Raw genomic sequence first — 57,671 nt, forward strand, 5'->3', positions numbered from 1 at the left:
AGGACATCCGGACACTGGACAGCGCCTTTCTGGTGCGGAATATCGACCTCGCCTTTGAGGCGTGGCGGAAACCTTGGGCGCGGCAAGTGCCTTTTCCCGTCTTCTGCCGCTACATTCTGCCCTATCGCATCAGTAGGGAATATCCCTCGGGACTGCGTAAGGAGATGATGGACCGGTTCATTCCCCTGCTCGACTCCGCCGGTGTCTCCTCTCCGCTGGAGGCTTGCTCGCTGCTGAACAGGAAGCTTGCAACGGTGATGCGGTACAAGAAGAACTCCCTGCCCTTCTATCCCACCATCGAAGAGACGTATGCCTGGGGAGGTGCCCGATGTGAAGGCCTGTGCGACCTGGGATTGTTCGTGATGCGTGCCGCCGGCATACCCGTGGTGATGGACAAGACCCTGTGGACCCGTATGGACTGGGGACACAACTGGGGGGCCGTGTGGCACGAGGGACGCTTCCACAGCTTTGCCCCCGGAGAACAGTTGCCGGGAGAGTATCTGCCGGTGTTGAACAGCCGGGGGCATTTGAGACCTGCCAAGGTCTATCGCTCCCATTTCGACCCTTGTCCCGTATCCGGCAGCGAAGAGGTGCCGGACGACGGCTATGGCACCTGGCTGAAAAGCCCCTTGCTGGAAGATGCCAGTATGGAGTACCTTGACCGCCCCGTCGACGTCCGTGTGTCGACCGACCGCATCCGTGAGTTCGCGCATGCCTCGGGTCAGGTCTATCTCTGCGCCTACAACTATTACGAATGGGAGCCTGTCGCCGTGGGGTGCCGCACCGATACGACGTGCCTGTTCCGGCAGGTGGGAGGCGACAACATCTTCATCGTGGCGGATTCTCCCGCTGCAGGACAGCTCCGCTTCCTCACCGCCCCGTTCCATGCGGATGCGCACGGGCATATACGCAAGTTCATCCCCCGGCCGGACCGGCCACAGGCGTTTACGTTCCCGAAACGGAAAAGGCTGCTCAAGCGGCCTTACACGCTGCACTACTGGGATGTGGAGGCGGCCGCGTTCTCGCCGTTGGAATACGGCGGCACCTCCGATTCCACCCAGAGCTATACGAACATTCCGGAGAATGCGCTGTTGTGGTTCACCGTGCCCGACCGCATCGTCAACCAGCGGGTGTTTTTTCTGGAAAACGACAGTGTGATAACCATGAACCTGATAAGATAGTAAGGATGGAGGATAGGGAAAGCAAGAAGAAAGGATGGAAGAACCGGATGGGACAGGATATGGAAAAGAATAAGATGAACAAGGTGAAGTACGGAATTGGTTTCTGAATGTTATTGCTTTGAGTTGACTTCGGTACCTGGATTACTGAAAAGGGCATCTTGCCCGCCATGCTTTTACCAGAGCCGTTTTCACCAGCAATTACCGTCAATCCGTTCAGTTTCACGTTTGCCGATTTCACTTTTGCGATATTCTCTATTTGAAATCTCATAAGTAACCTCTTTTTTCGTAACTTGCGCTCATTATCGTAGACTTGGATAAATTTGAAAAACAAAGCAATGAAGCAAAAAGGAAAACATAAGGGATTATTGTGTTTTTTGGTGGTTAGTGTGTTTGTTGGTGGCATTGCTGTTTTTGCATTGCACCGATATCGGGTGGAATCTTGGAAAGAACAGGCTCGCCATACCTTTCGTGAGGCTTTGCAAGATGAATTAAAGAAAAGGGATATACACGTTTTTTTCTATTCGAGCGGTTATAGCAGACTCTATAATGACTTGAAAGACACCGTAACGATGCAAAGAAGTGAATCGGAGAAAAAGGATTTCATTATTCCTCCTGAAAGGCTTTCAAATTATATGGGTGAATCTTCCATTTCCAGATTAATGCACTCATATATATTAGAGAAATATCCTTTGCAGGCAGACGCGGTAGCAGATAATTGGAGAAAAAGACTGGCAGAAAAAGGATTCTTGGGGAAAACCACCGTACGCATAGCTGTATTGGATTGGGACGAACACGAAGCTTCTACTTTTTCAGGCGATTCGTCTTATGTGGCAAAATCGGATAGTCTGGTATCCTATTATATAGGTAAAAGATGTGAGGTCGCTTCCACAGGATATATACATTGTTCCTGGCTGTCGGCTTTTACGGTTAGCGATATGGTTTTGTTGTGTTTCTTCGTTCTTTTTTGTGTCTTATTGTATTTATGCCGCAGTTATATATGTGTGCTTTATTATCGTATGTTGCGTGGCTCAAGCCCGGCACAGCCTGCTTCACTTGTATCTATAGAGGTAGGGGAACAGAACCCGGTTATGGCTGTCGCTGAATCAGGACCGCATGTATACCGTTTGGAAGATGGATTGTTGTTCGATGCCGATTCGAGAATTTTGCGTAAGGGTGATAAGACTGTAAAGTTAACAGCATCGTTGGCAAAATTGTTGAAACATTTTTTGGAAGCGCAGGAGTACAGATTATCCATGTCCGAAATTAAGCAGATATTATGGCCGGAGGATATGGATGTTGCAGATAGCAGAGTGCATACAATGGTGGGAAGGCTGCGTAAAAGCTTGTCCGAAATTTCAGAGTGGCAAATCGTAAATGGAATCCTTTGTTACCAGTTAAAAAGATGCTCCAATGAGTAAAATTAGAGTAGATTTTTTGTGAGAATGGGTATATTTACGTCTGATATTGTCTGACAAAGTCTAACAAAATAATAATTTTTTCCGTTTGTTAGACTTTGTTAGACTGAATATTTGGTGATTCTTTTTCTTTTTCAGTACTTCGTGGCATCTTTAATATAAAAAATGTATATCGTTATGAAGAACTTGAAAAAGAAAATTTGGGTTATTGGTTTGTTTTTGGTTGTAGCGACGGCTGTGTCTTTTCATATCAATACAGAAAAGAGCCGGTTGGATGCTTTGATGTTTGAGAATGTGGAAGCATTGGCGTCAGACGAATGGGGACCAAATGTCGACTGTGTTGGCTCCGGGTCTTTAGATTGCCCTCGAATTCATGTAAAAGTATATTTTATAGCCAATGCTCGTTAATCTGATAAGAACTTTGTGCCTGCTGTTTCTATTGGCAGCGTGTACCTCTGCTCCCCACAAGGCAGGATTGGTTTATGCTGATTTCCCGGAAACCCATGAGTTGAAGGGAGAGGCAATCCCTTTGGATACAGCCTTGTTCCGCTATCCTTTCCGTATTCGGGTGCAGGAAGATAAGGTTTTTGTGCTCGATTTGCACGGCACCGATCACTTCTGCCATGTCTTTCGTTATCCCGATTTCTCTTATTGGACTTCTTTCGGCAAGCGTGGAGAGTCGCCTGACGAGCAGCTTTCTGTCGAAAATATCCGATGGAATGGGAAGAAATTGTGGCTTCTTGATGCCAATAAGTCCGAATTAACTCGGTTTGGTTGTGCTTTATCCGGTGATTCACTGTTTCGTCAGGAAACGGTGAAGCTGGATAGAGCTCTTCTTCGGGCTTTGGACTTTGCTATGGTGGACGATTCTACCTTTATCATTCCCGATTATTCGGGCGATAACCGTTTTTGCCGGGTGAACAGGCAAGGCAGGTTATTGCATAAAATGGGGGTAATCCCTTCTTCCAATGAGGAGGCTTTGCAGAACGCCCGTCCTGCGCTGGCGCAAGCATGGCGCAGCTTCATTGACTACAATCCGCGCAACGGCGTGCTGGCAGCAGTCACCCAGCTGGGTGAAGTGCTCGAAGTCTATAACTTGAAGGACAGTACGCACGTGGTGCGCATCGGTCTTCACGGTGAACCGGAGTTCAAGGTTGCCGAAGGCTATGGTATTCCTACGGGCATTATGGGTTTTAGCGATGTGCAGGTCACGGACAAAGCCATTTATGCCGTGTTCCACGGACGCTCTTTCAAGGAGATTATGCAGAACGCTCAAAAAGGCATCCAGGTAGATGGCGGGCAATACATCTATGTATTCAGTTTGCATGGCGAGCCTCTTTGCAAATATGTGCTCGACCACTATATTTATGGTATATCTGTGAATGAGTCGGAAGGAATCATCTATGCCACAGATGTGAACCAAGATGACCCGATAATGAAGTATAAGATGAAATAAAAAAGGGAAAATATGAAAGGGACTGGAGAAGAGCGGACGGATAACGTTTTGTAGCAGCATCACGACCCGCCCGTTCTGTAACCTTTCCCAGAAAGGAGGTATCGGCAAAGATAATGATTTAGTTTGAATAAGCAATGCGTTTGCTTCTTCCGTTGAAAGGATAGATACGGAAATAGATAAGAATTAAAAAGAATAAATTTTAAAAGTAGAAAAACAATGAGAAAGAAGATTATGAAAGCTGCATTTGTTGCCGCATTTGCAGCAGTGGCAGGATATGGAATTTATACGAATCAGAGAACAGAAACAATGTCGGATTTGATGCTGGCTAATGTGGAGGCGTTGGCTGGCGGAGAATCTGGACGTGAGGATTGTACGAGTGCTTCTGATATTTGTTCAGAGCTTGTGATTTATCCGGATGGTGATTATGGTGAAGATATATTATTGGGTTATACCAAAAAACCGGGCTGGTTATAACTTCTTTTGACGGAGATGTGTCATTTCCCTCTTTTTATAGTTTTTATATTTGGGGTGTTGTGACACACCTTCTTTATTAAATAGTTAATTTATGGAAAAATTGTTGCATTTTATTGGTACAATATTTGCAATGCTTACTGTAGTCATATTTGTAGGCTGTAATGTCGTTAATCATAGTGAAGGATTAGGGGAGTCGGGGACGGTTTATAATTTGCAAGTAAAGAGTAGGCAAGAACTTTTAATGGGGAATGGAAGAATGGCAATGATTGATTCGTTCTTGATAATTGTCTCTTCCGGTCCTGACGATATATGTAGAATCTACGATATATATGATAATAATAAGGAGATATGTGCTTACGGAAAGACAGGAAATGGTCCTGGTGAATTTATCCAACCGCTGCTAACCTATGCTTGGAATAATGAATTTGGACTGAATGAAATGAATAAACAAGAATTGGCTATTCTTGCTATTGACAAACCGAATACGGGAGAAGCCATTGTTGTACACGAAGAGAAAAGATTAAAAGCCTCTTATCAGAAAAAAAAAGGCGAATGGACTCCCACCGGCTATTTTATCACCAAGCTGGATAGCTCGCATTATGTATCCTTGGTTGGTGTGGAGGACGGACGGTTCTTTTCGCTGTCCAACAGTACGTTGCAACATATTGATTACTTTGGCGAGTCGCCAATAAAAGAAGACTTACCGCCTATTGCAGCTCGCAACAGGTTGAGCGGAAAAATAGCGACTTATAATGGGAGAATGGTATTTGGAACGGTCAAATTGCCTTATTTGGTATCCTATAAGATATGTGATGAAAAGATGGAAAAAATGTGGAGCTTATATTATGCAGAAACCGGCTATGGCGTAAAGAATGGTGATTTGCTTTTTGATAAGGACAGAGCCAGAGGCCCTTTATTGGATTTGAAAATGGATTCAAAGTATATCTATGCTCTTTATTTGGACCAGCTACTGAGTGATTATGACCATTATAATGTAGAGAAGTCGACTTCAAATAAAATTCTGGTCTTTGATTATGACGGTAATAATGTAGCTTGTTTTAATCTTGGTTGTAGAATACAAGAAATGGCGATTTTGCCTCAAGGACAAAAAATGTATGGATTGACTCAATATCCTGATTTTTCTTTGGTCGAATTCGTTTTGCCGGATGAATTATATCAATCGGAGTAATGTTAAGTATTTTTTCTTAATATAATCGGTATGGCTGAAGAAAAGGTAATTAGAAATCTTTAGCCATACATTTACTTGAAATTTATAATTGGTTAATATTGAATTCCATGAAAATAAAATTAGTATTCTGTCTTTTGGCTGTTGTGTTTTGTAGTGGATGCGGTTCGAAAGACCCCAAGGCAAAATGGCAAAAAAAGAGAGCGAATATAATCAATGTCAAAGATGATATCAAAGAAATAGATACAGATGATGTGTTGATAGGCTCTTTGGCTAAACCTTATATATGTGGCAAATATTTGGCTATTGCGGATTACAAATCATCAGACAAGAAAGTTCGTCTCTATGATCTTCATACATTGAAATATGTGCTGAGCTTTGGAGATATAGGGCAAGGGCCGACAGAAATATCCGTTCTTGGAACGGTTGCGTGGAATGAGGGCGACTATGATTTGTATGTGACAGACCATGGACAGCGTAGAATTCTAAGATACAACTTGGACAGTCTTCTTACAGACTCCTTATATTCTCCGACTATCAAACTAAGATTTGGTGATGGCAATGCAACTTTCCCCAATGATTATTACTATATAAATGATACACTGTCGTTTGGCTTATTCATTATTCCTATGGCATCCTCTTCTTATAAGTGGACCGGTGGAAAATGGAATATGAAGACTGGTGCAATGCAGCTGATAGATTATGTTCATCCGGCTGACGATAAGAAAAGAATTTCTTTTACTTTCTCACTTCAGCATAATACGTTAGTAGAGTGCAATCAACGATACGACTTGATGAGTTTGTATAATCTGAATGGGGAATTGTTGTGTAATGTTTATGGCCCGAGTTGGGATAAGAAAGGTGATAGAAAAGCACATTTCAAAAATGCAACAGTTTATAAGGATAAAATTATAGTATCTTATATTGGAGAAGACTGGAGGAACAATAATGGTGCAAGGATGCTCCATGTTTTTGATATTGGCGGAGATTATTTGAAGACATTGGATGTGGGATATAAAATTAATTATTTATGTTGTGACGAAAAAAATGGTAGGCTGATTATGAATCTGGATGCTGAAATTCAGTTTGGTTATTTGGATTTGGATAAGATTATTTAATGTCCCAATATCTTGTGTAATGAAAAAAAAGGCTTTGTAGCTCGGTGTGTCTTATACGTGAAAAAGGTGAATATAATTATTGAGGATGTTGGAATTTTGTTGCAGACATGGAGTAAAAAGAGATTCGGTTTCTTGAGGATTTGACATTTACAGTGAAGGGTGCGGATACCGTGGCCTTTCCACAAGGGCACAGCGAGAAACATCTTTTCCGGTGTCCTTTTTCTCTCCCACAGCATCTTGCAATCAAGGTTGCAAGATTTCTTGGCTTAACAACTCTATATATCAGAAATTTGTTGTATCATTGTGACCGGAAACTATTTATAAACCAACCATGGAAAAAGAAGATTGGCAGCAGCTATTGATATACGCGTTTATAGGCATTGTGGCAGCGGGAGTTACCGGCTGGTTTCTGTATCAGCACCGGCTGGAGTACTGGTAGATACAGGCGCGCGACGCTTTTCGTCCGACTTTGATAGAGGAGTTGAGAAAACGGGATGAAAAGGCGTTTTCTTTTCGAGAAGGAACGAAGGGGGGAGATGGAAATGAAGGAATTAACAAAGATTCTGTGGGAGAACGATTGCGGGTAAGAATGACTGCTCAGTGTGGGAAGAAGGAATTTCTTGTTCCTTATGAGAAGATTTATTGTTATATACACGATTATTCCAATTCCAGTCTGTACCATTCTTATATATTGGATAAGTTTCCTTTGAAAGCGGATTCATTGGCTAAGAGCTGGCGGCATTTGTTGGTCAGCAAGGGCTTTTCTGGAAAAATCGCGGTGCGTGTTTCTGTACTCGATTGGGAAGAACGCGAAACTCATGTGCTTTCGGGTGATTCGCTTTATGTGGCATCATCGGATAGCCTTTTATCTTATTATATAGGTAAAAGGTGTGAAGTTGCTGTTACGGGATATGCCCATTGTTCCTGGCTGCAGGCTTTCACAACTAAAGATAAGGTTTTATTGTTTCTTCTCTTTCTTTGCGCCATTCTTTTGTTTTTTATAGATAATCTGTATCGTCGTTTCAAGAAAAAGACAATGCTTGTTCATTTGGAACAGGTACCGGAGGTGACTGTTGTTGAACCTCGTTCATCTCGTGTCTATCATTTTGGTGACGAATTGTTTTTTGATGTAGATGCAAGCATGCTGTATACAGAGAATAAGCATGTGGAATTGGCTCCGATGCTTTCTAAGTTGCTACAAGGCTTTTTGGAGGCAGAAGATTACAAGTTATCCATTGATGAAATCATGCATTTGTTGTGGCCGGGTTACGATCTCATCGATAGCAGGGTGCATACCACAGTGGGAAGATTGCGCAAATGTTTGTCCGAAGTTTCCGATTGGCAAATAGTCAACAATTCTTCCGTCTATCAACTGAGAAAAAAGACTTGCTTCGATAAGTGATTATAAATATCTTTATATCAATGTCTTGTATCCGTTTCTGACAGAGTCTAACAAAGTCTAACAAATACAAAAATTGTATTTGTTAGACTTTGTTAGACGTTATTTTTGGTATTCTCCCGACTTTTTTAGTACTTCGCATCACCATTTAGAGCCTGTTTAAATTTTCTTCAAAAAGTTTTTTCAGCTTCTTCCCAAGCTTCTTTCCGGTCTGTTTTTCTGTTTCTATTCGTCACATAGCCCGCTATGCTCTTCATTAAAACAGAAAAACATCCTCAAAAAGAACTCTTAAAAGAATGCTGAATAAAATTTAAACAGGCTCTTAATTAAATATGTAATCTTATGGAAAATCTGAAAAAGAAAATGCTGTGCATTAGTTTGTTTTTAGTTGTAGTCGTGTCAGTGTGCTTCCGGTTGAATACTCGGAATATGCCTTTGGACAGTTTGATGCTGGAGAATATAGAAGCGCTGGCATCAGGTGAATGGGATGTCGATATTGAATGTATAGGGTTCGGTTCTGTCGATTGTCCGGGAAGATTTGTAAAGGTTTATTTTTATTCGGAAACTTATTTATAGGTTTGAATCGTTTTGTCTCCCTTGCTACGGGTGTAGACAAAGACGGATTTATAATAAGAGTATCAGTATGGAATAGAAAAAAGAAATATAAAAAGGGCTGGAGAGGAGCGGACGGCTAACGTTTTGTTGCCACTTTACGAACCCGTCCGTTCCGTAACCCACCTTGGAAAGGAGGTATCGGCAAAGATAATGATTTAGTTTGAATAAGCAATGCGTTTGCTTCTTCCGTTGAAAGGATAGATACGGAAATAGATAAGAATTAAAAAGAATAAATTTTAAAAGTAGAAAAACAATGAGAAAGAAGATTATGAAAGCTGCATTTGTTGCCGTATTTGCAGCTGTGGCAGGATATGGAGTTTATATGAATCAGAGAACAGAAGCAATGTCGGATTTGATGCTGGCTAATGTGGAGGCGTTGGCTGAAGATGAAGCAAATTCAAATGGTAATACAGGGCCAAGCGAGTTGTATGACTGCCCTCTATGGTTTACTGGTGATGGTATTCATTGCAAGTGTGAAAATTCGTATAATTGTACAACTGTATTATGTTAAACTGACACTATTTTTATCAATTTTCTTCCTGCGCTTTTTTGCAGGAAGAAAATCGAAATGGTTATATTTATTTGACTTATTTGATTTACTTTATAATTATGGAGATTTCTTTTGGATTAAGAAAAATATTAGCTTTTTGCTTGGTTATAGCACTTCTTTCAGGCTGTAAAAAAACGGATAAGCAGCAGACATTCAATGGCAAAACAGTAAATTTTGCTATGGAAAAACTTGCGGAACAACAGAATATGCTTAATAGGGTGGATTCAATATCGTTTATTCCATTAAATGCAGTTTGTGAAGATGCGTTGTTAAAACAGATAAATAAATGCTCGGTTGTTGATGATAAAATTTATTTATTAGACTATTTTGGAAATGCTTCTTTGACGGTTTGGGACAACACTGGAACTTTTCTTTATAAGATTGGGCATCAAGGGCAAGGACCTGGTGAATATTCCAAAATAACGGATTTTGATGTGGCTAATCAAAACATTTATTTGTTAGATTCCGGTCAAAGAAAAATTTTGGAATATAATTTAAATGGAGATTTCAAAGATGAATATTCTTATAACGGCAAATTGGAGGGGGTAAATGACTTAATCGTTACTTCGGACGGAAATTTTCTATTAGGATTGGATGTTGAATTAAGTATGGACAATCAATTAATATTGACCGATTCAGAGTTTAATATAAAACAGGTTCTATTGTCTTTTGATGAGAGAACGACACGTGGTCATTTGAATATTGGCAGCCTTAGAAGGTGTGCTACAAACATAGTTTACTATTATCCGATCTCGGATGATATCTATATATTGAATGCGACTGGTGAAGTGAAAGAAAAATACGAAATAACTTTTAATAAAAGTATTCCGAAAAGTATGCGAAACAATTACCAAGAAGTGGTAAAACAGAGAAAATCAAACGAATTTAGCTATTTTTACGAAACGCCTTTTGTTTGTGGGAATTTCTTATTATCCTCCATTTTTTATGGTTCTAAGAAAGCAATGCTTGCAATGGATTTGGAGAAACAAACTTTCTCGAAAGTCGTATATAATAAAGATATTGTTTTGTCAATTTCGCATTTCAACTTTCCAATATATATGGACGAAACACGTATATATTGTTGGCTGAATTCTGCGGCTTATAACCTGTTTGATGAAGAATCAAAGAAAAGAATGGGCAGTGGAATACTAAAGCATTTGGAAAACGGAGAAGATGCTTTGGTCGTTTATTATTTAAAGCCTAAAAAATAGATGTTTCACATGAAAAAATTGCTATATATTTGTATAATCATATTCATTTGCGGAGCTTGTGGAAATGATAGAGAGAATGATATTATAAAACGGATTCGAACTTGGGAAAATAGAACAATACTTTTCCCAAAAAATACGGTTTTCACAAAGGGTGGAATAGATACAGTTGATTGGGATTTTTCAAGCTCATATAAAATTATGACTTATGTTGACTCTTCCGGTTGTTTAAGTTGCAAATTACAACTTTTGGAGTGGAAAAAACTTATAAAAAGTACGCAAAAACAGTTCCCTGATTCAGTCCGTTTCCTATTTATTTTTTCTCCATCGCAAAGAACTGCATTATTACATGAACTTAATATCGCTCAATTTGATTATCCAATTTGTATAGATGAAAATAATTTGATAGAAAAATTAAACAATTTTCCAGTTGATGCAAAATTTCAAACATTTCTCTTAGATAAAGATAATAAAGTTATAGCCATCGGGAATCCCATCCACAACCCTAAGATAAAAGAACTCTATCTAAGGATTATCCAAGGCGGACAGATTAGCGAAGAGAAGGAAAGCAAGCAGATAATGACCGAGGTTGGTATGGATGCAACTTCTGTGTCCTTGGGCAGTTTCGACTGGCATAAGGAGCAAAAGGCGACCTTCACTTTGAAGAATACAGGCGGCAACCCTTTGGTGATACAGGATGTCACCACCTCTTGCGGCTGCACCACCGTATCCTATTCCAAGGAACCGACCCATCCGGGCAAGGAGATAACATTGGAGGTGGTCTATAAGGCGGAGCATCCGGAACACTTCTCCAAGACTGTCACCGTGCATTGCAATACGGCTTCCTCACCAATACGACTGTCCCTGTCCGGAGATGCAAAATAACAATGAGACTGGCATGGATATATTGAGAAGAACTTTCCGCTTTTTTCCGGCATGCGCATTCCTTGTTGTGCTGTGCTTGCAGTCGTGCCGCCGGGATGCTGCGCTGGAGCGTGCCCTTGCCTTTGCCGGCGACAACCGCCGTGAACTGGAAGGCGTGCTGCTGCACTACAAGGACGACAGCCTGAAACAGGCCGCCGCCCGTTTCCTGATAGCGAACATGCCCTACCACTTCTACGAGGAGGAATTCTACGCGCTTCCCGGAGGGGGGAGATACCGTCCGCGGCTGACGGATTTCCCCACGGAGGAGGCGTGCAAGGCACACCTCGACTCGCTGGCAAGGGCCGGACGCATGGGGGAGCGCCACCGTTACAAGGACATCCGGACACTGGACAGCGCCTTTCTGGTGCGGAATATCGACCTCGCCTTCGAGGCGTGGCGGAAACCTTGGGCGCGGCAAGTGCCTTTTCCCGTCTTCTGCCGCTACATTCTGCCCTATCGCATCAGTAGGGAATATCCCTCGGGACTACGGAAGGAGATGATGGATAGGTTCATCCCTCTGCTCGACTCCTCCGGTGTCTCCTCTCCGCTGGAGGCTTGCTCGCTGCTGAACAAGAGGCTTGCAACGGTGATGCGGTACAAGAAGAACTCCCTGCCCTTCTATCCCACCATCGAAGAGACGTATGCCTGGGGAGGTGCCCGATGTGAGGGCCTGTGCGACCTGGGATTGTTCGTGATGCGTGCCGCCGGCATACCCGTAGTGATGGACAGGACCCTGTGGACCCGTATGGACTGGGGACACAACTGGGGGGCCGTGTGGCACGAGGGACGCTTCCACAGCTTTGCCCCCGGAGAACAGTTGCCGGGGGAGTATCTGCCGGTGTTGAACAGCCGGGGGCATTTGAGACCTGCCAAGGTCTATCGCTCCCATTTCGAACCCTGTCCCGCGTCCGGCAGCGGAGAGGTGCCGGACGACGGCTATGGCACCTGGCTGAAAAGCCCCTTGCTGGAAGATGTCAGTATGGAGTACCTTGACCGCCCCGTCGACGTCCGTGTGTCGACCGACCGCATCCGTGAGTTCGCGCATGCTTCGGGACAGGTGTATCTCTGCGCCTACAACTATTATAAATGGGAGCCTGTCGCCGTGGGGTGCCGCACCGATACGACGTGCCTGTTCCGGCAGGTGGGAGGCGACAACATCTTTATCGTGGCGGATTCTCCTGCGGCAGGGCAGCTCCGCTTCCTCACCGCCCCGTTTCATGCGGATGCACACGGGCATGTGCGCAAGTTCATCCCCCGGCCGGAACGGACGCAGGCATTTACGTTCCCGAAACGGAAAAGGCTGCTCAAGCGGTTTTACACGCTGCACTACTGGGATGTGGAGGCGGCCGCGTTCTCGCCGTTGGAATACAGCAGCACTGCCGACTCTACCCAAAGCTATACAAACATACCGGAGAATGCACTGCTGTGGTTCACCGTGCCCGACCGCATCGTCAACCAGCGGGTGTTCTTTCTGGAAAACGACAGTGTGATAACCATGAACCTGATAAGATAGGAGGAGAGATGGAGGAAGGGAAGAAGCAAGGATCCATGAGGACGTGGCTGGAGAGGCTGACGAACATCGCTTTCGGGGTTTGTGTGCTTGTGGTGGTCTATTGTGTGCTGCAAGTGTTTGTGGTGACCTCCTTCAAGATTCCCAGCGACTCGATGTCTCCCACCTTGCTGCCGGGCGATTATGTGCTGGTTGACAAGTGTTCGGCAGGCGCACGCCTGTTCGACGTGCTCGACGCGGTGGAAGGGAAAGAGGTGGACATACACCGTCTGCCGGGCTGGAGGAAGTTCCGCAGGGGCGATGTGCTGGTGTTCAACTTTCCTTATCGGTCGGGGCGCTGGGACAGCATCGCCTTTGATGTGATGCGCTATTATGTGAAGCGTTGCGTGGCCGTTCCGGGCGACACTTTGGCAATCAGGAAAGGCTATTACCGGGTTGCGGGCCACGAAGGAAACATCGGCTTTCTGCCTGCCCAGAAGTGCATCTCCATGCTGCCCGATAGCGGGGCTGCGGGGATACAGATGGAAACCTTTCCCTGGGACAAGCGCCGGGGGTGGACGGTGAAGGAATTCGGCCCTTTTCCTGTTCCCGCCCGTGGACAGACGGTCGGGATGGACTCTACGTCGTGGAGGCTTTACGGGCAGTTGGTGGGCTGGGAACAGGGGAAGAAGTTGCGTATGGATGAACAAGGCCGCATCCTGTTGGGCGACAGCCTGATACGTGAGTACCGCTTTCAGGAAAACTACTACTTCGTGGCAGGCGACAAGGCGGAGAATTCGCAGGACTCCCGTTACTGGGGGCTGCTGCCCGAACCGTTTATCGTGGGGCGTGCAGTAAGGATATGGAAATCGGTCGAACCGGATGAAGATACAAGATGGGATAGGATATGGAAAAAGATAGAATGAACAAGGTGAAGTAATGAACCGGAAGGAATCGTTTATGACACAGATATAAACAAAGATGAATCGATTATACGCTATCGAATAAAATAAAAGAGGAAAATATAAATGGGACTGGAGAGGAATGGACGGATAACGTTTTGTTGGCACACTACGACCCGCTCGTTCCATAACCCACCCAAGAAAGGAGGTACAGGCAAAGATACAAAATTAGTTTAAACAAGCCCTTTTATAAGCAAGTAAGAAATTCCTATTCTCTTTGGGAATAATAAGAATTAGTTCTGAATAAAACTAAAAATAGAGTGTATAGCTATTGTGAATGGTTACTTGCTAATATAAAACTTGTAATAAGCATGTTCGATAAGGCATGCTTATTACTCTGTAACTTTAAAATATTAATAATGTATGATGAAAAAAAACTTTTTATTTATGCTTTTGCTAATATGTATGTTAGGAGGGTGTAAAGATGAAAAACATGATTCAGTATTAAATCTGTTTTCTGAATCTCAACAATTATTTCAAGAGAAAGAGAATCTAATCAAAGATGAGTTTTTGGCTGTAATAGAGGGGATGACTTGTAATGAAGAATATTTGATTGTTTACGATCTTCATTCTGGTGATAGCTATACTCTTTTTGATAGAAAAACAGGTGCATATATTACTCGTTTTGGAACTATAGGACAAGGGCCGGGTGAAATACCTGCAGGCTGTTATGGCTATATGTTGAACAAATGCTTTTCTGTGTTTGATAATCAAACACGGGTAGTAATGAAGTATAAACTTGATGCTTTGCGCAGTGACAAAACGGATGGGGAAAATCCGGTTCGTTTAACGAAATATGACATTCCGGATAGTCAAATATCAAGACTTATTGCAATTGATGACAGTACTTTTTTTGGCGCTGGCACATACCAATCTCGTTATCAATACTTGTTGTTTAATAAAAATAGTGACGTATTAGATTATGGAGTAGACATTTATAATGCTTCTGATGAGTCCTTTAATCAATATACTAAATATTTATCTAATCAAGGGGATTTGGTTATGCAACCGGAGAAGAAGTTTTTTGCTTATTCTCTTAATTTCTCATCCAATTTGGATATTATAGAGAATATTAATGGAAAAATTAAGTTGAAAAAGTCATTAAGATTTGGTAATCCGATATACAAACCCGGGGCGGAAGCAGATGGCTTGTACCAAAGTGTGGATATGACAGAAGATACCCAAGTGGGGTATATCAATCTCTGTGCTACAACCAAGTATTTATATGCTTTATACTCTGATAAGAAAATATATGAAAATGGTCGTAAATCCAACCTTGTGTTGGTCTTTGATTGGGGAAGGTAATGCTATAAGAAAATATCTATTGGATGCTGATGCTCATTATATTGCTGTTGATGAAATAGGGCAAAAAATTTTTGCTGCAGTGAAAAATACAGAAGGAGGTTGGAGTATAGCATCTTATGTGCTATGAATTAATGATTTGTTCTCTTTATATTCCTGCACAGGAAGGTGTTGAAACAAGTCTGCTGCCCGAACGGTTTATCGTGGGCGTGCAGTGAGGATACGGAGATTGGTCGACAGCCGAGGGAAGATACGCTGGGAAAGAGTATGGAAACAAGTGGAGTGAAATGGCGATAAGAAAATATGTAATAGGGTATGCGGGAGATGGTCTGCGCGTAGCAGCTGTGATAGCCGTGCTTTCTATGGTTTGCAGCGTTAGCACCGGACTGCCTGCGGATGAAACGATAGGGCAATGGGTGTGGTTCGACCGTGCCTCGTTAGGGGTGCTGCCTTGCATCTTGCTTTCGTTTCTTTGGAGACGTGGCGAAAAAGGCATGTCGTTTGGTACGGCCGTGGTATGGGCTTTGATGCTCTTGGGCGGTGTAGAGGCGGTGTGGGGGCTGTGTCAGCTCTATGGCTCAGTGGCTTCCAGGCACTCCTTGTATGCTTTGACCGGAAGTTTCTTCAATCCGGGTCCCTATTCGGGTTATTTGGCTATGACGCTTCCGGTATGTTTGCACCAATGGCTTGCAAGAAGCGGACCTGCAAAGAATGTAGCAGGAGGAGTGGCATTGCTTATCCTTTGTGTGCTTCCGGCGGGTATGAGCCGTTCGGCATGGTTGGCTGCGGGCTTCTCCTGCTTGTGGGTGTATGGCGGCGTGAAAGGGTGGAAAGAGCAAATGGCTGTTTGGTGGCGGCAGCACCGGAAGCATATACCGGTGGCTGTAGCTATCGGTCTGTGCTTGCTGTTGGTGGCGGGCTGGTGCCTGTTTTCCTTGAAGCCCGATTCGGCACGCGGACGCCTGTTTATGTGGAAAATGGCTTGTCGTGCTATTGCAGAAAAACCTTTTGCCGGATATGGAATCGGCGGCTTCTCTTCGGCTTACGCTGATGCGCAGGAGGCCTATTTCGCCACGGGGGATTATGCCTTGTGGGAGGAATATGTGGCGGGAAGCCCCGAATATGCCTTCAACGAGTATCTGCAGGCGGCTGTGGAATTGGGAATTCCCTTGACGGCAGGATTATTGATTGTCGTTGCTTTCTGCCTCTGGATGGGTATGCGGAAAGGACGGTTGGGGCTTTGTGGCGCTTTGCTCTCGCTGATGATTTTCTCTTTCTCCTCCTATCCGTTGCAGCTTCCGGTGGGTATAGTAACGTTTCCGGTGTTGCTGTGGGCGTGTGTGGAGAGTGGAGGGCGTGGGGCATGGCTGTTGTTCGCCTTGTTGGCAGGAGGAACAGGGCTTTTCCGGTTGCAGGACGATAGGCAGATGGAACGGGCTTGTCGGGAATGGGCGAATGTGCGGGTGCTGTATCGTGCCGGTGCAAGCCGTCCGGTCACGGAAGGGTACGAAAAACTTTATCCTGTGTTGAAAGAGCGTGCTGCCTTCCTGTTTGAATACGGGCATGCGCTTCATAAGTCGAAGCAGTTTGAAGCGTCCAACCGCATCCTGCAAGAGGCGTTGCTGCATAGCAGCGACCCGATGATACTGAATATCATTGGCAAGAACCATCAGGAGATGGGGGATTACCCGTCCGCGGAAGCATGGCTTCTTCGCTCCACACACCGGCTTCCGGGACGCATCTATCCTTACTATCTGCTGGCAAAGCTCTATGCACTTCCAGCCTACCAACAGCCGGATAAGTTTGAAAAGATGAAACAGTTGGTGCTGACGAAAGAACCGAAGGTACATTCCACGGCGGTCAGGCAGATGAGGGAGGAAGTGAAAGGATTAAAGATTAAGGATTAGGGATTGGTTGGCAAGGAGGTAAAGCTGTGAGGAGGTAGATGTGGTTGTTCTCAGATAGATTTTCTTGAATATGATAAATAATCTGAATTAATCGATCTAAATGCCGTATTTGTTAAACAAAAGATTTATTTTAGCCTAATAGAAAAAATGATAGAAATATGAAAACACGAAATTACCGATACTTACTGTGCTTGGCGGTTGTTTTGCTGGCGGCTTGTTCTGATGCCGGCAAAGAGAAGAGCGCGGAAGAGGGGGTGACAACCGTATTGCCGCAGGACCATAATGAAGTGACGGTGCAGACCTTGAAGTATGAAATCTTTGAACATGAACTGGTGAGCAACGGGAAGACGTCGGCAGGAGCAATGGCCGATTTGAAATTTGAAACGACGGGCGTGGTGGCTCATATTTATGTGAAGAACGGCGACCGCGTGGTTAAAGGACAGAAGCTGGCCGAGCTGGATAAATTTCGTTTGAAGAACAAGACGGCACAGGCGGAAGATGCCCTTGAAAAGGCCAAACTGGAGTTGCAGGATGTGCTGATAGGACAGGGCTATCCGGCAGATGACCATTCGAAAGTGCCCGAGGACATCATGAAGTTGGCACGGGTGAAGAGTGGTTACGACCAAAGCCTTTCGCAATACGAACTGGCGTGTTATGAGGAGGAGCATGCCACGCTGACCGCACCGTTTGACGGGACTGTGGCGAATCTCTTCTCCAAACCTTTCAATGAACCGAGCGCCGCGGAACCATTCTGCACCATAGTAGGCTCGCAAGGCATGGAGGTGGACTTTACGGTACTGGAAAGTGAACTGCCGTTGATAAAGAGCGGTGACAAGGTAATCGTTACCCCTTATTCGGATGCCGGTTCCAAGCAGGAAGGGCGTATCACTCAAATCAATCCGCTGGTGGATGACAAGGGGATGGTGAAGGTAAAGGCATCCGTCAACGGCAAAGGACGGTTGTTCAGCGGGATGAATGTGCGGGTGAACGTACACCGCTCTCTGGGCGAGCGATTGGTAATCCCGAAGAGTGCCGTGGTGCTACGTTCGGGCAAGCAGGTGGTCTTCACTTTGAAAAAAGGAAAAGCACAGTGGAACTATGTGCAGACCGGACTGGAGAATGCAGAGAACTACAGTATGGCCGATGATGCCTTGAAAGAAGGCGATACGGTCATCGTGACGGGAAATGTGAACCTGGCTCATGAGGCACCGGTGAAGGTCGTTGGAAATGGAGAATAATAAGTGTTTCCTCACTTATAAATCATAAATCTTAAATCTGAAAATTTTGTGATAAAGTTCTTAATACATCGTTCCATTGCCGTATTGATGGCGTTTACGGCATGTTTCATTGTCGGGTTGGTGACTTATTTCACCCTGCCGGTGTCTTTGTTGCCCGATATTGCTATTCCGGAAATCACCGTGCAGGTGTCGGTGCAGAACACTTCGGCACGCGAATTGGAGAATACGGTGGTGAAGCCCCTTCGTCAGCAGCTTATCCAAGTGGCTAAACTGAAAGATATGAATAGCGAAACGCGCGACGGGGCAGGCATCATCCGCCTGAACTTTGACTATGGTACGAATACCGACCTTGCCTTCATAGAAGTGAACGAGAAGATTGACGCTGCCATGAACTATCTGCCCAAGGATACCGAACGGCCGAAGGTGATAAAAGCAAGTGCGACGGATATTCCGGTGTTCTATCTGAACCTGACTTTGAAGAATGATGCGGCGGGAATGCAACGTGAAGAAGTGGGAGGGGAGTATGAGGAGACTGGTGCGTTTCTTGATTTGTGCGAGTTTGCCGAGAGTGTGATAAAGCGCCGCATCGAGCAGCTGCCGGAGGTGGCAATGGTGGATGTTACCGGTTTGGTGGAGAGACAGTTACAGATTGTTCCCGACCCCGATAAACTGGCTGTATTGGGGCTTTCCATAGAAGACATAGAAAGAGTGTTGGCGCAGAACAATGTGGAACCGGGCAGCATGACCGTGCGCGATGGTTACTATGAATACAATATCAAGTTTTCCACCCTTCTGCGCACCGAAGAGGACGTGAGGGATATACTTCTGCGCAAAGAAGGACGTATCATCCGTTTGGGTGACTTTTGCGAGGTGGATGTTGTGCCGGCCAAGGAGAAAGGCGTTTCTGTGGCAGGCGGCAAGCGTGCCGTTACGTTGGCCGTCATCAAGCAGGCGGATGAAAACATGGATGATATGAAATCTGCCCTTAATCATACGATGGATTATTTCAAGGAGGTATATCCCGATATTGATTTCAGCATCAGCCGTAACCAGACGGAATTGCTGGACTATACTATCTCTAATTTGCAGCAGAACCTTTCGTTGGGTTTTCTCTTCATCTGCATCGTAGCGGTGCTTTTCTTGGGGGATGTCAAGTCGCCGTTTATCATCGGGCTGAGCATGGTGGTGTCTATTGTGATTTGCTTCTTGTTTTTTTATCTGTTCAAGATGTCGCTCAATATCATTTCTTTGTCGGGGCTGATTCTGGCATTGGGTATGATGATTGACAGCAGCATCATTGTGACGGAGAATATCTCGCAGTATCGTGAACGGGGCTATTCGCTGAAGCGGGCTTGTGTGGCAGGCACGAGTGAGGTGGTGACACCGATGCTCAGCTCGTCGCTAACTACGGTTGCTGTATTTGTGCCGCTGATATTCATGAGCGGCATTGCAGGGGCCCTTTTCTACGACCAGGCATTTGCCGTCACGGTGGGGTTGCTGGTATCTTACTTTACAGGCATCATGCTGCTGCCGGTTCTTTATATGCTGGTCTATCGCATGGGGCTGCGCGGTAAGTTGCGCTTTTTCCGTATTCGCATCAACAATCCGTTGAAGGAGCATACGCTCGACCGTTTCTATGATGCCGGTGTCGACTGGATATTCGCTCATAAGATGATTAGTATGGTTTTCTGTGTGGTTTCCGTTCCATTGTGTGTCTTTCTATTTTATTTCATCGGCAAGGAACGTATGCCCGAGATAGACCAGAATGAACTGATAGCCCGTGTGGAGTGGAATGAAAACATTCATGTGGATGAAAACCGTCATCGGGTAGATGCACTGTTCGGGCAGTTGGAGGATGAAACGGTGGAACAGACGGCGTCCATCGGGCAGCAGGACTATTTGTTGAATCGTGAACAGGCGCTCTCGTCTTCGGAAGCGGAATTGTATTTCAAGACTGCCTTGTCGGCGGAGATTGCTCCTTTGCAGGAGAAAATCTACCGTTGGCTGAAACAGGCATATCCGTTGGCGGTGGTCTCTTTCTCTCCGCCCGAAACGGTATTCGAGAAGCTTTTCGTGACAGGAGAAGCGGATGTGGTGGCTGAACTTTATGCACGCAACAAGGAGAAGACTCCGGTGGCCGACGAACTGCGCGGTCTGGAACAGCGGTTTGCCGACCTGACCGGTGTGGCTCCTACTGGCATTGCGTTTGAAAATCAGTTGGATATAAGTGTCTTGCAGGAGAAATTGTTGCTCTACAATGTTTCCTATGAGGAACTTTACCGCACATTGAAGGCTGCGTTCAAGGAAAACAGCGTGGCAATGCTCCATTCCTACCAGCAGTATCTGCCTATCAGTATTGTAGGAGAGGAACAGACGGTGAATGATGTCTTGCAGCAGACATTGATACAAACCCGTCCGGACGATAAAGGGAGAATAGAGTATGTTCCGTTGCGCGAGCTGATAAGGATTCGTCCCGCCGAAGACCTGAAGACCATTACGGCAGGGCGCAACGGTGAATATATCCCGTTCCGTTTCTATGATGTGGCCGATGCTCCGGAGTTGATGGAGAATGTGAAGCAGGAAGCGGATGCTACGCAAGACTGGGATACCACCTTTTCCGGAAGCTTCTTCTCCAACCGGAAGATGTTGGATGAGCTGGTGGTGATTCTTTTTGTTTCCATCCTGCTGATGTACTTTATCCTTGCAGCCCAGTTCGAGAGTTTTGTACAGCCGCTTATCGTGTTGCTGGAAATCCCGATAGATGTGGCGTTTGCCTTGTTGCTGTTGTGGGTATGCGGACATACGTTGAACCTGATGTCTGCCATCGGAATGATTGTAACGTGTGGTATCATCATCAATGATTCTATTCTGAAGCTGGATGCCATCAACGAATTGCGGAAAGGGGGAATGCCGCTGCTCGAGGCAATTCATGAGGCAGGACGAAGGAGGCTTCGTCCCATCATCATGACATCGCTTACCACTATATTTGCCATGGTTCCGTTGCTGTTCTCGTTCGACATGGGGTCGGAATTGCAGAAACCGCTTTCCATAGCCATGATTGGAGCGATGTTCATGGGGACATTGGTCAGTTTATTCATTATCCCGTTGATATATTGGTTTATATACCGACGTGCTGCCGGAGAGAAAATTTCCTGCAGCATAAAAGAAAGTAAATGATTATGAAGAAAGGAATACTTGTATTACTCGTGAGCTTGGGCATCACGACTTGCTTGGCACAACAGCAGATAACCCTTGACTTGCAACAGACCATTGCATTGGCAAACGATAGTTCGCTGGAAGCTTTTCGTACCAAGAACATGTATCTGGCCGGTTATTGGGAGTACCGCACTTATAAGGCGAACCGGCTTCCCAGTCTGACCTTGAACATGACGCCGGCCCAATACAACCGCGATATCACCAAGCGCTACGACTCCGAGCAGAATCTTGACATCTACCGCAGCCAGCAGTCTTTCTATGCTTACGGGAACCTTGCCATCAGGCAGAATTTTGATTTGACGGGAGGTACGTTCTATCTGGATACAGAACTGGGATATATGCGGAGTTTCGGCAATAACAAGTCCACTCAGTTCACCAGTGTGCCGGTGCGTGTGGGCTATTCTCAGAGTCTGGTCGGTTATAATCCTTTCCGTTGGGAGCGCAAGATTGAACCGTTGAAGTACGAGAAGGCGAAGAAAGAGTACCTTTATAATGCCGAACAGGTGTCCGAGCAGGCCACCACCTACTTCTTTGCCCTTGCCATGGCGCAGGCCGAATATGACTTGGCAAAGGAAAATGCAGTGTCTACTGATACGCTTTATCGCATCGGCATGCAGCGCCTGAAGATAGCTGCCATCAGTAGGGCAGATTTGCTGACGCTGAAACTTGATGTGGTGAATGCACGCAATACGTTGCAAAACGCTATCAGTTCCTTGAAGCGTGCCATGTTCTCGCTGGCATCTTTCCTGAATATGGAGAAAAATGCAAGTATCCAGGTGACGCTTCCGGGACGCCCGCAGACTTTGGTTATACCCGTGGATGAGGCGTTGCAGGCTGCGCAAGCCAACAATCCGCAATTTCTGGGACTCCGTCAGGGAGTGTTGGAGGCCGAACGGAATGTAGACAAGACCAGGAAGGAATCGCGTTTCAATGCCAGCATCAATGCCAGTGTAGGTTTCAACCAGGTGGCGGAGAAGTTCGGTGAGGCATACAAGCACCCCATGCAGCAGGAAATGGTGTCGGTCAGCATATCTGTTCCGTTGGTGGATTGGGGTGTGCGTAAGGGAAAATACAACATGGCGAAGAATAATCTGAACGTAGTGAAGACCTCTGCCCGACAGAACGAAATCGGCATCGAGGAAGAGGTCATTATGACGGTGAACGATTTCAATGTGCAGCAGGACCTGGTGGCAAGTGCCGAAGAAGCGCTCGACCTTGCCGTGCTGGCATACAATGAAACCCGCCAGCGCTTCATCATCGGCAAGGCAGACATCAACAGCCTGACTCTGTCGCTGAACCGCCAGCAGGAAGCTCAACGCAACTACATCTCAGCCTTGAAGGACTACTGGCTGAACTATTACAAAATCAGGAAGTTGACCTTGCACGACTTTGCATCGGGATTCTCACTTTCGGAGAAATTTGATTATAACCAATATTAACCACCTGTTCTTCACTAGTTGCTTAATGAAATCAGCCTCTTCTTTTACCCTTATTGTGGCTTTCGTCTGCCTGGCTTTGGTGGGCGTGGCGTTGATACCGCTGCTCCCCGTCAAGTTGAATCCGTCACGCAGCTTGCCCGGATTCACAGTGGGATTCAGTATGCCGGGCACTTCGTCACGGGTGGTGGAGATGGAGGTCACCAGCAAGTTGGAGTCCATGCTGGCACGTATTCGCGGAGTGAAGAATCTGAACTCTACTTCCGGTAATGGATTCGGTCGTATTACGGTGGAGCTGGACAAGCATGCCGATGTAGATGCGGTCCGCTTTGAGGCATCTACCATTATCCGGCAGACGTGGTCGCAACTGCCCGATGGGGTAAGCTATCCTACCATTCGGATGAAAGTGCCCGATGAAAACGCTTCACGTCCGTTCTTGTCCTTTACGCTGAATGCCCCTTCCACTCCGATATTGATTCAGCAGTATGCCGAGGAGCATATCAAGCCGCGGTTGGCATCTCTGCCGGGCATTTATAAGGTAGAGCTCAGTGGAGCCACTCCGATGGAATGGAGGCTGGAATACGACAGCGAGCAACTGCGCATGCTGGGTGTCACCTTGGCAGACATCAGCGAGGCTGTGCGGCGGCACTACCGGAAAGAGTTTCTGGGGACACACAATGTGGATACCGGCAAGGGTTGTGAGCAGTGGATACGTCTGGTATTGATTCCCGAAGATGATTCCGATGGATTCGACGCGGCTTCGGTCACGGTGACTGCTGCCGGAGGAAAGTTGCTCCGTCTGGACGAGTTGGTGTCGGTGGTGCGCATGGAAGAGTCTCCGCAGAGTTATTTCCGCATCAATGGGCTGAACTCTATTTACCTTTCCATTACTGCGCAAGAGTCTGCCAACCAGTTGCAGCTGAGCAGGGCGGTCATGGACGAGATGGATGAGATTCGCCGGGTGCTTCCCGTCGGCTATGAAATACATACCGGTTATGATGCTACCGAATACATCCGGGAGGAGCTGGACAAGATTTATTTCCGTACCGGGTTGACGGTGCTGATTCTGCTTGTGTTTGTATGGCTCATTACGCGCAAGTTGAAATATCTCTTTCTGATTGTCACCAGTCTGGCGGTGAACATTGCGGTGGCGCTTATTTTCTATTATCTTTTCGGATTGGAGATGCAGTTGTATTCGCTGGCTGGAATCACTGTTTCGCTGAATCTGATGATAGATAGTACGATTGTGATGACCGACCATATCCTGCACAGGCGCAACCTGAAGGCTTTTATGTCGGTATTGGCGGCTACGCTTACCACAATGGGGGCGTTGGTCATCATTTTCTTTTTGGATGAGAAGATACGGCTCAATTTGCAGGATTTCGCGGCAGTGGTGATTATCAATCTGGCAGTATCCTTGATGGTGGCGCTGTTCTTTGTTCCGGCCATGATTGAGAAGGTCAAGCTGACAAGGAAGGGGAGAGGAAGCAGGCGAGGCCGTAAGCGTTCGTTCCCTCGTCCCCTCGTTCTTTTGTTTTCTTTTCAGAAACGTTTTCCGGTCTATTTCGCGCGTTTCTATTCCGTCCTTATCCGGTTTCTTTGCCGTTGGCGTTGGGCGGTGTGCTTGTTGCTGCTTCTCGGCTTCGGTCTGCCGGTTTTCTTGTTGCCCGATAAACTGGAAGGAAAGGGCAGATGGGAAACGCTTTATAATGAGGTTTTCGGTTCTTCGACTTATAAGGAGTCTGTGAAACCTGTTGTAGACAAGGCTTTGGGAGGCAGTTTGCGCCTCTTTGTGCAGAAGGTGTACGAGGGCAGCTATTTCACCCGCAACGAAGAAGTGGTGCTTTACGCCAATGCCAATCTGCCCAATGGCAGCACGCTTGAACAGATGAATACGCTGATGAAGCGCATGGAAACCTATCTGAGCGGCTTTAAGGAAATCAAACAGTTTCATACCTCCATCTATAATTCGCGGCGGGCAAGCATCGCAGTCTATTTTAAGAAAGAAGCCCAGAACAGCGGGTTTCCCTATACGTTGAAATCCAATATGATAAGTAAGGCGCTTGAATTGGGTGGCGGTAGCTGGGGCATCTACGGATTGCAGGACCAGGGATTCAGCAATGATGTCCGCGAAAATGCGGGCTCCTATCGCATTAAGATGTACGGTTACAATTACGATGAATTGTATGAATGGGCAGAGAGGCTGAAAGCCAAGTTGCTGACGCATCGCCGCATCAAGGAAGTGCTTATCAATTCGGAATTCTCATGGTGGAAAGACGACTATCAGGAATTCTACTTCAACCTGAACAAAGAGCGCATGGCGCAGGAAGGCATTGCCGCACTGGATGTCTTTGCCGCAGTGCGTCCTATCTTTGGCAGGAATGTGGAGGTCGGTTCGGTGACGACGGAGCAGGGGACGGAAAAAATCAGGCTCTCTTCCCGCCAGTCGCAAGAGCGTGATATCTGGGCGATGCAGTTCTTCCCCTATAATGCAAGTAGCGACAAACACTACAAGCTTTCCGAACTGGCTACGGTGGAAAAGGGGCAGATGCCGCAAGAAATTTCCAAGGAAAACCAGCAGTATCGTCTCTGCATTCAGTACGAATATATCGGTTCCAATGAGATGGGGAATAAAATGCAGAAGCGGGATTTGGAGGAGTTCAACAAACTGCTGCCGATGGGCTATACTGCCGAGTCGGACAGTAACAACTGGGCGTGGGGCAAGAAGGACAATAAGCAATATTTGCTTCTGCTGGTGGTGATAGCTATCATTTTCTTTACTTCCAGTATCCTGTTCAACTCGCTGAAACAGCCGCTTGCCATCATCTTTGTAATTCCCGTTTCCTACATCGGCGTGTTCCTTACATTCTACTGGTTCCGGCTGAACTTCGACCAAGGCGGCTTTGCCTCGTTTGTCCTGCTGTGCGGCATCACGGTGAATGCCAGCATCTATATCCTGAACGAGTACAACAGCATCCGCCGCCGTTTTCCCCGTCTTTCCGCCCTGCGTGCCTACGTCAAGGCGTGGAATGCGAAGGTAGTGCCTATTTTCCTCACGGTAGTTTCTACCATTCTGGGATTTATCCCTTTCATGATAGGTGAGGACAAGGAGGCTTTCTGGTTTCCATTGGCAGCGGGTACCATTGGCGGATTGGTGATGTCCGTCATCGGTATCTTCTTTTTCCTGCCGGTGTTTGTGCTGAGGCGGCGTAATTTTCTTAGGAAATGATTACTTTTGCTCGATTTTGTTACCAGAATGGATTATTGCTTTTAAGGGAAAATAATCTCTGCCTAGTTTTATCATTTTTGCTTCCACAGCGGAAATACGCCGGAAGGTAAGTTAATATCTTGTTTGTTAGTGTATTAATAGAATGTACAGCATTTTGCAAATATCTTGTTTACACGATATGCGTTTCGTGTAAACACGGTATTAACTTCGTAAAAGACCGTTTACCGATAGACTGCAGCTGGGCTCATAATAGGAATAAGATAGGTGCACAGTATGGGGAAACTATGAGTATAATAGGTGTTCAACGGTTATGAAGCACCTTGTTGACGGTCGTTAGTCGAGTAGTTGACGGCCGTTGGCAGAGCGCATCACGGCTGATAGGCGCTGATAACTCCGTACAGAAAATGGAAAGGAAGCCTATGTAAGGGGAAACAAACTCTGAGCTATTTGTTTTGTTTGTCACATTTATCTTGTTTCTGTACATTATTGAAGCGGTTTTTTGTATCTTTGAAGGGAGGGGCTGTAAAAAGCTTGTTCTCATCCAAAGTTTAATTATATATACATGAATTATGAAGCGATGTATAGTGCTGTTCATAACATTCTGCTGTACAGTTATTTCTAATGCACAGGCAAATGGCATTGTGACTGATGGAGAAAAAGGATTGCCGTTGGCTGGTGTGAATATTTATCTCCAAAAGGATTCTGTGGGCATAGGAGTTATACGTAATGATAATCTGGTAAAGAACATGTTCATATGAAAAAACTGCTATATCTTGGACTTTTGTCCGTTTGCGTACTGTTAGGTTCTTGCGTAGAGAAGAACGTATCCAATGTTTTTGATAAGGTAGAGGGGTATATGGATGTATGTCCTGACAGTGCATTGCTGCTGTTGGAGCAAATCCCTCATTCGGAGGAGCTTCGTGGGAAGCAGCGGGCGGACTATGCACTGCTGCTGACGCAAGCGCGTGATAAGAACTATTTAGACAGCTTGCAGTCGGACTCGTTGATAAAAATTGCGGTAGATTATTATAAGAATGGGGAGGATAAGGTGAAAGCGGGAAAGGCATTGTTTTATTATGGCAAAGTGATGGATTTGCAGGGGAATGATATGCTGGCTATGCAAGCCTATTTGAATGCTTTGGCTAAATTGGAGAAAACGGAAGAGTATAAGCTACAAGGCTTGGCATATGAGTATATCGGTATTTTGAATGCAGATAGAAAGCTACACAAAGATGCTCTTGATAATTATCAAAGTTCGGTATATTGTTTTCAAAAGGCAGCCGATACTTTAGGAGTTATATATGTTTATCGGGATATTGCTCGTATTTATTATGTAGAACAGAAATATGACAGTGTTTATAATTACATTAATCGTGCTTTGTCCTTGTGTGAGAAAAAGAAAGGATGTATCAGTTTTGAACGGGTAATCCCTTCTTTATTACAAGTAAAAGGGATTGCCAAAAGAAATGAAGGGGATTTGGGAGATGCAATAGCCCTGTTGAAAACTGCGGTAGAGACTGAACAAGATAGGCATTCTATGCATCACTGTTCAATGTCATTGGGGAATATTTATTTAAATCAAAATAAGTTGGATGAGGCAAAAAGATATTTTACTTTAGCTTTGAAATCAGAAAGGCCTCGTACTCTGGCAGGGGCATACCACTATTTGTATCTGTTGGAAAAGAGGCAGAAAAAGTATGCAATAGCTCTCTATTTCAAAGAGAAGTCTGATTCGTTGTTGTCTGTTGACCTGGATGCTAAACAAGCATCTCAAATTTTGACTTTGCAACGTAAATATGAAAAAGGAAAGCTTCTTTTAGAAAAGCAACAAGTTGAACACGAAAAGAAAATACAGTTTTATTTTGGGATGGTAATAGTTCTATTTATTATCCTATTATGTCTTGTTTTGTATTTTCTTTTAAGAAAAAAATACAAAGAGATGTTCCGGAAAAATATGCAAGTAATAAAGGAGAATGAGTGCATGATTAAACGATATGTTTATGAACTTGATATGTTGAAACAAAAAGCAGGTGAAACAGCGGAAACAAATAGAGAGAAAGTTGGTAAATTGAATCAAAAGATTTTGCTGTTGGAGAGTGAGAATAAAAAAATACGTGAAAATGTATGTGTAAATGGTGTTTATCTCTTGGAGCAATTGAAGAAGGAAAAGTTGATTGTGAAGAATATGACCAAACAAGAAAAAGAACAGCTCCTTGAATACATGGATTTGATATATGGTAATTTGATTTCTCGGTTAAAGAAAGATTTTAAATTAACGAGTGGTAACCTGATATTGATAGCTTTGCTTAAAGTTGGTTTCACTACCACTGAGTTGATGTTTACTTTTGACTGCGAGATGAATTCTATTTTTACGAAAAAACGGAGATTGAGGGAGAACTTAAATTTGGATACTAATGATAAATTGGAAGAATTTATAACTCTTTATTAGAAGAACTTCTTGCTTTTTGTCCACTAACTTAGTAGCTTTTTATTTAGTATTTTCTTGATATATAGTATGTTATTCCCTTTTGTGTTGTCCACTTGTACTTTCCCTAAGAAGTGATTAAGATGGCTATCTTTGTTACATTCAAAACTAAAGATACTATGAAATCATTTTTTATTTTGTTAAGTTTATACTGCTTCTTTGTGGTAAATGTAGTGAATGGAAAGTCAGTAACTTTTCCTTCGAGAGTAGAAATCATCATGGATGAGGATTTTGATTTACCGGATGGTCCGGGGAATGGTCACCGTTCTATTCCTCCAGTGACTCCTATTTTAGCATTTTTGAATGATGACCACTCCATTGACTTGGAGTTCTATCAATCTATAGGTGGGATTGAAATTGTAATTTCTCAGAATGGGGATGTTGTTTACTCTTCTACTGAGAATATTGACTCTCCAATATTGAGAAAAGTACAATTACAGAAAGGCTTAGCTGGTGATTTTTTACTTGAGATAAAAGGTTTGGATGGAGCTTATGCATTCGGTAGATTTACTATTCATTAATAATGGCTATATAGCACTATGAAACAAATCTCATTTTGCATCACTTGTATGAATCGGCTTAAACATTTACAAGAAACTTTGGAGAAGAATATTCTTGATAATTTCTTAGTAGATGAGGTAGAGTTTGTTGTGCTGGATTATAATTCGCAAGATGGATTAGAAGAATGGATTGCTCGATCTATGATGAAATATATTGAGATGGGTATTCTTGTGTATTATAGGACTACTGAGCCGGTTCATTATTTGCGGAGTCATAGCCGGAATATGGTATTTAGATTGGCGGAAGGGAAAATTGTGTGCAATTTGGATGCTGATAACTATTTGGGGAAAGGCTTTGCAGAGTTTATGCTGAAGGAGTTTCAAGAGAAGAAGAAAATATTTTATACTAGTAACCTTTGTGTACGTGATGTGTTTGGAAGAACTTGTCTGGAAAAAGAAGCATTTATGGCAGTCAAAGGATATAATGAACTTCTGGTTGGATATGGTGTAGAGGATGCTGACTTATTTAAGCGCTTGTCTTGTATTGGACTTAGGAGACATGTTTTTATTCAAGAAAATTTTTATGGAGCTTTGACACACGAAGATAATGAACGAGTTGTTGAGGAACCACTATTGAAAAAGTTGTATGCTCTTTATTTGGATTATATAGATCCTTATTCTACGCGTATATTAATGCTGTATAAAGGGAACTTTTGGGGAATGGGAGTGTTACAAAATAATGTTGCAATGAATTGTAATCGAAATGATATTGAGCGTGACAGAATAGAACAATGCATGAGCGATAAATATCGTTTTGTTGTGAAAGAAAGATAGTGAGAAAGAATATTATAAAGAAAAGGATAATTTGTTGCTTCATGAAGATTTGTTACCTTTTCATGAATTGTCTAATTTCTTAAAATATTTTTCTATAAATTCGTATGTCTCTGATATATTATCTACTTTGTGCGTAGAAAATAAATATTTTCCAGCAAGTACGTGTTTTCCTTTTTCTAAAAAAATATTTCTGACTACTCACGGTCAACTAATGCCATGCGAAAGAATAGACTATAAATATTCTTTGGGAGAAGTTAATGAGGGCGTATTCTTGAATATATCCCAAATAGTACAGCAATATAATGCTTATTATAAATGTTTGGAAAAATATTGTCGGCACTGCTATCTTTATAGATTCTGTGGATTATGTATGTTCCATTTAGAAAATTTGAAAAAAGAAGGAACTGAAAAAATGGTATGTCATTATTTTCATAATCAAAAAGATTTTCAGCTTAAATTGTCTCGAATATTTTCTTTTTTAGAGAAACATCCGAATGATTTTTTTAAAATATTAGAAGATATAATAATTGTATCATAATAATGGAAACTTCTATAACAGGTTGGTGGTTTACAATAGAGCCATATGTGTATATTGGATTAACAAGCGAATGTGTGCTATTGTATAATACTCTTGACGGGGAGTATATTGAATCTAATAAAGTGGAGATTATACAATTGCTTAAAAAGTTACTTGAAAGAAATAATCAAGGTGTTGTTTATTTAACAAATGAAGATATCCAAAATAGGATTGTTGAAAGTTTTGTTGATGAGGTACGTGAAAAATATATGGGGGATATAATAGATATTGCATTATCAAATGAAAAACCTGTTCAAATATTACCCCTTTTCAATTTTTTGGATAATGAAAAACTGGAAGTTTATGAAAGGCACAATTTTTCTGTTAGTAGAAATCTATTGGAGAATTTGTTTGAAATAACTATTCATGTTAATAATGAAACTGACATATGTGCTTTTTTGAATTTTTTGAAGTCTGTTCCCTCAAAAATAATTTTTAATATTTATGGAAAACTAAATGATGTTGTGAATAATGAAAGGTTATTGTCTTTCTTGGATAATAGTTCTTCTCTTAAAAAAGTCTATTGTTTATATACGGAGATTCCTTGTTCGCAAACATTTTTTATGAATAATTTTTTGTATTGTGTTTTAGTCAATTTCCCTATTGACATAAGATTGTGGGAGGATGTTTTGATAACGTTAAGGGAACAAAATTTGTCATATAAGTATATATTTAATGTTGCTTCTTTGAATGATTGTCAGGATGCTGAGCAACTTATAGAACGGTTCCGGATAAAAGAATATCAAATAAAGCCTATATATGATGGTACTAATATGGCTTTCTTTAAAGAATATGTTTTTCTTTCTAAAAAGGATATTCTATCTATGCCAATATCAATAAAAAATATCTTTGCTAACCAAGCGATTAATACTTATGATTTTGGTAAGATAAATATAATGTCGAATGGTGATGTGTTTGCAAACATGAATTTCTTGCCAATAGGGAATATATATAAAGATAGTGTATATGATATAGTTTGTAAGGAACTTAATGAAGGAGAGTCATGGTTTCGAGTTCGTGATAAAGAGCCTTGTAATAGATGTGTTTTTCAATGGCTATGTCCTTCTCCATCTGATTATGAAATAGCTATAGGTCTTACGAATCTTTGTCATGTTATGTAAAAGAAGCCGGTAGAAAGTGGAAACATATTTATTTTATACTAATATGAAAAGAAGAGTTAAAGCATTGACTGTTGTTTTGGCAATATGTCTTATAACTGTTTTTATTCGATGTCAGTCGAATGAAACTCCTATTCAGCAACTTGTGGTTGCCTTGAATGGGGATTCTATTGAGATGGTTTTTGTGAAAGGAGGTACATTTATGATGGGATGTACAGATGAGCAGGGATGTGACTGTGAGGATAACGAGAAACCTGTACGTAAGGAGTCGGTATCTGATTTTTATATAGGAAAATATGAAGTTACTCAAAGGCTGTGGAGGGCGGTTATGGATACTGATTCCATTTTGCCGTTTAATGGGGGATGCGAAGATTGCCCGATGGAAAATGTAAGCTGGAAAAATGCGCAGGAGTTTATCGGTAGATTAAATGCTATGACCGGTAAAACATTTCGTCTTCCGACTGAGGCCGAATGGGAATACGCAGCGCGTGGTGGACACAAAAGCAAGCACTATAAATACAGTGGCAGCAATCAGGTAAGTGAGGTGGCTTGGTATGTTGGGAATTCCTCTGGCGGACAATATGGAGAAGCTGGAACTACCCGTCCGGTAGGTCTGAAAAGAAGCAATGAATTGGGACTGTATGATATGAGTGGCAATGTTTGGGAATGGTGCGGTGATTTGTACACTAAAGAATACAAGCAAGGTGGTAAGTCTGTCCATCCGGGATGGCCTTTTGAGGGCACCTATCTTTTCTTTCGCCGGATATTGCGAGGTGGAAGTTGGGGAGGAACAGCAAAGGGGTGTCGGGTGTCGTACATTGATTACGACATTGAGAATTATAGTGACGAGTATGGAGGCTTCCGCCTTGTGATGGAGTTGAATTTTAGTAAATAATGTAATTAAAAATGCGTAAGTTATGAAAAGAATAAATGTAGTTGTAGTATTGTTCTTAATGCTGGGATGGAGTGGATGTAGAGAAAATAGCGGGACTGTAGATATAGTAACAGTAGATATTTCCCAAAATTATCCGAAAAAGGAACTGGTGCTTCAGGATTTTATGGATGTGGAATACATTCCGTTGGAAACGAATGATGAATTCATTACGCAGGGTGATGTGATGGCTATTGACAATAAATATATTGTAGTGAAAAACTGGAATAATGATGGTGACATCTTCCTTTTTGACAGAAAAACTGGTAAGGGAGTGAGGAAGTGGAATCGTCGGGGGCAGGGCGCTGAGGAGTATACTTTTATTAATGGCATAGTATTAGATGAAGGTAAGAATGAGTTGTATGTCAACAGTACTCCTTCAAAAAAGATACTTGTTTACGATTTGTTTGGCAATTTCAAACGTAGTTTAAACTATGTACAAGGTGCTGAATTTATGGATGTGTTCAATTATGATGAGAATAGTTTGATTTGCTATGATATGTCTGTATATTACAATGAGGGAAAGTTGAAAGAAAAGCCGTTTTATCATATGATAATATCAAAGAAAGACGGAAGCGTGGTGAAAGGGATTCCAGTTCCATTTGATATTGTCAAAGCACCTTTTGTACAAAAAGGGGACGGTATTGCAGTAGCTTCTGTACGTCCGATAATACCGTATAAAGGTGATTGGTTGCTTGTGGAAACATCTACTGATACGGTGTACAACTATGTATCGAAGGAAAATAAATTATGTCCCTTTTTGGTGAAAACTCCTTCCGAGAATCCTGAAATTCTTCTTACCATAGGGGCGGTTACAGAACGTTATTATTTTATGCAAACGATACAAAAGGTATTCGATTTTGACAAAAGAAGTGGATTCCCTACTATCGGTGTGGTGTATGACAAGCAAGAAAATGCAGTATTCGATGCTATTGTGCGTAATGGTGACTTTGCTAAACTGCAAGGTGTAGATTTGGTATCCCATCCGATGAATAATGATGAAATAGCTGCTTTCCAGACCTTGGCAGCCAATCAATTGGTGGAAACTTATGAAAATAATGAGCTGAAAGGGAGAGCTAAAGAAATTGCTGCAGGATTGAATGAGGAGTCAAATCCCGTTGTCTTATTATATAAATATAAGAGTGTTGACTGAATTTTCATAATTGGTAAGAGCGGTTCATTAAAGATATGAAGCAGATATTCCCATATTATCGTCAGCTTGATGCTATGGATTGTGGACCTACTTGCCTACGTATGATAGCCAAATATTACGGAAAGAGTTATTCTTTGCAGACTTTGCGTGCCCGTTCTTTTATTTCTCGCAATGGCGTTTCCATGTTAGGCATCAGCGATGCTGCTGAGTCTATTGGTTTCAGAACGTCCGGAGTTCGTGTCTCTTTTGAACAATTGGCGGAAGATGTTCCTCTGCCTTGCATTTTGCATTGGAATCAGAGTCATTTTGTGGTTTGCTATGATGTTAAGAAAAAGAAAGGGCAATACACGTTTAGGATAGCAGACCCTGCAACTCAGTTGGTTACGTATAATGAACTGGAATTGAAGCGATGCTGGTTAGCTACCAAATCGGACGGAGAAGAGAAGGGGACTGCGCTTGCACTGGAACCCACTCCTGATTTTTATAATGGTGAGGGAGAACCGGAACTGAAAGAAAGAGGGTTGCGTTTTTTCTTCCGTTATCTGACTCCCTATAGGAAAGAGTTGTTTCAGCTGATATTGGGCATGTTGGTGGTGAGCTTACTTCAGCTTATCCTACCTTTTCTTACGCAAGCCTTGGTGGATGTGGGTATCAGTGACGGAAATTTGAGCTTTATTACCTTAGTGCTGGTTGCGCAGATTATAATCTCGGTATCACAACTATCGGTAGAGTTTATCCGTAGCTGGATATTGTTGCATGTGAATACGCGTATATCCATCTCCCTTATTTCGGACTTTTTGGCAAAGTTGATGAAGTTGCCGCTTCATTTTTTTGATACGAAGATGGTGGGAGACATTATACAGCGCATTGGTGACCATGACCGTATAAAGAATTTTCTGACAGGTTCTTCTATTAGTACGCTCTTTTCCTTTGTCAGTTTTTTCATCTTTGCTATTGTACTTGCTTACTACAATTTGGTGGTATTGGGAATCTTTCTTTTAGGTAACAGCTTGTATATTGCCTGGATACTTGCTTTTATGAAATATCGCCGTGAATTGGATATCCGTCGGTTTGCACAAGCAGCCGGAGAGCAGAGTAACCTTGTGCAGATGGTGACCGCTATGCAGGAAATAAAGTTGAATAACTGCGAGACACAGAAGCGCTGGCAGTGGGAGCGTATTCAGGTGAAACTATTTAAAATCAGCGTAAAAGGGTTGACGCTAGGGCAGGTACAGCAAGTAGGTTCTGTGTTTTTCAATCAGACCACGAATATTATAATCTCGTTTATTGCGGCAAAGGCGGTGGTGGAAGGGGAGATGACACTGGGTATGATGATGTCTCTGACTTATATCATCGGTCAGCTCAGTGCGCCGGTCTCTTCTTTTATAGGATTTGCGCAGCAGTTTCAGGACGCCAAGATAAGTCTGGAACGGCTGAATGAGGTACATGGGAAGCCGGACGAGGAGCAGGATATTGCTTCAAAATTGTCTGTTTTGCCTGAGAAGCGGGAGCTGAGAATGGAAAATGTGTGCTTCAGTTACGATGGAGCGGATAGAGACTATGTGCTGGATAATGTCTCTTTGGTGATTCCCGAACATAAAGTGACAGCTATTGTAGGTGCGAGCGGGAGTGGAAAGACTACTCTGGTGAAACTGATGCTTGGTTTCTATTCGCCCAATAAGGGGGCTGTGAAGGTGGGTGATGCTTCGTTGGAGAACATAAATCCTCATTTGTGGCGTGCCAAGACGGGAGCCGTGATGCAAGATGGTTTTATCTTTTCGGAAACCATTGCGCAGAATATTGTTGTGGGAGAGGAGCAGGTTGATGTGGAGCGGCTACGTCACGCCGTGACGGTGGCCAATATCCGTGATTTTATAGATTCTCTTCCATTGGGATATAACACCAAAATCGGTATGGAGGGGAATGGTATCAGCCAAGGGCAGAAACAACGTTTGCTGATAGCACGTGCTGTGTATAAAAATCCGGAATTTCTTTTCTTCGACGAAGCCACCAATGCCTTGGATGCAAATAATGAAAAAGAGATTATGGAACATCTGCATGAATTCTATAAAGGAAAAACCGTGGTGGTAGTGGCGCATAGGCTCAGCACGGTGAAGGATGCCGATAAGATTGTGGTACTGGATAAGGGATGCATTGTGGAGGAAGGTACCCATCGGGAACTGACGGAGCGGAAAGGACTATATTACCGGCTGGTTAAGAACCAGTTGGAATTGGGTAGTTAATGAATGGAGGAAGAAAAGAAATATAAAGATATAGAACTCCGCAGTGAAGAAGTGCAGGAGGTGATGAACCATATCTCTCCCTGGGTAGTGAGGTGTGGAATCACTGTCTTGGCGTTGATTTTGCTGATGATACTGGTTGGTTGTTGGATATTCAGGTATCCGGACACCTTGGCAGCAGAGGTGACTCTGGCTACGGAAGAGCCTCCCGCCTTTGTGCTGTCACATGCTACTGGGAAACTCGATACGCTTTATGTGAAGAACGGGAGTCTGGTGAGTGCGGATGCAGATTTAGGAGTGATTGGCAATGCTGCGTCTTCTGAAGATGTGCGTTTTCTTAAGGAGAGGATGAAAGCCTGGGAAGCGCAAGATTATGACTGGCGGGAAGGGGTGGAGTTTTTTGCCGGTAGGCGCTGGCAGTTGGGGGAACTGCAATCGGCTTTTGCAGCTTTCATTACTTCACTTACAGAATATGCACGTTTTATGGAGTTGGACTATTACGCTCGGAAACTTCGTTTTCAGGAAAAACAACTGGGTGGACAACGCTCCTATCTTCGGTTGGCAGAGCGGGAGTATGAGTTGATTGATAAGGATATAAAGCTTGCCGAAAGTATGTATACCCGTGATTCTATTCTATATGTGCGTAAGGCTATGATTGTTTCGGAATTTGAGGAGTCTGGAAGCAGATATTTGCAAAGTTTGCGTTCTAAAGAAGAGGTACGTATGAGTTTGCTTCAGGCAGAAATGCAGTTGGTGCAACATGAGGAGAATATGTTGGATATACGTAAGCAAGCATACGATGAGGAACAGAGTCGCCGGACTGATTTAAAGAATGCCATAGAGCAGTTAGCCGCGCAATTGAGTGCATGGGAGCACTCTTATTTATTGAAAAGTCCGGTCAGGGGGAAGGTTACTTTTATGATGGTTTGGAGTCGTAACCAGAATGTGAAAGCCGGTGAAACGGTTTTCACGATTCAGCCATCCGACAGTTCAAGGGTATTAGGTAAGGCTCTACTTCCTTTGCAGGGTTCGGGTAAGGTACATGTGGGACAGCGGGTGCATATACGTCTGAATAATTATCCCGACCAGGAGTTTGGCTATGTAAAAGGGCAGGTCGCAAGTATCTCTCCTGCTCCAACGGAAGAGGGAATGTATATAGTGGAAATATCTTTGCCTGACGGCATGCAGACCAACTACGGCAAACAGCTGCCTGTTTCGCGTGAGTTGAAAGGTACGGCAGACATTATCCTTGCTGACAAGAATGTACTGGAAAGGTTGTTGGCTCCGTTGAGGAAAGTGGTGGAATATGAAAAATGAAGTACTTATTCCGTTGTCTTCCCCCTTGCATCCAAATACCCTCTTTTAAACATATCCACGAACAGAAAGAATAGTGACAAGAGCAGTGGCCCGAAGATGATACCCATGAATCCGAAGAGGGACAAGCCGATTACAACTCCGAAGACAGTGATAAGCGGATGAATGTCTGCCATTTTCTTCTGGATGATGAAGCGTATCAGGTTGTCGAGCTGTGAAATGACTGCACCGCCATAGATGGCCAGCCCGATAGCTTGAACCCAGTTGCCTATCAATGCCATGTAGACAGCTATCGGAAACCATACCAGCGCTGTTCCTACCATTGGGATGATGCTGGCGAAGCAGGTCAGGAAACCGGCGAACAAGATGTTGGGAGCACCGAAAATCCAGTATCCTGTCATGGCCACACTGCCTTGTATGACGGCAAGTAATGGGATGCCGATGGCATTGGAACGGACAATCATGTTGATTTCGTGGATGACGTTTTGTGTATTGTCATCGTTGAACGGCAGTAGGTCGTTGACGTACTGTTCCATCTTTTTGCCCCCTATCAGCATGAAGTAGAGTACAAAGACCAGTACGAATATGTTGACGGCAAAACTGCTGATACCTTCCATGATGGCTTGCCCGATGCGGGGAAGAATTGAAATGACGTATGCCACCGTGTCTTTCCCCAAGATATAGTAGCCGGTTTTGGCTTTAATGATGTTGGCCGCTTCTTCGAAAGGAGTTATAATGGCTTGCGGGTCCAGATTGATGTTTTGCAGATTGATTACGGCCAGCCATACCACCAGTCCAAGCGGAACCAGAAAGCAGAGAACGGCCTCTGCTGTGATAAGGGTGGCGGCTATGCTGCGTTTCATTTTCCGTCTGTCCGACAGGTATATCATCTGTTTCCTTACCAGGATGTAGATGGTCAGTGCTCCCAGCAGGCCTCCCAGGAATGGAGCGATTTGTCGGAAAAGGATGATTCCCAGTCCGAGGATGATAGTTATTAGCGAATATTTCCAGTATAGTTCTTTTGTACTCATAATATTTATGCTTTGTCTGAATAAGAAACAAAAGAAGCATCGGAAAGGTTGGAAAGCAGTAGTCGGAAAGCAGAACTTTATCCTTCGTCCAGCCAGCCTGTCCCCTGACGTATAATTTCAGCTTTTCCGTTGGTGCAGTCCACTACAGTGGAACCTTCCGTCCCGCCAATACCGCCGTCGATTACCAAATCGACGATATTGTTGAACTTTTCTTCAATCAGTTCCGGATCTGTGCAGTATTCAATGTCTTCATTGTCATCATGTGGCAATGTCGTTGTCATGATGGGGGCATCCAGCAGGCGGGCTATTTCTTGAATGATGGAATTGTCGGGCATGCGGATGCCGACTTCTTTACGGTTGCGGAATATTTTGGGTAGCCGGGTGGTGCCGTTCAGGATAAAGGTGAAGGCCCCGGGTAGATTACGTTTCATTAGTTTGAAGGTGCTGTTGTCTACTTTGGCATATTCGCTTATTTTGCTTAGGTCGTAGCAGATGATGGAAAGATTGTTCTTCTTGGGGTCGATATCCTTGAGACGGCAGATGCGCTCGATGGCTCGCTCTTTCAGACCGTGGCAACCGATAGCATACATGGTATCGGTGGGATAGATAATGATACCCCCGTCGTTCAGTAGATTGATTACTTGTTGCAAATCGGCAGGATTGTTGTTTTTCTCATAAAGTTTCAGAAGCATGGCGACAATGGATTTGAGTAATACATGCAAAAATACTAAATAATCGGCTTATAAACAAGAGAATCACCTTTTTAGCATCTCTTTTTCCAGTTTCTTTATTTTTTTCCAGGCCTCCTTGAATTTGGGACAGAGGGTGACGGCTTTTTCATAGTTTTTCATGGCCGCCTCCTTCATGTCATGTTTCAGGCATTCGTCACCCATAAGGATGTATTCGCGGGCATACTTCACGAGTGCTTTCTCTTTCTCCAATGCTGCTTGTTTCAGTGCACGGTTTTCCTCTCTCAGCCGGTTGATGATGTTCAGCTTCCGGCGGATGAGGCGCTGCACGTTGGGCTTCTCGATGTCGTAGCGGGAATGGATGGCTTTGAAAAATTCATCCAGGAAAGTGCCGAAGTCCCCTTTGTCGAAGGCTTTGGCGGCAGCAACGTATTGAACGTCTGCCTGTGCTTGCTTCAAGGCGCGGTCGATGGCGGTGCGGTTGTTGAAGCGTTCGGAGAAACTGACAATCTCCGGACGCACGAATACATCGGCACGGCTGATGGGCTTTTTCAGCTGGATGCCTTCCAGCGAGGTACAGCGGCTGAGGGCTACATATGCCTGCCCACCGGCAAACACGCCACCGGTAAAGTCGATGACTACCCGGCTGAAGGTCAGCCCCTGGCTTTTGTGGACGGTGATGGCCCATGCCAGGCGCACGGGATATTGTGTAAAGGTACCCAGCTCTTCCTCTTCAATCTGTTTCTTTTCTTCGTTGTATTTGTAGCGGATGTTTCGCCACGACTCTCGTTTGACGTCACATTCCTTGCCGTCGTCGGTGATGACGTAGAGGGTCTCTTCAATAGGGTCGAAGCCGCTGATGACGCCGATGGTGCCGTTCACCCAGCGGCGGTCGAAGTCATTCTTGATGAAGATGATCTGTGCGCCCGGTTTCAGTACCAGCTCTTGCGAGGTGGGGAGGCTGCTTTCGGGAAAGTCTCCCATGATTTCGCCGTAGAAGGTGACCGGTTCACCGGGAAGTTCCGCCAGTTTCTTGTCGTTGATGTAGTCCACATTGTCGCGGCGGGTGGCGAGGGTGATGTACATGTCGGCTTCCGATTGTTCTATTGAGGTACCATAGCGGGTGTTGAGCAGTTGAAGTTCGGTAGAGCCGACGGTATTGTTGCGGATGTGGTCCAGCACATGGATGAATTTGCTGTCCGTTTGCCGGTATACTTTTTGCAATTCGATGGAGACAAGGTCTATCTGACCGAATACCCTGGCAGAGAAGAAATAAGGAGTAGGATAGAAGCGGTTCAGTATTTCCCGCTCATCTCCTTTCACAACGGGTTCCAGCTGGAACACATCGCCTACCAATAGTATCTGTTTGCCGCCGAAGGGTTCGCGCAGGTTGCGGGAATAGACTCGCAGGATGCGGTCTACGGCATCGATGATGTCGGCACGTACCATGGAAATCTCGTCGATGATGACCAATTCCAGCTCTTCCAGCAGTTTGCGGTGGGGCTTGGTGTATTTGAAAAATTCGTGGATGCGTCCCCGTTGCAGACTGAAGTTCGGGTCGTCGGGCAGCAGGGGGTAGAAGGGCAGTTTGAAGAAACTGTGCAACGTGCTGCCTCCGGCATTGATGGCAGCTATTCCGGTAGGGGCAAGCACTACATGCTTTTTCTTCGTATTCGCGCAGATGTACTTCAGGAAGGTCGATTTGCCCGTACCTGCCTTGCCTGTCAGGAAAACAGATTGACGGGTGTACTGGATAAGTTTCAAGGCATCTTGAAACTCTTTGTTCTGTGTGTCTGGGACGAAGTTCAAAATTCAATAGCTTAAAGAACCGACAACTCGGGAATTCTCAAATTATGTGGAAATGTTTCAGCGCGTTGGCTATTCCATTCTCGTCCACACTGGTAGTGACGTAGTCGGCAACGGCTTTCACGTCATCGTTGGCATTACCCATGGCTACGCCGATACCGGCATGGCGCAACATGCTGATGTCGTTTCCTCCGTCGCCGAAGGCCATGGCTTCTTCCAGCTTGATGCCGAAGTGGCGGATAATCTGGTCGATACCGTTCTGTTTGGTGTTTCCTTTGGCTGTCACGTCTGCGAAGGCGGGATGCCAGCGGCCCATCTCGCAGTGGGGGACGGCGGGCAGGATGATTGCTTCTTCTTCAGCATTGATAAAGGGAGTCAGCTGGAAGAAGGCTTTGTCCGCATGGCTGTCGGTATAGGGTTTTGTCTCGATGGGGTCTACTTTCAGTTGGCGGTGGAAGATTTCCTCCACTGCTTCGTCGGGCTGGTTCACGCAGATGTCGTGCTCTCCCACCAGAATGCAGGGGATGCTGCGTTCGTGGCAGAAAGCTGTCAAGGCATCCACTTCCGCTGTCGGTATGGGGCTTTTGTAGATAACGGTATCTTCTACAAAGCAATAGGCGCCGTTCATCGTAATGTAGCCGTCTATCAGATTCCGTTCCTGCAAGGCGGACAAGTTGTTGATGATGACGCGCGGACGTCCGGTAGAAATGAAGATATGTATGCCTTTGGCCTTGGCGGCGGTCAGCGCTTCAATGGTGGAAACGGGAATTTCGTGGGTCTTGAAGCTGACCAAGGTTCCGTCGATGTCAAAAAACAGAGCTTTTATCATAAGAGTTTCTTTTATCTTGTATCTTGTGCGCGAAATTACTTAAAAAAGCGAAGATATTTCGTACTTTTGCGCGCAAATAAATGATAAATAACAAATGAAGAAACATTCTTTTAAAGATTGGATGATAGCGGTGCGTCCGTGGTCATTCCCCGCCTCCTCGATGCCGGTGGTGGTGACGTTGGCATATCTGTATTGGATGCGGCAGGACATAAACTGGGTGAACGGTCTCTGGGCATTGCTGAACATTATTGTGTTTCATGCTGCCGGGAATACCTGGAGTGATTACTTTGACTATAAACACAAGGTCGATGCAAAGGACACCTTCGGTGCCAAGACCCTGACCGACGAGATGTTTACGCCGCGCGAGATATACCGCTTGTCGATGGCATTGCTGGCAGTTGCCTTTGTTGCGGGTATCGGCCTGCTGTGGCGTACTGGGTTGCCGTTGCTGTACATCGGTATAGGCGGCGCGGCTTGCTCGTTGCTTTATCCGCCGCTCAAGTATCGTGCGTTGGGCGATGTCGTCATCTTTTTGGCGTATGCCTTGCTGCCGACGTTAGGCACCTGCTATGTGGCTACGGGAGCAGTTGACTGGAATGTCTTGTGGATAGCTCTGCCGGTGGGACTGATTACGGTGGCCATTCTGCATGCCAACAATACACGGGATATGCGTACCGATGCCCGTGCCAAGATTCAGACATTGGCGATGAAGCTGGGAGGAAAGGTGTCGATGTACGTTTATTGTGCCGAAGTCCTTTTCCCTTTCGGCTGGATAGCCGGACTGATAGCTGCGGGAATTCTTCCGCTATGGACACTGCTGGTGATGCTGGCACTGGTTCCTGCCATTGGCAATGTCAGGGTGGTATCCCGTTTTCCCGGAAAGGGGGAAGGTGCCATAGCCGGTCTGGATGAGATGACGGCAAAACTCCAGTTGCTGTTCGGTCTGCTCTTCACGTTGTCGTTCGTTGTGGCCGGTCTGCTGTCATGAAGAAACTGATTTTTACCATTCTGCTGGCTGCCGTGCTGTGGACGGTTATGTTCTCGCCTTGGACGGCTCCTTTCGTGAATTTCTGGTGGATGATGACCGGTTCTGCGCTCACGCTGTCCGTGTTTGCTACTTTGTTCAATCCCGGCTGGTGGCGGGAGGTGAAATGGAGTTTGCCGAATGCCTTGTTGGGAGTTGGCATTGCTGTTGCTTTGTGGGGTGTTTTCTGGTTGGGCGACAAGGTGTCATCTTGGATGTTCGATTTTGCCCGTCAGCAGGTGGACTCTATTTATGGGATGAAGGAGGGAGAATCTCCCTGGCTGCTGGCGGCATTACTGCTGTTGCTGATAGGGCCGGCGGAAGAGATTTTCTGGCGAGGCTATGTGCAGCGTACACTTTCCGAACGCTGGAATCCGAATGTGGGTTTTGTAGTAGCTACTTTAATTTATGCACTGGTGCATGCCGGTTCCTGCAACTTCATGCTGGTCATGGCGGCTTTGGTGGTGGGAGCGGCATGGGGAGCGCTATACCGTTTTTTTCCGAATCGCTTTGCCGCTATCATCTTGTCTCATGCAGTGTGGGATGTGGCGGTATTTATATTTTTCCCGATATGATTATTGTTTACAAAAGATAAGGCAGCGGTAATGGGGTGCATACTGAGCCCTATTCAGTCGTATACTGAGCCTATTTCAGTCGTATACTGAATAGGGTTCAGTATACGACTGAAATAGGCTTTATTTATATATACTGATAATCAGGTAGTTGTAAATCAGCTTTCGGGTGGTATAAAAACAAAACAAATTGATTCGTTGAATTAGTGAAACTACAATAAAAAAACAAGCATATGACTTACAATTTTGATGAAGTAATAGAGCGCCGTGGTACCGACTCCGTGAAATGGGATGGCGTGAAGAATGTATGGGGGCGCGATGACCTCCTCCCCATGTGGGTGGCGGATATGGATTTCCGCACGCCTCCGTTTGTGATGGAAGCCTTGCGGAAGCGCCTTGAGCATGAGGTGCTGGGCTATACGTCTGCGTGCGAGGAGTGGTACACTTCCATTTGCGGCTGGCTCAGTCGTCGCCACGGTTGGAACGTCACTCGCGAGATGCTGACGTTTGTACCCGGCATTGTCCGCGGTCAAGCCTTCGCATTGCAATGTTTCACCAATCCCGGTGACCGGGTGATGGTGATGCCTCCCGTCTATCATCCCTTCTTCCTGGTGACGCAGCGCATGGGGCGTGAAGTGGTCTATTCTCCGCTTGACCTGAAAGACGGACATTATCAAATTGATTTCGACCGCTTCCGTAAGGATATACAAGGATGCAAAGTATTGATTCTCTGCAATCCCCATAACCCGGGCGGGCGTGTATGGACGGTGGAAGAACTGAAGCGGATAGCCGACATCTGTAAGGAAAGCAATACATTCGTCATTTCCGACGAGATACATGCCGACTTGACTTTGCCGCCTTATAAGCATCATCCGTTTGCCACGGTTTCAGAAGCTGCGGCACAGAACTCCCTCACCTTCATGGCCCCCAGCAAAGCATTCAATATGCCGGGATTGGGAAGTTCGTACGCCATTATCCTCAATGAAGACATCCGCCACCGTTTTCAAGGGTTCATGGAAGCAGGCGAGTTCTGCGAGGGACACATGTTGGCCTATATCGGTGCGGCGGCTGCCTATATGCATGGTGAGGAGTGGTTGGAACAGCTGCTGGACTATATAAAGGGCAATATCGACTTCACGGAGAACTACCTGCGCGAGCATATTCCGGGCATCGGCATGATACGTCCGCAGGCTTCCTATCTGATTTATCTGGACTGCCGGGGATTAGGGCTGACTCAGAAGGAACTGGTGCGGCTGTTTGTGGACAAGGCGCATCTGGCACTGAATGACGGAACCATGTTCGGTGAACCGGGCAGGGGCTTTATGCGGTTGAATATCGGTTGCCCGCGTTCGGTACTGGAGCAGGCATTGAAGCAACTGGAAGCTGCGGTTGCAGGCAGATGACAACTGCGTTTGACGGATTGAATAAAGAATGATTTAGACAGAAGAACATAGGAACAAAAACATAAGAACAGAAGGAAAAAAATGTTCTTTTGTCTGAAAACACATCTCCTATATATGAATCGATTACCTTTCCTGGGACTGTTGTTTGCATTGCTGTGCCTCGTTTCCTGCCGGCAGATGAACGATGTGCGTCTGCTGTATCTGGCAGAAGAGCAAGTGGAAATGAATGTGGACAGCATTTCTGCGTTGCTGTCGCAGATAGAGAAACCCTCGCAGCTCTCGGGTGAAGAGCGGTTGTTGTATGGATGGCTGAATGCCTATGTGCACTGTAAGCGGAAAAACTCGATGACGGAAGATTCCCTGATATTGCCTGCTTCCGATTATTATGCTTTTTGCAACGACACAGCGAAGAACCTGCTCTCCTACCAACTGAAGGCCTGGTATTGGCATTGGCTGAAAAAGCACGGACAGTGTATGGCTGCCATTGACAGTGGCATAGCTCTTGCCAAAGCCTTGCAGGATACCGGAAGAATGGCTGATATGCTGAGTGATAAGGCATATTGGTATGTGTACGTCTGGAAAGATTATGAGAAAGCCATAGAAACTTTCCGTGCTGCCATAGCCCTGAATGCAAAGGCCGAGAACTTCTTCTCCATGGGTATTGCCCTGGGGCTGAATAAGAATGATTCTGCACCTTATTACATGGAGCGTAGCATAGGATTGGCAATGCAGTCGGGAGATACTAACCGGATAGTGCATTATCTGCGCAATTATGCCCAGTTGCAGGCCTATTCCTTTGATGAACCTTCCGGTGCGATAGCTACTATTCGCCGTATGGAACAGTATGTCGTCGATCCGGTGCAGTTGCGTATGGGAGATTTGGTAAAAGTGGAGGTGTTCCTGAAAGAAGGACTGATTGATTCGGCAGAATACTATTTGAATAAGGAGAGAGAACACAGTGAAGGCAGGAACAGGTTTCTGACGGAAGAGAATATGGTGGCAGTATACAGGGCATTGATAGATTATACACGTTACCGTACGTTTGATGTGCTGGATGTGGCTCGTTATAACGATTCTGTGGCCAATGCCCTTACCGCAGTGCAAAGCACAGTCCGGCGTAAGGATGAGTCGAAGGAGACGCTTTCGCAAGCCAACCTGATTCTGACGGTGGAACGGAAGCAGGCACAGTTGAATTTGTTGCTGGCACTGTTGGTACTGGTACTTGCGGGTGGCGGTGCATTTCTTTATGTCCGTAACCGGCGCGATAGGCTGATTGAAGCGGAGGAACGGGCAGAAACGTTGACCCGGTTGCTGGAGGATGCGACAAAGAGCCGGTCGGAAGAGGAGGACGGACAGTTCTTCCGTAAAATACTGTTGCAGCAATTGGGCATGATTCGGCTGGTGGCTAAACAGCCCACCTCGCAGAACCGGGAACTGCTTCGCCGCATTTCCGGTATTACCAGCCATGAACTGCCGGTAGAGAGCTTGCTGGTTTGGGAGGATTTGTACCCCATCATAGACCGGATTTATGATAACTTCTACACAAAAATGAACAGCCGTTTCGGTGATGTGCTCATCGACAAGGAGAAACAGCTTTGCTGTCTGCTTTGTGCGGACTTCTCGACGAAGGAGATTAGTGTGGTGACACAACAAAGCATTCCCACCATCTACCAACGGAAAACGACTATCCGCAAGAAGCTGGGGATGGGAGAGAAAGAGGGCATTGTAGAGTTTATGAAGAGCATATAGACCGGAAAAGGCCTGATATAGACTATTGCAAATTTAAAGTGTTCATATACAGTGATTTGTGGTCTGAAAATATAGACTTTTTATTCCTCGATATAGACCGTTTGAGGCATGTTTTACCCCTACTTTTGCATCAGTGAAATACAAAAGGTGAAACATTAAAATCAAACGCATAATGAAAAAGAATCTACTGAACAACGTTAGAAAAAGAGTGATGGTATGGATGGCCTTGGCAAGTATGGCCACTTTCCTTTCCGCCCAGACTTATCGGCTTTCCGGTTGTGTGCAGGACGAGAACCGCCAACCGGTAGAGGTGGCGAATGTGCTGCTGAAGCAGGCAAAGGACAGCACCTATATTACCGGCATGCTGACCGACACACAAGGCTGTTTCTCTTTTGACCGGCCACAGGGAGAATACTTGCTGCATATCACCCTTATCGGGAGTGAAGACCTCTACCTGCCCGTTGTGCTGCGAGGAAACAAAAACGTTGGCGAATTGACATTGAAATCTTCTTCCGCCTCGCTGGACGAAGTGACCGTTACGGCCGCGCGTCCCGTTATCAAGCGTCTGGTGGATAGGGTAGTGTTCGATGCACATAATACCATAGCCTCTGCCGGAGGCAGTGCACTCGACCTTCTGCGTGAAGTGCCCGGTCTGCAGGTTGGACAAAACAGCATTGGTATTATAGGTAAAGGGGGGATTAGGGTTTATATCAACGACCGTGAGACGAAGCTGTCGGGGGATGAACTGATAGATTACCTCCGTTCCTATGACGCCTCCCAGATACTGAAGGTGGAGGTGATTACCACGCCTCCGTCCAAGTACGATGCCGCCGGAAATGCAGGCATCATCAATATTCGCTTGAAGTCACGTCCCAAAGATTACGTGGGTGGTACGGCTTCCGCTTCCTACAGCGCTGGTGAAAAGGACAATTACGGATATGGCGGGGTAAGCCTGAACCTCAGCAAGGGGCGCGTGTCATCCTTCCTCAACGGGGGTACTACGCAGGGCAACTATGAGACGCGTGAGAAGAATTACCGCTATTTTCCGCAGAACATCTGGAACAGCCGTGCCGACTACACCAATTACATGAATAGCTTCTACCTTCAGGGAGGTGTGGATGTATCGTTGGAACGGGACTGGAGTGCAGGTATGCAGGCCATCTATAATCACAGTGCCCCCAAACCGGGCAACGCCCTTTCATGGACGGAAGTTTACGATGCCTCTACCGCCGTACTGGATTCTCTGCTGTACTCCAACAGTGACAAGGATACTGGTTCCGACCGCCTCAATCTGAACTTCCATACCGATAAGGTCTGGGATGACAAAGGCAAGAAAATGACTTGGGATGTGGATTACCTGCGTGACAACCGGGACGAAAATATGGGCTTTCTCTCGAAAACCCTCCTGCCTGACGGTACGGAGATTCCGGGTACAAACTTCGATTACAACTATCTGCAACATCGCAAGGTGGATGTAGTCTCCTCCGCTCTTGATTTCATCCTTCCTTTTGAAAAGTACAAGATAACGGCAGGTGCCAAGGTCTCCTTTACCAACACTCGCAACGGTATCAATTACGATACGTCGGACCCTACGCTGGTGCAGGATGATTATTTCCGTTACAAGGAGCAAATCTATGCCTTATATGCTGATTATAGCCGTGAATATTCCGAACGTTTTTCCATGCAGTTGGGCTTGCGTATGGAGCACACCCGCACTACCGGTATTTCCGAAGCGAAGGATACGGAGGACAAGCACGACTATACGCGCTTGTTCCCTACTGTCTATCTGCTTTATTCGCCTACAGACGGGAATGCGCTGAACTTCAGTTTCTCCAACCGCATCTCCCGTCCGTCGCAGAATATGGTCAATCCTTTTCCGTTCTATCAGAACAAATATACGTATGCCTGCGGGCGTGAGGACTTGAAACCCAGCTACACTTACAATGCAGAACTGGGATATACGTTGAAGAACAACTTCAATGTTTCCGCTTATTATTCTTATTCGGACGATGTATTCTTCCAGGTTGTGGACTTGGATGCCGAAACGAATGTGACTTCTTTCCTTTGGGAGAATTTCATGAAGACGCATGCTTTCGGGCTTAACAATTCGTACACTTTCCGTACCAAATGGCTGCAAGCTTACGCCCAGCATGGAGTGAGCTATCGCCGGACTACCTCCAGCGCTGTCACCACCTCTCCCGAGGAGAAAGGATGGGCTTATGACGCCAGTCTGCGCAACACTTTCTTCTTCAATGAAAAGAAGACTCTTCTGGCTACGTTGTCCGGTTCCTATTCTTCCCGTCAGTATCAGGGCATCTATCTGATGAGCCCCACTTACAGCGTCAGTGCAAGTATGCTTTACCGGTTGTTGGACAATAAGCTCAGCCTCAGCCTGAATGTCAACAATCTGTTTGTCAGCCATTCCAAATTGGAAACCATGTCCAACGGGCTGAAGATAATTGCCGACAATCAGTTTGCCTTTACCAGTTTCCGTATCGGTGTATCCTATACTTTCGGTGGTGATATACGTAGCAAGGGCCAGCGGAACAGTAACGAGGATATTCAGAGGAGGCTATAATGCGGAAAGGATGCTACCCGGTTTCTCCCTTTTGCTGCTAAGTAAGAGATTGTCGTTCATTGTGGAGCGTTATTGTATAGGCTTTCTAATGTATATGAAGAATCATTGGAGAAATACCCTTTGGTCATGACATCTATCACATCCTTTCCATTGTTGACATAAGTTCCTGTGGCGTGATTCATCAGCCCGGAACATTCCCGTCCGGCGCCGGCATTGCCGTTGTCCCAATAGAATACGGCCATGCCATTGGTGCGTGCAGCTTTGCATACATATTCCAGGTAGTATTTGCGGAATGCTTCAGAACGGTTGTTGTTGCGGTGTACGCACCCCATTTCTCCAATGTATACGGGAATCCCTTTTTCTACGTAAGCGGTTCTTAGTGCTGCAAAGATTTTCTCAAGATGCTCTTCGTCTCCCCATTTCTCTTTTTTGCTGAGGGCGCCGGTGTGTCCCCACTCTGCAAATTTATTTTCCAATGCGAAGTTGGCAGGGTCGTAGTAGTGTACCGATATTAACAGACGGTCTTTTGTCGGGTCTGTTGGGAGCTGCAGGTGTTTTATGGTAAGATCAGGGTTTGTGCAATAGCCGCTGATACCTAAGTAGCGGGTTGCATTGTTGCCGCCGGTGGCACGGACGGCATCTACAAAAACTTGTTGCCATTCATTGAGTATGGCATATTGTTTGCCTCCATCGGTGGTGTTGGTGCCGGTACCCCATCTTCCGTCATGAATCTCATTGAGGCCTTCGAAAATTAGGAATTCGCCTTTGTTCTCGAAACGTTGGGCTATTTGTGTCCACATGGATTTGAGTTGCTCTTTGATGGCGTTATTTACGTCTTTGTTTCGTGCTGCTTCTACGATATCAAGCCAGCGGTGCTCATCAAAACCGTCTTCGTGGATGTGGCGGTGTCCGTCGTGATGGATGTTGATAATGGCTTTCAGCCCGGCTCTTTCAGCATATTCCACCACTTCTGCCACGCGGTTCAGCCGGTCTGCGTCAATATGATAGTGCGGGGCTTCGCCTACTTTTCCCAACCAGGTAACGGGGATGCGGACTGATGTAAATCCGGCTTGTTTTACTTTCAAGAGTGTCTCTTGTGTAACTTTGCCGTTACCCCATGAAGTCTCGTCGGCTATTTCGTTTACATGAGCGTCAAGCTGGTTACCCAGATTCCATCCGAGCCCCAGCTCCCTTGCCACTTTTACGGCAGGCAGATTTTCGTCTATGGCAGGTTTGTTCTCTTGTTCATTATTTGCAGCTTGGGTGATGATGATGACGGTTTCCTTTTCACCGGCCGTGATAGTTATGCTGGCTTTACGCGCATTCCCTTTATTGGCTTCTGCTGTAAATGTAAATGACATAAGGTTATCGGAAGAAGTCTTTGATTTCGGTGTCATCCACTCGGCATTGGATTGGGCTGTTGCGACGGGATAGGATGAAACACGGATGGTTATTTCTCCACCGGCAGCTGCGAGGTTCTGAGGGTATACACTTTTCACTGTGAGATAGGGCAACTCCTCTATGGAGGAATTGGAGCTGGAACAGGACAAAATGTTTATGGACAATAGTATTGCCATTACATTCTTCAAGAAGATGAACTTTGTGCTCATAAAATCAGTTTTATAGGTTTATGGCGACAAAGTTAGCGGTAATGGGGTTATGTATAGTTTGAAATTCTGCATATAGAGGTTTGAAATCCTACAAATCAGCCTATATTCATTCTTTGCCCGGTGTATCGGCTGGGTTGGACACCGAAATATTTCTTGAATAGGGTGCTGAAATATTTGGAGTTCACAAAGCCCGTTTGTATGGAAACATCGGTCACCGGTATTCCTTGTTGCAGTAGGGCGGCAGCCTGCTCAAGGCGGATAATACGGATGAAATCTTGCGGGGTATGCCCGGTAAGAGCTTTCAGTCGTTCGTGGAAAAGAGTCCGGCACATGGCCATATCCCGGCAGAGTTGGTCAATGTCGAATTCAAAGTTACTTATGTTTTCTTTCACGATTTGAGTCGCTTTCTCTACAAAGGCACTGTCTGCACTATTGGGCATGCTGGATTGTATAGTAGGCATTTCCTCAATAGTCTTGCTTGTTGGAAGGTCATGCCGCAGTGCAATCTGTGTGTAATATTGCCGCAGGCGTTTGCGGTTTTCTATTTGCGTCTGAATTTTGGCTTTCAGTATATCTATGTCAAAAGGCTTGGCTATGTAGTCATCGGCTCCTTTGTGCAGCCCTTCTATGATGGAGGTTCTGAAGGTCTTGGCAGTGAGCAGTATGACAGGTATGCCCGAAGTGGCAGGATTGCTTTTTATCCGGTTGCACATTTCGTCACCCTGCATGCCGGGCATCATTATATCGGACAATACTAAACTGGGGTATTGCGTTTCCATATATTCCAATGCTTCTTGTGCATTAGATTTGTCTATGACGCAGTAAATAGGTTCAAATATGCGGCGCATATAGAGGCGGAGTTCGTCATTGTCTTCTACTATAAGCAATGTGTCTTTGTCCGAGTCGCAGAGTATGGGGGCTTCCATAGTGACAGGCCTTTCCATAGCAGGAGTGGCAACGGATGCCGCAGAATTTGTGATTGTAGCTTTATTGAGTATGAGCGTAAATTCCGAACCTTGATTCACGACGGAGCTAACCTTGATGTCGCCTTTCAACAAAGTGGCAAGCCGCTTGGCTTGCAATAGCCCCAGACCGATGCCCGGAGTACCGGAACTGATGGCATTGCTGGCACGGAAAAAGCTTGTGAACAGTTTCTTTTGTTCTTTTGGGGAGATGCCGATTCCGGTGTCACTCACGATAATCTTTACTTTGTCTGCTTCGGCTTTCGCTCTGATGCTGATTTTTCCTCCTGCAGGGGTATATTTTAGGGCATTGGATAAAAGGTTGGTGAGTATCCGGTTCAATAATTTCGTGTCGGCCCATACTCCCAACTGACAGTCGATGTTACTCGTCTGCAATGTTTTTTGTTGTTGCTGGCAGAGGGGTTGAAAGATGGTAAGGAGATTGTCTGTAATCTGTTTTAGCGGCACAGCTTCTATCTGGGGTTTCATGCTGGAATGATCTATCCGTTCAAAGTCAAGTAACTGTGATAATATATCCAATAGCTTGTTGAGATTGGAATGTGCCAGTCCGATAGACCGGACGGCATCTTCATGAAGTGTGGAGTCATGGCGTAGTTCGTCCAGAGGAGCCTTGACAAGTGTAAGTGGGGTACGGATATCATGGGCTATGCTTACGAAAAAGGCGATTTTTTCGTTCATATAGTGGCGTACCAACTGTTGTTGTTTACTTTTTATAACTGCTCCTATTATACCCCATAGTGTCATGATGTATAATATCCATGCCCACCAAGTGTTCCACCATGGCTGGCAGATTGTGATACACGTAGTCCGACTGCTCAGTATGAGTCCGCTATTGAGGCTGTATGAACGTATGCAAAGCCGGTATCTGCCTGGCGACACATTTGTGTAGCGCAGTTGTTCATTATTTCCCAGTTTGTTCCAGTTACGGTCGAATCCCTGAAGCATGTATTCGTATGCAATGTCTTCCTGATAGCGGAAGCTTACAGACTCGAATCCCATTGTGAATGAATTATGGCGATATGATAAAATAATGGTGCTATCTGCCAGCATTTGCATGAGTTCTGGGCGCATGCCCGCAGACTCCCTGGCATCTATATTGTCTATTCGGAAGTCGGTGAGTTGTAAGGATGGAGACTGATAGGAAGTCAGTGAAATGTGAGGCTTGAATATCAGTACACCAGTGGTACTTCCCAGTGCTATGCGTCCGTCGGCTAAAAGAGTGGCTGCGGAACGGTTGTAGAACCTCGACATTACTTGCTCGAAATTCTGGTTGTATATCTGCATGGATGGCTGCGGAGGAAGGCATGCCAAACCGTGATCAGTAGTAATCCATAACATATTGCTATGGTCGATGAGCAAGGCACTCACACGGTTGGACGGCAGACGCTGTTCGGTAGAGAATGCCTTTTTTTCAGCAGTTTGTAAGTTATATAAATAAAGGCCTCCACCGTCAGTTCCCAGCCAGACCTGCTCATCGTCTACGAATACTATGGATTGGATGAAAGCATTGAAGTCTTCTCCTTTATTGTCAGTACTCTTAAACAAATGTGTGGATGTTCCGGTCTGTTTGTTTATCAGTACCAGTCCGTCTACTGTACCTACAGCAATGGTATGTGCATCCTTTTGTGCTATGCAGCGTACTTTGATTACGTTGTGTAACTTCCATTGCCGGGTGGAGCATTCCAGTTGCAGCAACTGATTTTCCATTGTCCCTATCCATAAATCTCCGTCTGTATCAAACAGTACTGTAGAGAGGTAGTCGGATGGTAAGCTGCTATTGTCGCTAAGGTAATGGTGTAAAATTTCTCCCTGGCTGTTGAGAAGAAATACCCCATTACCATAAGTACCTGCAGCAATATTATCCTGAGAATCAATGGAGATGCTTAATACCACATTACCTGCAAGTATCTGTCTGCATCGGTTATTTTGGGGATTGTATATGTTGATACCGTCATCGGTGGCAATCCACAGTTCACCGTTGCGCTGCTCACAGAATGCATTTACATTGTCATCGGCTAAGGAGGGCTCTTCTCCTTTGTGATGTCTTAGTAAAGTGGTGGTGGTTTCTTCGGGCATCATGAGAAATGCGCCGCCAGTGTAGGTTCCTATCCATATGTTGTCTTCATAATCCAGGCATAAGGAATATACTCCCATGGCAGTAAGCATTCGGTTGGCACGTGTGAAGAGTGGTTCTGTCTCGCCGGTCAGGTAGTTGTAGGTGTAGACTCCATCTCCGTCAAATCCCAATAGGATGGTAGAAGGTGTCATTTCTATCATGGAACGGATAGGAGTATGAGGAAGAGTTACGGCACCGGTTGCCTGTTCTTGCCATGAGTTGAGGTTGACGCTTTTTATTCCACTATTGAAAGTGCCTATCAATAATGTATCACTGCCTGATGGCACTAAAAGGCTTTGTACATAGGTGCCTGGACAGAGCTTATGCAGTAAAACTCTATCCTTGGAATAGATACGCAGGCCACATGTGCTACCGGTGGCAATACCTTGAGGCAATTCGGTGATATAGGTCACATGGTTTTCTGAATCGATAAGTTGAGGCATTTCACCAAATCGGCAACAATAGAGCCCGGTGCTCAGTCCTATCCACAATTGTTCTTGCGAGTCGATAAGAAGGTGCTGGAGAATCAGGCCCATGTAGATATGTTCTGCTAAATCAAGCCAGAGTTCGAATTGGTCAGTAAGCAAGTTGTATTTGTAAATCTGTCCTACATTGTTATAAGCATAAAGTGAATTGTTAGGACTTATAGCTAACATTGTGGTGCTTCCTGAAGCATCGGATAATTTCTGATTGGTTCCTAGTTGATAGCTTTTCATCGAACGCCCATTGAAACGGTTGATTCCATCAAGTGTGCCCATCCATATAGCTCCCGACTTGTCTGTTGCGATGGAAAAGACCCGTAGGCTGTTCAAACCCTCTTCTGTACCAAATTTCAGGCTGGAAAAGCGCTGGACATACTTGTCTGCATAGGCTGTGGTTGAGAACAGCATGAAGAAAAGTAAGACCAGAGTCTGGAGAGTTTGTTTAGTGCAGATATACATTTGCTATGCAATGTTGGTTAACGAGTACAAAAGTACATTAACTCTGTGAATGTTCAAAACAATAATCCAAATAAGTTCGAATTATTGAAAGTTTTTGTGTTGAAAATCAGTATTTTGTGATAAAATGTAAGAATTCAAACCTGATATGTAGGGATTCAAACCTGATGAATGGATACTTTGGTGAACTTTGTGACCTGACCAAGAATCTGGCTTACAAATTTTATTATTAATATTATGAAAGTAAAGAAATGTAAAAACACGTTACTCTGTGGTACACTTACTCTCTGTTTATGGGGAGGTTTTTCGCAAGTGAGAGCTGCTTCATTTGAAAATTTTGCAATAGAACAGCAAAGCAACAAAGTAATAGGTACTGTGAAAGATGAGTTTGGTCCGGTGATAGGGGCCTCTGTCGTTGAAAAAGGAACCAGCAACGGTGTTGTTACCGACTTAAACGGCAAATTCAGTTTAAACGTCAAACCCGGCGCAACGTTAATCATCAGTTTTGTGGGATACAAGCAGCAGGAGGTGAAAGCAGGCAATGCTCCACTGAATATTGTACTTGAAGAAGACAGTAAGATGCTGGGTGAAGTGGTAGTAACCGCTTTGGGCATCAAGCGCGAGCGCAAGGCTTTGGGATACGGTGTGGCCGAGGTACAAGGTGAGGCATTGACCAAGGCCAAAGAAACGAATGTTATCAATTCAATGGCAGGTCGTGTGCCGGGTTTGGTGGTGAGCCAGACCGCGGGTGGAGCCTCAGGCTCTTCGCGTGTAATATTACGCGGTAGCACAGAAATGACCGGTAATAACCAGCCTTTGTATGTGATAGACGGCGTGCCTTTGGATAATACAAATTTTGGTAGCGCCGGTACTTATGGTGGTTTTGACCTTGGCGACGGTATTTCCAGTGTAAATCCCGATGACATTGAGAGCATGTCGGTATTGAAGGGACCCGCGGCATCGGCTCTTTATGGTAGTCGTGCCAGCCATGGGGTAATCCTTATCACTACCAAGAAAGCCAATAAGGATAAAATCAGCGTGGAATACAATGGAACTATGACTTTTGATACCCAGTTGGCCAAATGGGATGATGTCCAGCAGATTTATGGTATGGGCAGTAATGGTACTTATCCCATCAATGCTGTGTCTAATACCAACATGAGTTGGGGGGCCAAAGCTGACGGTACCAATATGCTTAAGTACTTCGATGGTGTGGAACGTCCTTATCTGATAGTTCCAGACAATACTTCCCAGTTCTTCCGCACAGGCTTTACTGCAACTAACAGTGCTATCATTGGGGTGAATAATGGCAAGACCGGTATTCGTTTCACCTATACTGATATGCGCAACAAAGATATCGTACCAAAGACTCATATGAGCCGGGACATCTTCAATTTGCGTGCCAATACTACTGCCGGGAAATTTGACTTGGACTTCAGTGGCAACTATACCCGTGAAGATGTGAAAAACCGTCCGGCATTGGGAGACAGTAAATCAAATATAGGCAAGAATCTGATGACTTTGGCCACCACTTATGACCAGAAATGGCTTAAGACTTATCAGGATGCCAACGGTGAATACTCTAACTGGAATGGCATGGACCCTTATAATGTGAATCCTTATTGGGATGTTTACAAGAACTCAAACAACTCCAAGAAAGATCAATTCCGTTTCAATGGTAAGGTTGTCTGGAACATCACTCAAAACCTGAAGGTACAGGGGACAGCAGGAGCCGAGCTTAATTGGTTTACTTTTGAAGACTATAAGGCTCCTACCACACCGGGATATGAATCCGGTTACTTGCAGAATAATAATTTTCGTAATCGCATGTATAACTTTGAACTTCTGGCCCTCTATAATAACTCTTGGGGAGATTTCGACTTTAATGCGACATTGGGCGGTAACTTGTACAAGGTGAATAACCAGACTATAGTCACTACTGCCAAGGACATGAAGATTCGCGATGTGGTGGCTTTGATGAGCTTCAATGAAGTAAGTGTAGAGCCTTACAGTTATCGTAAGCAGATTAACTCTATTTATGGTGCCGTTAACCTGGGTTGGAAGCACATGCTTTACTTTGATGCAACCCTTCGTGGCGACCAGTCTTCCACATTGCCCGTCAGTAATAACATGTATATCTATCCTTCTTTCTCCGGTAGCTTTGTATTCTCCGAGTTGCTGAAATTGGGTGACAAGCTTCCTTATGGTAAAGTGCGTATGTCGTGGGCGCAAGTTGGTAGTGATACCGATCCGTATCAGTTGGGATTGGTGTATACCAAGTCTAAGTTTGCTTATCCGGGTTATACTATTGGTTATATCAGTAACGGCACTATTCCCAATAAAGATTTGAAACCTACCAAGACCAATTCGTTCGAAATGGGTCTGGAACTGAAATTCCTGAAGAACCGTATCGGCTTGGATTTCACTTATTACAGTCAGCTTAGTAAGAATCAGATTATGGGTATGGCCAGTTCCTCGACTTCCGGTTATGGCTATCGTTTGATTAATGCAGGTGAAATAGAGAATAAAGGTGTGGAAATAGCTTTGAACACTCGTCCGATCCAAACGAAAGATTTCTCTTGGGATTTGAATTTCAACTTCTCGAAGAATAGTAACAAGGTGAAGAAACTGGTGGACGACATGGATATGTTTGAACTGGAAAAGGCTACATGGCTTGACGTACAAGTGGCTGCCAAGGTAGGTGAGAATTTCGGTTCTATCGTAGGTCCCGACTTCCAGCGTAACGAAAACGGTGATATTCTTATCGATCCGTCAACCGGATTGCCTATGTACGACAAGAGCAACCATGTACTGGGAAATGCCTCCTGGGACTGGACCGGCGGTGTCCATACCAACTTCTCCTATAAGAATATTTCACTTTCTGCT

The 57,671-nt window shown here is 45.0% G+C and carries 41 protein-coding genes (1 of these 41 running past the window's edge); 35 read left to right on the top strand and 6 right to left on the bottom strand.

The annotated features are described in order from the left end of the window. The 29 genes from E5355_RS08780 to E5355_RS08925 form a co-directional block, all read left to right on the top strand. A partial coding sequence (locus tag E5355_RS08780) for a transglutaminase domain-containing protein (RefSeq protein ID WP_136010055.1) occupies positions 1 to 1,181 on the top strand: 1,181 nt, incomplete at its 5' end. 335 nt (positions 1,182 to 1,516) lie between these two features. Beyond that, the gene (locus E5355_RS08785; RefSeq protein ID WP_136010056.1) at positions 1,517 to 2,599 is read left to right on the top strand and encodes a winged helix-turn-helix domain-containing protein; all 1,083 of its coding nucleotides are present in this window, start codon (positions 1,517 to 1,519) and stop codon (positions 2,597 to 2,599) included. Between the two features lie 174 nt (positions 2,600 to 2,773). Next, entirely contained in the window at positions 2,774 to 3,004 is a 231-nt protein-coding gene (locus tag E5355_RS08790) for an NVEALA domain-containing protein (protein ID WP_136010057.1), read from the top strand. Further along, positions 2,994 to 4,052: a BF3164 family lipoprotein gene (locus E5355_RS08795; RefSeq protein ID WP_136010058.1), complete on the top strand. Its 1,059-nt coding sequence runs from the start codon at positions 2,994 to 2,996 to the stop codon at positions 4,050 to 4,052. Before E5355_RS08790 ends, E5355_RS08795 begins: the two co-directional genes overlap by 11 nt. Before the next feature lie 216 nt (positions 4,053 to 4,268). Further along, complete coding sequence (locus E5355_RS08800; RefSeq protein WP_136010059.1) at positions 4,269 to 4,526, top strand: NVEALA domain-containing protein; 258 nt, start codon at positions 4,269 to 4,271, stop codon at positions 4,524 to 4,526. Positions 4,527 to 4,617: 91 nt separating this feature from the next. Further along, positions 4,618 to 5,715, top strand: coding sequence for a BF3164 family lipoprotein (locus E5355_RS08805; RefSeq protein ID WP_136010060.1), 1,098 nt, complete (start codon positions 4,618 to 4,620; stop codon positions 5,713 to 5,715). 107 nt (positions 5,716 to 5,822) lie between these two features. Then, positions 5,823 to 6,830 carry a 6-bladed beta-propeller gene (locus E5355_RS08810; protein ID WP_246866915.1) on the top strand — a complete coding sequence of 336 codons (1,008 nt, stop codon included), beginning with the start codon at positions 5,823 to 5,825 and terminating at the stop codon, positions 6,828 to 6,830. 565 nt (positions 6,831 to 7,395) lie between these two features. Continuing rightward, positions 7,396 to 8,232, top strand: a complete 837-nt coding sequence (locus tag E5355_RS08815) for a winged helix-turn-helix domain-containing protein (RefSeq protein ID WP_136010061.1) — start codon at positions 7,396 to 7,398, stop codon at positions 8,230 to 8,232. Positions 8,233 to 8,571: 339 nt separating this feature from the next. Further along, positions 8,572 to 8,805, top strand: coding sequence for an NVEALA domain-containing protein (locus E5355_RS08820; RefSeq protein ID WP_246866916.1), 234 nt, complete (start codon positions 8,572 to 8,574; stop codon positions 8,803 to 8,805). A gap of 292 nt (positions 8,806 to 9,097) precedes the next feature. Then, positions 9,098 to 9,355: an NVEALA domain-containing protein gene (locus E5355_RS08825; protein WP_136010062.1), complete on the top strand. Its 258-nt coding sequence runs from the start codon at positions 9,098 to 9,100 to the stop codon at positions 9,353 to 9,355. Between the two features lie 98 nt (positions 9,356 to 9,453). Beyond that, positions 9,454 to 10,605: a 6-bladed beta-propeller gene (locus E5355_RS08830; RefSeq protein WP_136010063.1), complete on the top strand. Its 1,152-nt coding sequence runs from the start codon at positions 9,454 to 9,456 to the stop codon at positions 10,603 to 10,605. Positions 10,606 to 11,004: 399 nt separating this feature from the next. Continuing rightward, the gene (locus tag E5355_RS20235) at positions 11,005 to 11,487 is read left to right on the top strand and encodes a DUF1573 domain-containing protein (RefSeq protein ID WP_328515059.1); all 483 of its coding nucleotides are present in this window, start codon (positions 11,005 to 11,007) and stop codon (positions 11,485 to 11,487) included. Between the two features lie 13 nt (positions 11,488 to 11,500). Next, a complete protein-coding gene (locus E5355_RS08840) occupies positions 11,501 to 13,039 on the top strand; it encodes a transglutaminase domain-containing protein (RefSeq protein WP_136010065.1) in 1,539 nt (512 codons plus the stop codon). 8 nt (positions 13,040 to 13,047) lie between these two features. Then, on the top strand, positions 13,048 to 13,941 hold the full coding sequence (gene lepB, locus E5355_RS08845) for a signal peptidase I (RefSeq protein WP_136010066.1): 894 nt from the start codon (positions 13,048 to 13,050) through the stop codon (positions 13,939 to 13,941). A gap of 399 nt (positions 13,942 to 14,340) precedes the next feature. Next, positions 14,341 to 15,282, top strand: coding sequence for a BF3164 family lipoprotein (locus E5355_RS08850; RefSeq protein WP_246866917.1), 942 nt, complete (start codon positions 14,341 to 14,343; stop codon positions 15,280 to 15,282). Between the two features lie 284 nt (positions 15,283 to 15,566). Then, on the top strand, positions 15,567 to 17,186 hold the full coding sequence (locus E5355_RS08855) for an O-antigen ligase family protein (RefSeq protein WP_136010067.1): 1,620 nt from the start codon (positions 15,567 to 15,569) through the stop codon (positions 17,184 to 17,186). 158 nt (positions 17,187 to 17,344) lie between these two features. Further along, on the top strand, positions 17,345 to 18,424 hold the full coding sequence (locus E5355_RS08860; RefSeq protein WP_136010068.1) for an efflux RND transporter periplasmic adaptor subunit: 1,080 nt from the start codon (positions 17,345 to 17,347) through the stop codon (positions 18,422 to 18,424). Positions 18,425 to 18,472: 48 nt separating this feature from the next. After that, complete coding sequence (locus E5355_RS08865) at positions 18,473 to 21,601, top strand: efflux RND transporter permease subunit (protein WP_136010069.1); 3,129 nt, start codon at positions 18,473 to 18,475, stop codon at positions 21,599 to 21,601. A 2-nt stretch (positions 21,602 to 21,603) separates the two neighbouring features. Further along, positions 21,604 to 23,079: a TolC family protein gene (locus tag E5355_RS08870; protein ID WP_136010070.1), complete on the top strand. Its 1,476-nt coding sequence runs from the start codon at positions 21,604 to 21,606 to the stop codon at positions 23,077 to 23,079. Positions 23,080 to 23,104: 25 nt separating this feature from the next. Then, positions 23,105 to 26,305 (top strand): efflux RND transporter permease subunit, encoded by a 3,201-nt coding sequence (locus tag E5355_RS08875; RefSeq protein WP_136010071.1) that lies wholly within the window; start codon positions 23,105 to 23,107, stop codon positions 26,303 to 26,305. A 569-nt stretch (positions 26,306 to 26,874) separates the two neighbouring features. Then, positions 26,875 to 27,063, top strand: a complete 189-nt coding sequence (locus E5355_RS08885) for a hypothetical protein (RefSeq protein WP_136010072.1) — start codon at positions 26,875 to 26,877, stop codon at positions 27,061 to 27,063. Further along, entirely contained in the window at positions 27,060 to 28,754 is a 1,695-nt protein-coding gene (locus tag E5355_RS08890; RefSeq protein WP_136010073.1) for a hypothetical protein, read from the top strand. Before E5355_RS08885 ends, E5355_RS08890 begins: the two co-directional genes overlap by 4 nt. A gap of 119 nt (positions 28,755 to 28,873) precedes the next feature. Next, on the top strand, positions 28,874 to 29,311 hold the full coding sequence (locus E5355_RS08895) for a DUF3244 domain-containing protein (RefSeq protein ID WP_136010074.1): 438 nt from the start codon (positions 28,874 to 28,876) through the stop codon (positions 29,309 to 29,311). 18 nt (positions 29,312 to 29,329) lie between these two features. Then, a complete protein-coding gene (locus E5355_RS08900) occupies positions 29,330 to 30,124 on the top strand; it encodes a glycosyltransferase (RefSeq protein WP_136010075.1) in 795 nt (264 codons plus the stop codon). 540 nt (positions 30,125 to 30,664) lie between these two features. Then, positions 30,665 to 31,822, top strand: coding sequence for a TIGR04150 pseudo-rSAM protein (locus E5355_RS08905; protein WP_136010076.1), 1,158 nt, complete (start codon positions 30,665 to 30,667; stop codon positions 31,820 to 31,822). 43 nt (positions 31,823 to 31,865) lie between these two features. Then, a complete protein-coding gene (locus E5355_RS08910) occupies positions 31,866 to 32,714 on the top strand; it encodes a formylglycine-generating enzyme family protein (RefSeq protein ID WP_136010077.1) in 849 nt (282 codons plus the stop codon). Between the two features lie 22 nt (positions 32,715 to 32,736). Beyond that, entirely contained in the window at positions 32,737 to 33,903 is a 1,167-nt protein-coding gene (locus E5355_RS08915) for a 6-bladed beta-propeller (RefSeq protein WP_022401753.1), read from the top strand. Positions 33,904 to 33,938: 35 nt separating this feature from the next. Further along, entirely contained in the window at positions 33,939 to 36,146 is a 2,208-nt protein-coding gene (locus tag E5355_RS08920; RefSeq protein ID WP_117599395.1) for a peptidase domain-containing ABC transporter, read from the top strand. 3 nt (positions 36,147 to 36,149) lie between these two features. Then, positions 36,150 to 37,460 (top strand): HlyD family secretion protein, encoded by a 1,311-nt coding sequence (locus E5355_RS08925; protein ID WP_136010078.1) that lies wholly within the window; start codon positions 36,150 to 36,152, stop codon positions 37,458 to 37,460. 5 nt (positions 37,461 to 37,465) lie between these two features. Here E5355_RS08925 and E5355_RS08930 read toward each other — a convergent pair whose 3' ends face one another. From E5355_RS08930 to E5355_RS08945, 4 genes are all read right to left on the bottom strand, one after another. Continuing rightward, entirely contained in the window at positions 37,466 to 38,488 is a 1,023-nt protein-coding gene (locus E5355_RS08930) for an AI-2E family transporter (protein WP_136010079.1), read from the bottom strand. A 77-nt stretch (positions 38,489 to 38,565) separates the two neighbouring features. Then, the gene (locus tag E5355_RS08935; protein ID WP_136010080.1) at positions 38,566 to 39,180 is read right to left on the bottom strand and encodes an L-threonylcarbamoyladenylate synthase; all 615 of its coding nucleotides are present in this window, start codon (positions 39,178 to 39,180) and stop codon (positions 38,566 to 38,568) included. Between the two features lie 63 nt (positions 39,181 to 39,243). Beyond that, a complete protein-coding gene (locus E5355_RS08940) occupies positions 39,244 to 40,986 on the bottom strand; it encodes an ATP-dependent DNA helicase (protein WP_136010081.1) in 1,743 nt (580 codons plus the stop codon). 37 nt (positions 40,987 to 41,023) lie between these two features. Next, complete coding sequence (locus E5355_RS08945) at positions 41,024 to 41,812, bottom strand: Cof-type HAD-IIB family hydrolase (protein WP_136010082.1); 789 nt, start codon at positions 41,810 to 41,812, stop codon at positions 41,024 to 41,026. 94 nt (positions 41,813 to 41,906) lie between these two features. Here E5355_RS08945 and E5355_RS08950 point away from each other — a divergent pair, with 94 nt between their 5' ends. The 5 genes from E5355_RS08950 (at position 41,907) to E5355_RS08970 (ending at position 49,138) form a co-directional block, all read left to right on the top strand. Beyond that, complete coding sequence (locus E5355_RS08950; protein ID WP_136010083.1) at positions 41,907 to 42,800, top strand: prenyltransferase; 894 nt, start codon at positions 41,907 to 41,909, stop codon at positions 42,798 to 42,800. Then, a complete protein-coding gene (locus E5355_RS08955) occupies positions 42,797 to 43,411 on the top strand; it encodes a CPBP family intramembrane glutamic endopeptidase (RefSeq protein ID WP_136010084.1) in 615 nt (204 codons plus the stop codon). The genes E5355_RS08950 and E5355_RS08955 overlap by 4 nt, the downstream gene beginning before the upstream one ends. Before the next feature lie 230 nt (positions 43,412 to 43,641). Continuing rightward, on the top strand, positions 43,642 to 44,811 hold the full coding sequence (locus E5355_RS08960) for a MalY/PatB family protein (RefSeq protein ID WP_136010085.1): 1,170 nt from the start codon (positions 43,642 to 43,644) through the stop codon (positions 44,809 to 44,811). A gap of 114 nt (positions 44,812 to 44,925) precedes the next feature. Then, on the top strand, positions 44,926 to 46,560 hold the full coding sequence (locus E5355_RS08965; RefSeq protein WP_136010086.1) for a hypothetical protein: 1,635 nt from the start codon (positions 44,926 to 44,928) through the stop codon (positions 46,558 to 46,560). Positions 46,561 to 46,732: 172 nt separating this feature from the next. Beyond that, positions 46,733 to 49,138 carry a TonB-dependent receptor domain-containing protein gene (locus tag E5355_RS08970; RefSeq protein ID WP_136010087.1) on the top strand — a complete coding sequence of 802 codons (2,406 nt, stop codon included), beginning with the start codon at positions 46,733 to 46,735 and terminating at the stop codon, positions 49,136 to 49,138. 56 nt (positions 49,139 to 49,194) lie between these two features. Here E5355_RS08970 and E5355_RS08975 read toward each other — a convergent pair whose 3' ends face one another. Beyond that, positions 49,195 to 50,748 (bottom strand): cellulase family glycosylhydrolase, encoded by a 1,554-nt coding sequence (locus E5355_RS08975; RefSeq protein WP_210434525.1) that lies wholly within the window; start codon positions 50,746 to 50,748, stop codon positions 49,195 to 49,197. A 95-nt stretch (positions 50,749 to 50,843) separates the two neighbouring features. Continuing rightward, positions 50,844 to 54,788 (bottom strand): hybrid sensor histidine kinase/response regulator transcription factor, encoded by a 3,945-nt coding sequence (locus tag E5355_RS08980; RefSeq protein ID WP_136010088.1) that lies wholly within the window; start codon positions 54,786 to 54,788, stop codon positions 50,844 to 50,846. A 234-nt stretch (positions 54,789 to 55,022) separates the two neighbouring features. Here E5355_RS08980 and E5355_RS08985 point away from each other — a divergent pair, with 234 nt between their 5' ends. Next, positions 55,023 to 57,671, top strand: partial view of a SusC/RagA family TonB-linked outer membrane protein gene (locus tag E5355_RS08985; RefSeq protein WP_136010089.1) — the 5' portion only. 537 nt of this gene lie beyond the right edge of the window; 2,649 of the gene's 3,186 nt are visible here — the first part of the coding sequence; its start codon is at positions 55,023 to 55,025; its stop codon lies off the right edge, out of view.

Source organism: Bacteroides muris (ex Afrizal et al. 2022) (genome assembly GCF_004793475.1).
Classification (GTDB): Bacteria; Bacteroidota; Bacteroidia; order Bacteroidales; family Bacteroidaceae; genus Bacteroides; species Bacteroides muris.

Excerpts from the sequence above, each read along its gene's own strand:
- E5355_RS08785 (WP_136010056.1), top strand. The coding sequence starts at position 1,517 with ATGAAGCAAAAAGGAAAACATAAGGGATTATTGTGTTTTTTGGTGGTT.
- E5355_RS08790 (WP_136010057.1), top strand. The coding sequence starts at position 2,774 with ATGAAGAACTTGAAAAAGAAAATTTGGGTTATTGGTTTGTTTTTGGTT.
- E5355_RS08795 (WP_136010058.1), top strand. The coding sequence starts at position 2,994 with ATGCTCGTTAATCTGATAAGAACTTTGTGCCTGCTGTTTCTATTGGCA.
- E5355_RS08800 (WP_136010059.1), top strand. The coding sequence starts at position 4,269 with ATGAGAAAGAAGATTATGAAAGCTGCATTTGTTGCCGCATTTGCAGCA.
- E5355_RS08805 (WP_136010060.1), top strand. The coding sequence starts at position 4,618 with ATGGAAAAATTGTTGCATTTTATTGGTACAATATTTGCAATGCTTACT.
- E5355_RS08810 (WP_246866915.1), top strand. The coding sequence starts at position 5,823 with ATGAAAATAAAATTAGTATTCTGTCTTTTGGCTGTTGTGTTTTGTAGT.
- E5355_RS08820 (WP_246866916.1), top strand. The coding sequence starts at position 8,572 with ATGGAAAATCTGAAAAAGAAAATGCTGTGCATTAGTTTGTTTTTAGTT.
- E5355_RS08825 (WP_136010062.1), top strand. The coding sequence starts at position 9,098 with ATGAGAAAGAAGATTATGAAAGCTGCATTTGTTGCCGTATTTGCAGCT.
- E5355_RS08830 (WP_136010063.1), top strand. The coding sequence starts at position 9,454 with ATGGAGATTTCTTTTGGATTAAGAAAAATATTAGCTTTTTGCTTGGTT.
- E5355_RS08840 (WP_136010065.1), top strand. The coding sequence starts at position 11,501 with ATGGATATATTGAGAAGAACTTTCCGCTTTTTTCCGGCATGCGCATTC.
- lepB (WP_136010066.1), top strand. The coding sequence starts at position 13,048 with ATGGAGGAAGGGAAGAAGCAAGGATCCATGAGGACGTGGCTGGAGAGG.
- E5355_RS08850 (WP_246866917.1), top strand. The coding sequence starts at position 14,341 with ATGATGAAAAAAAACTTTTTATTTATGCTTTTGCTAATATGTATGTTA.
- E5355_RS08855 (WP_136010067.1), top strand. The coding sequence starts at position 15,567 with ATGGCGATAAGAAAATATGTAATAGGGTATGCGGGAGATGGTCTGCGC.
- E5355_RS08860 (WP_136010068.1), top strand. The coding sequence starts at position 17,345 with ATGAAAACACGAAATTACCGATACTTACTGTGCTTGGCGGTTGTTTTG.
- E5355_RS08870 (WP_136010070.1), top strand. The coding sequence starts at position 21,604 with ATGAAGAAAGGAATACTTGTATTACTCGTGAGCTTGGGCATCACGACT.
- E5355_RS08875 (WP_136010071.1), top strand. The coding sequence starts at position 23,105 with ATGAAATCAGCCTCTTCTTTTACCCTTATTGTGGCTTTCGTCTGCCTG.
- E5355_RS08885 (WP_136010072.1), top strand. The coding sequence starts at position 26,875 with ATGAAGCGATGTATAGTGCTGTTCATAACATTCTGCTGTACAGTTATT.
- E5355_RS08890 (WP_136010073.1), top strand. The coding sequence starts at position 27,060 with ATGAAAAAACTGCTATATCTTGGACTTTTGTCCGTTTGCGTACTGTTA.
- E5355_RS08895 (WP_136010074.1), top strand. The coding sequence starts at position 28,874 with ATGGCTATCTTTGTTACATTCAAAACTAAAGATACTATGAAATCATTT.
- E5355_RS08900 (WP_136010075.1), top strand. The coding sequence starts at position 29,330 with ATGAAACAAATCTCATTTTGCATCACTTGTATGAATCGGCTTAAACAT.
- E5355_RS08905 (WP_136010076.1), top strand. The coding sequence starts at position 30,665 with ATGGAAACTTCTATAACAGGTTGGTGGTTTACAATAGAGCCATATGTG.
- E5355_RS08910 (WP_136010077.1), top strand. The coding sequence starts at position 31,866 with ATGAAAAGAAGAGTTAAAGCATTGACTGTTGTTTTGGCAATATGTCTT.
- E5355_RS08915 (WP_022401753.1), top strand. The coding sequence starts at position 32,737 with ATGAAAAGAATAAATGTAGTTGTAGTATTGTTCTTAATGCTGGGATGG.
- E5355_RS08920 (WP_117599395.1), top strand. The coding sequence starts at position 33,939 with ATGAAGCAGATATTCCCATATTATCGTCAGCTTGATGCTATGGATTGT.
- E5355_RS08925 (WP_136010078.1), top strand. The coding sequence starts at position 36,150 with ATGGAGGAAGAAAAGAAATATAAAGATATAGAACTCCGCAGTGAAGAA.
- E5355_RS08930 (WP_136010079.1), bottom strand. The coding sequence starts at position 38,488 with ATGAGTACAAAAGAACTATACTGGAAATATTCGCTAATAACTATCATC.
- E5355_RS08935 (WP_136010080.1), bottom strand. The coding sequence starts at position 39,180 with ATGCTTCTGAAACTTTATGAGAAAAACAACAATCCTGCCGATTTGCAA.
- E5355_RS08945 (WP_136010082.1), bottom strand. The coding sequence starts at position 41,812 with ATGATAAAAGCTCTGTTTTTTGACATCGACGGAACCTTGGTCAGCTTC.
- E5355_RS08950 (WP_136010083.1), top strand. The coding sequence starts at position 41,907 with ATGAAGAAACATTCTTTTAAAGATTGGATGATAGCGGTGCGTCCGTGG.
- E5355_RS08955 (WP_136010084.1), top strand. The coding sequence starts at position 42,797 with ATGAAGAAACTGATTTTTACCATTCTGCTGGCTGCCGTGCTGTGGACG.
- E5355_RS08960 (WP_136010085.1), top strand. The coding sequence starts at position 43,642 with ATGACTTACAATTTTGATGAAGTAATAGAGCGCCGTGGTACCGACTCC.
- E5355_RS08965 (WP_136010086.1), top strand. The coding sequence starts at position 44,926 with ATGAATCGATTACCTTTCCTGGGACTGTTGTTTGCATTGCTGTGCCTC.
- E5355_RS08970 (WP_136010087.1), top strand. The coding sequence starts at position 46,733 with ATGAAAAAGAATCTACTGAACAACGTTAGAAAAAGAGTGATGGTATGG.
- E5355_RS08975 (WP_210434525.1), bottom strand. The coding sequence starts at position 50,748 with ATGAGCACAAAGTTCATCTTCTTGAAGAATGTAATGGCAATACTATTG.
- E5355_RS08980 (WP_136010088.1), bottom strand. The coding sequence starts at position 54,788 with ATGTATATCTGCACTAAACAAACTCTCCAGACTCTGGTCTTACTTTTC.